The sequence below is a fragment of the Epilithonimonas hungarica genome (assembly GCF_900102265.1).
Lineage (GTDB): Bacteria > Bacteroidota > Bacteroidia > Flavobacteriales > Weeksellaceae > Epilithonimonas > Epilithonimonas hungarica.
In genome coordinates this window covers 346,029-403,699 of sequence record NZ_FNBH01000004.1, presented here as the reverse complement: position 1 = coordinate 403,699, position 57,671 = coordinate 346,029, and the positions used below count along the sequence as shown (strand labels likewise).

The window sequence follows — 57,671 nt, the reverse complement described above, 5'->3', positions numbered from 1 at the left end:
ATTTAGACGAAGATTTCTTTGTAGAGCAATAATCCTACGAAACCTAATACTGAGTAATGAGCAAACAGTCCGAACAAATTTTAGAAGAGCAACTTGTTACCCAATTACAAAAATTGGGATATAAATACGCTTTTATTGCTGATGAAAAAGCTTTGCTGGCAAACCTGAAAACACAATTAGAAAAGCACAATCATATACAATTTAGCGATAGTGAATTTGAAAAAGTACTAAACATTCTCAATAAAGGATCTGTCTTTGAAAAAGCAAAAATACTTCGTGAGAAAAAGCACCATATCCTTCGGGATAATGGTGATAACCTCTATTTTGAATTTCTCAATGTAGAACATTGGTGTCAGAACGAATATCAAGTGACCAATCAAATCACGCAAGAAGGGAAATATGAAAACCGTTATGATGTAACCTTACTGGTGAATGGGTTGCCTTTGGTGCAAATCGAGCTGAAGCGAAGAGGCTTGGAAATGAAAGAAGCATTCAACCAAATCAACCGCTATCAAAAACATAGCTTTGGTGCTGGAAAAGGATTGTTTCATTTTGTACAGTTATTCGTAATCAGTAACGGTGTAAACACCAAATATTTCAGTAATTTCGGTTCACACAAACAGGAATTTTTGCAGACATTCCATTGGACAGACGAACAAAATAATCCATTAAATAATATTTTAAATGGCTTTACCGATTCTTTTTTGGAACCTTGTCATATCAGTAAAATGATCTGTAAATACATCGTTCTGAATGAAACCGATAAACGTCTGATGGTACTTCGCCCATACCAATATTATGCGGTAGAAAGTATTATCAAAAAGGTAAAAGAAAACGAAATACTGAATGGCTATAATATCGAAAAAAATGGCTACATCTGGCATACAACTGGAAGTGGTAAAACCTTAACTAGTTTCAAAGCCAGTCAGATTCTATCCAAAATTCCAGCTATCAAAAAAGTGGTTTTTGTGGTAGATAGAAAAGATTTGGATTATCAAACCAACCAAGAGTATGATAAATTTAGTAAGGGCTCGGTAAGTTCTGCTACTAATACGGATGACCTTATTCGTAAATTAAACGACCCGAATGTTCGCATCATCGTTACCACCATTCAAAAGCTAAATAATGCAATTTCAGGTAGAAACTTATCAAAAATGAAATCCATTCAGCAAGAAAGGATGGTTTTTATCTTTGACGAATGCCATCGTTCGCAATTTGGTGATACCCACAAAAACATCGTCAATTATTTTACCAATATTCAACTATTTGGCTTTACAGGTACACCTATTTTGGCAGAGAATGCAGATGGAGAAAAAACAACAGCTAGTTTGTTTGGAAAATGTCTGCACAAATATGTAATTACAGATGCTATACGTGACGAGAATGTATTGAAGTTTTCGGTAGAATATATTCAGACTTTCAAACAGAAAGAGCATATCATTGATTTAAAAGTAGAGCAAATTAACGAAACGGAAGTTTTTGAAGCGCCTGAACGAAAGGAAGCCATTGTAGATTACATCATTCAATACCACGATCAGAAAACGCAAAACAGGAAATTTTGTGCAATGATGTGTGTACATGATATTGATTCGGTCATTCAATACTATGAAATTTTCAAGCGTAAAAAACAAGAGGGACAGCACGATTTAAAAATAGCAACTATTTTTAGTTTTGCTCAGAACGAAGAGGAAATGGAAGATGCTATTTATTCCCACTTAGGAATGGTTGCCGAACCACAAGCAGCATACGGATACAAGCCTCATCGTAGAGAATTATTAGAAACTTATGTGGAAGACTTTAATGAACTATTTGGAGAGAAACAGAACGTAAAAGATACCGAAGGATTTTACAATTATTACAATGCGGTAGCCAAAAAATCAAAGCAAAACGAGACAGATATTTTATTGGTAGCCAATATGTTTTTGACAGGATTCGATAGTAAGTATTTAAACACCTTATACGTTGATAAAAATCTGAAATATCATGGATTGATACAAGCATTTAGCCGTACAAATCGTATCTTGGATAAGAATAAAACACAGGGAAATATTGTATGTTTCCGAAACCTTAAAGACAAGACAGACGAAGCCATCGCTTTATTTAGCAATAAAGAAGCAATTGACGAGATTATTGTAGAACCATACGAAGCGTATGTAGAAAAGTTCAATGAAGCCGCACAGAAACTATTAGAAATCGTTCCGCAAGTAGTATCTGTTGATGGCTTATATTCGGAAGAAGATCAGCTACAATTTATTTTGGCTTTCCGTGCCATGATGCGTTTGCACAAGAAAATGAGCCACTACACAGAATTTACTTGGGATGATTTACAGATGGAAGAACAGCTTTTTGCAGATTACACCAGTAAATATTTGGATTTAAAGGAAAGACTTGATCCTACTGACCCGTCTAAAAAAGCGTCTATTCTCAATGATATAGATTTTGAATTGGAATTGATAAGGCGTGATACGATCAATGTAACTTACATACTTCAGTTATTGATTAAATTCAAGTCGAAACATAGTGCAAAAGACAAAGAAAGTATTGAAAAAGACATATTCAATTTACTGAACACCGAAGTATCATTAAGAAGCAAAAGGGAATTAATTGAAAAATTTATTCAGGAAAGTTTACCACATATTGAAGATACGGATACCATTCCTGAGGAGTTTGAAAAATTCTGGACTGTAGAGCAAGAAAAGGCTCTTCAGGAACTAGTCAATACAGAAAATCTTTCCGAAGAAAAAACAGAAAGACTTATAGAGAATTATTTGTTTACAGAACGTGAACCTTTGCGAAAAGAAATTTTAGATTTACGGAAAGAAGGAAGACCAAGTGTATTAAAATCTAAGGAAATCGGAGATCGTATTCTAAATAAAATCATAGGTTTCGTAGATACTTTTGTTAATGGAATATCAGGAAATTAATGTTTTATTCTAGTAGGTATTAATAAGAATCAAAAATATTTAAGAGTGATAAATATAAGGATAGGTTTTAATTTTCCTATCCTTATATTTTTGTATATTTGCCTTGAGCTAACGGAAGTACGTTGAAAAGCAAAGCAGTAAGCACCGTTACCAAATCGTTACCTGACTTTTTTGATAATCTTTATAAAAGCTTAGTATTCAACCGATATAGCTTTTTCCTGAAAACTTTAAAATAGGAATCTCAACAAAACTATCGTTAAACCACTGGATGATCAAAGGTTCTTTTGCATCGGCAATGGTTTCGGTGGTTACTGCTTTTCCGCTTCCGTAATTCAGTTCTGAGAAAGGGTTTTTGTTGACATTCAGAACAATGACCAATCGACTTCCTTTCTGTAGCTGCTTGCTGATCAGGTGAATATTCTCAAAAGTGATAGTTTCTTTTTTACCAGGAATTAATAATTGTCTTTTAGTATTGTCCCTGGTATAACTTGCCCTTCCGATATAGTAAGAAAGGTGAAAATATTTTCCTTCGGGTGTGAGTTCGTAAAGAGTTAGCCCCAGATCTACGTCTTTTTTGTTGATGCTCAGTTTTATATTTCCGAGAAATGATCCGTTCACAATCATAGCATCCAAAGGTTCACTTGTAAAAACATAACCATTACCGGCTACACTTTCCCGAATAATGGGATCGGGATAATAATCATTATTGCTGCTTGTACGGTCTGCAAGATCTACTTTCTGAATTAAATATTTATTGGGTTCAGGTTTATTTTGGCTCAGCAAATATCCGTTATCTCTGATTTTAACAGAACTTAAATAAAATTTCAAATAACTGTTATGCATCGCCTCCAATGAAGCGGCACTTCGCCATTCATCTGTTCCCATAACCTGATAATTAATCTTATCTTTCAGAAAAGCTGGTTTTTCTGCATCTTTGAGAATATAATCTAACCATTGATAAGTGTATTCCTTGATTGGAAATAATGCGTTTTTACTAACTGTATATCCGTTGATCACTTCCTGCCCTCCCATTTGTGTTCCGAAATGGCCGTAAGGACCAATCACCAGATAAGTCGGTGTCTGGGGACTGTATTTATTGAGCTCGCGCAAGTAGTAAATCCCTGAATTCTGGGAATCATTGTAATAACCATCGAATGCTAAGACAGGAATATTAATCTTGGCAAAATCTTTTTTATACGGAGCCATATTTTGCCAATATGTATCAAATGCAGGATGACTAATCCAACGTTGAAAAAGTCGATTCGGTGTACCATCAATACTATCCATTTTATTATAGGCTGCTCCGGTTTCCCACCATTTGAACATCATATCCCGAAATCTCTTTCTGTCATCACCCGTCTTGTTATCCAGATATTTGTTATTGCCAACATAAAAAGACCATTCATAATTGGGATTGATAAAGATATTATTTTCCATAGGAAGTCCCATTCCGGGGCGATTGGCAACATAAGGGACAATCGTTTTCAGTGCAGGATGAAGATTTTTAGCTGCCGCCCATTGTGTGAAGCCATTGTAGCTTCCTCCGTACATTCCTATTTTACCATTACACCATGGCTGCCTGCTGATCCAGTCGATAACATCATAAGCATCTTTTCCGTCAGTTTCATACGGATAGATTTCAGATTTGCTGAAGCGCTTCCCCCTTGTATAGGCCATAACACCAACATATCCTCTATCTGCAGCTTCTTTAAGCGACTGCATATCCCGTCCCTGATCCCGCACATAGATTGTAAATTGTAACACTACAGGTCTCGGAACACTATCATTTTTTTTGCGCACGACCATTGCAGAGATCTCTGCACCATCTCTTGTACGGATCATCACACTATCCTGAATATTGTATATACTTTCCTTTTCCTGTTGGCTGCCCCATAATGTTTGTTGGGCCTGTATTGAAAAGAATGACAGCCATACAAGAGTAAAAGCCAACATCATTTTATTTAACATATTTATTTTTTTGAGTTGAAAATCTATTAACAGTTTACAGATTGCTATTTAATTTTCATTTTATTCCGACACCTGTTACTTCAAAGTTTTTTTTATGTTGTTCAGAAAATCAAATACAGGAAAAGCATCCCCCTGATTGGTCAATGCAATGATAGTATTGCCGTTTTTCAGATCTCTCCAGAACAGGCTTCTGAAACCCGCCAATCCACCCGTATGTTGGGCAATCATCGTCCCGGCAGCTCTCTCGATAAACCAGCCTGAACCATATTCAGAATGGGTACCGTCTTCCAAAATGGGTTTCTCATACAGTAATTTGGTGCTTTCTTCTGATAATAATTGATTGTTTCTTAAAGCTCTGTCAAATTTATAAAGGTCTTCTGCCGTAGCATAAATGCCTCCGTCTCCTGTCGTAAGAATATAATAATCATCCATTTTTTTATCCTTGTTATACCCTATAGCTTTATCGGAAATGACTGTATTTGATTCATAAACTGTGGTATGGTTCATTTGCAGAGAGTTGAAAATATTTTCTTTCAAAAATTGGGCATAGGTCATACCGGAAATCTTTTCGATAATTAAAGACAGGATAATGTAACCAGAATTGCTATATTGAAATTTAGTTCCGGGTTTGAAAGCTAATCCATCCTGATTTTGAAGCCAATGGATAACATCATTATTAGTCAAACCTTTTTGAGTGAGCTTATTTTCATAATCCCTTATTCCTGAGGTGTGATTCAGCAATTGCTTTATGGTAATATGTTGGGCGTAGGCAGGAAGATTATCAACAAAATTTACGGCATTATTATCGAATGAAAGAAGTCCTTTTTCCACCAGTTGAAAAATGGCAATGGCAGTGAAAGATTTACTTAATGAGGCGATATAAAACGGGGTTTCTTTTTTCAGTACCGTTTTGTTATGTAAATCCCGATAGCCAAAAACAGTATCCACAATGACTTTATCATTTTGAGCAATCAATATGCTTCCATTGAATTTTCCTTTTCGGTAATAGTTTTTAATCACTTCAGCTGGAGTTTGACTCGTAGTCTGGCATCCCATTAATATTAAAAAGAAAATGAAATAAAAATGTCTCATATTATATAAATCTTTTATTTTATTGTTGATAGATTCATAAATTCGGTTTAAGGCTTTGTACAATATGTATGATATCTGGCTTCATTTTATTTTGTCCTATCGATAGTTTCCACATACCCATCATCCCAATACATTTTAATAGTGTTACATATATCGTTGCTGTCAGTTATAAACTCTACTTGATAATCAGTGTCTATCTGGAATAAATTAGCTGTTATGGCTATTGCTTTTCTTGGTTCATTACTTTTTTGATTGGTGTCCCTAAACATCAGCTGATTGCCCGAAAGCGTAACTTCAAACTCCGAAAATTGTCCTGTAAACCTGGTTGCCTCTGTTACATTGATAACTACTGCCGACGATTTTGATTTATTAAAATTGATCTGCCAATTGATTTTCCTTTTCTCATTTTCATCTTTTTCGGTCAATAGCTTTTGATTCAGGAAGTGATTTTGAGCAGTCAAAATACAATTGTTGTCTTCTGTTTTAATGTCAGGAATTACACCAACGCCCTCCCAATCAGTTTTTGTAGTCACATTTTCTCCGCGTAAATAGGGAATAAATGCTACAAAGCCATTCCCTATGCCGAAACTTCTTGTTGCATGGGCACCGCCTCGTGATGTATTGCCAATGATAACAGCCTTTTTTATACTTTGTAAAGTATAGGCAAAACTTTCGGCTGCTGAAAAGGTTCTGTTGCTGATTAGTATGTACAGAGGCATTTTTAGTTTTAAGCCGTTTGTTATTTCCTTTTTATTTTCAACATAAGAATCTGTCCATTTATTTTCGATTCTGTTATAGGTTTTCCCTGTGTACGTTTTTACAGGAAAAAAGTAACTTAGGATTTCTTCTGACATTTTACCATTACCTCCGAAATTATTTCTTAAATCAATGATCAATCCGTCAGTATGGGAAATAAACTGCATTGCTGAATGTACTGTTTTTCTTGTAGAAGGACTGGGAATAGCAAAGTTTGTAAATTCAATATAGCCCATATTTGAAGGTAGAATTTCTAACTTTTTAAAATAGAAATTTTGTTTTTCATCTTTTTTAATTTGGTCTGCTAAAATTGCATTTGAACCTTTTTTATTATCAAGGAATTTTATAATGTCTTTTTCTAATCGGGGATTATATTCAATTCGCAAATGATTGTCTTTGTTTACAGAGCGAAGTGTTTTTTGAATCTCATTGGCGAATTGGTTTGGGTCTGTGATAGAACTAAATATATTGTTTTGAGTTTGTTGCTTCAAAAAGTCTGACATCACTTTTGCCTTATCAGGGAAAACATAGTTATTGGTCAGCGAATTACAAATGCTGTTTACAACTTCTATTTTTGTTAAACTGTCAATCTTTGGCTGCTCATTATTTTGAGCAAAAAAAAGTTGTCCAATAAAAATGAATAAGCCCATCAAAATGTTTTTCTGTATCATTTACTGTCCGTTTTTAAAATCATTGATGGCTTTCTGAGCTTAGATTAATCATGCTGTTTTTTGTAAACATATTCATGTCTTTTAATCCATGTAGTTTCTCCGGAAAAAAGGACATCTTTCTGTGTGGAGAACGACGTATTGCCTAATATGTAAGTCTGTCTTATGGTTGCTTTCTTGCCATCATTTCCATCCTTGCCTTCTTTTTCGGTGATGATTCTCATATTGCCTTTAGGAAGTTTTGTCCTGGAAACTAGCTTTTCTTTACCAATGTATTGTCCATCTTTTGAAATGGTAATGGTATCGGTTTTATTAGCACTTTTTTCTTTGGGGTAAGTATGTACGAAAAGAAACTCATTGGTATTGGGAATTCTTTTTATCTCAAGTTCCGCAGACATCGTGTAAGGTTTTCCAGAGCTGTAATCCAGATAGGTTAATTGTCCTGTCCAGTTTCCTTCAACCTTCATAAAATCATTGATTAGCCGATTCGATTTTTTCTGAGCCTGGGTCAATGTTGCTATTAACAAGCAGAAACCAATAATTAGAATGTTTTTTAATTGTTTCATATTAATTTTTTTGATTAATTAATTTTACTTATATAAATCTTTCAACATTTTATCGCCTCAGAATAGGAAATAGGTTCTGTGATTTTTAGTTTATAATTAAGACAATTATCATTTCAGAACTATTACATTTCTGATTTTATAATATTAGGCTTTATCGCATATGTCTGAAATCAGTTACTTTTTATTAATTAATTGAATAGCATAATCCATTTCCACATCTTCCTTATTGATCCAATTTTCGAATGTAGTTGCTGTTTCGTGATTCGGTATCGTACCCCGGCCAAAGTTTTTATTCAGGTCGACCGCATTGGTGTATTTCTGTAAAGGTATACTAATGACAAGCCCGGTTGGAATTGTAGCCTTGCTCAACATCCCGCTTGTATTGCCTTGATAACCCCCGCCTGTCTCCTGCCCGACCACTACAGCTTTTTTGTTGTATGACATCACAGCCGTAAAATCAGCACAGGATGAAAGGCACAGACCGTTGGTTAAAAGATAGCTATTCCCCCTAAAATTCATTTTGGCAGGTTCCTGTGGTTCGTAGTAATCGAACTCTTTTGTGATCCAGGATTTTTTCCAGAGATACAGTCCGTTATTTTCTTCAGGTTTCTTGTAGAACATCTTGTTGACGCCCTTAATTTCTTTCGCGACAGCTTCTGTAACTTCGATCTTATCCCAGTATCTGAATGTCTTGTCAAAAAAGAAGGATGACAGCAAAGCCGCATTATCATCCGTTCCTCCTGTATTGTCCCGTACATCAATGATAAGATTCTTAATATTCTGCTGTTGTAAGGTCTGGAATACTTCCTTGATAAATTTCTTAAAATTCTGCCCGCTTTGCTTTATGGCTGTATCGGCAAAGGAATGAATTTTTAAAATAGCAATTCCATTTTTCACCTCGAACTCTAGTGGCAAATTATAATTCTTCTCAAGCCGTTCCAAGGAAGGAAACACACCTTTGGAAGCACCATTTAACTCGAAGGTTTGTTCAATGCCTTCTAATTTCAAAACCACTTTAAAAACTTGGGGCGCATCTATTATTTCCTGATACCAAAATGGAAACCTGTAATTCAGCAAGAGGATTTTTTCTGTTTGGTTATATCCGTTTGATGGAATAGCATCGAGCAATTTATTTAATATCACTGAAATTGGAGTTTCATTAATTGAAACCACTTCCCCACCTATCTGAATATTTTTGTTGTCTGAGTAATTTTTTGAAACCAGTACTTTATGAGTTTTAGCGTCTACAAAAAGTTCCAGCGGAAGTAGGTTATTGGAAGTATTAAGATAAGTTTTAGATTCTTCCGGCAGCTCAATTCCGGTGTGGAGGCATCCGATCTTAGCAAACAAAGGTTTCAGCTTCCTGTAATATTGGAGTTGGGTTAAAGAATCCTGAATGCTCTGTCGAGTGGAATCAATCAACAATCCAAATTTTTCTTTATCAGTATATCTGTAGAATCCGGGATGTTTTTTACTGATCTCGTCCATTAATCCTGTCGTCCATTGACGTAAGCTATCCGCCGGATACTTCCGATCAGGTTTAAGCGCCTTTGTCTGTCCAAAGACGTTCAGCGTTGAACTTATCCATATTATAATTATTAATACCGTTTTGATAGAATAATTTTCTTGTTTTGATAGATCGGTCATTGTCATACTCTATAAGATGATTGAAGCGTAATACTATCTTAGATATTTATTAATTTTTCTGCTTTTCCAGAAGTCCTTCCAGCACTTTTTTTCCATTTTTGTTATCGGGATTCAGTTCGATTGATTTCCGATACATTTTGATGGCTTCTTCTTTTTGTCCGTTGACCAAGAGTGCTTCGGCATAACTATCATAGGCATTCCAGCTGTTGGGGAACAGATCAGCATTCGTTTTGAATGTTTCAATAGCTTGTTTATAGAAATGTTTCTCAGGCAAATGATAAGGATTGTTACTTCCAATAAAATCATATCCGAGAGCATTCATTTCATTCTCACTCAGATAGTAATTAAGCGAATCTTTTTTTATGCTTTCCAAAATCTCTCTCGCTTCTGTTGCCCCTTTGTTATATAAAATATTTCCATAGATCTTGGCAATGCTTTTTTTGGGCGTATCCACTTTTTTGCCGTTTAGAAGCATCATGACCTTCGTAGCGTTTTCGTGGGCATTGAAATGAGCATTATCAAATAGGATAACAGTTTGATGTCTGTTGACGTTTCTAAGGATATTGGAACTCAAGCCCATTGCAGCTCCGCTGTGATACACCAGCTTTCCCATCGTAGAGTCTTTTTCAATTTCCCAGCCCAATCCGAACTCATCGGGATTATTTTTACCGCTATTTAATTTTACAGGGACAAATGCTTCTTCCAAGGTTTTTTGTTTTAGCAAAGTGTTATCGTAGAGTGCTTTGTCAAACTTCCATAGATCCTGAATGGTACTTACATAATCGGCAAATCCTCTAAAGCCATAGGAATGCCAGTATTCTTTCACATAAGGGATTGAATTGGATTTTGTAGGGATATCATCATACAAATGAAGATAGACATGGGGAAATGTAAAATTTTTTATTTCGGCTCTGTTGAACTGCTCCGGTAAAGGGAAAAGCACTGTTTCTTTCATGCCCGCAGGTTGAAGAATATTTTTTTTGATATAGTTTTCATAGGTTTTTCCCGATACTTTTTCCACGATAAGGGCCAGCACAAGGTAGTTGATATTATCATAATTCCCTTTTTCTCCCGGTCGGTAAACAAGTGGTTGTTTGTTTGCAACAACTCCGGGAAGAAAATCTTTGTTGGTGAAAACTTTATCAGGTCTTTCTTTTTTCTCTTTGTCAAAAAAAGCATTATAAGGCGGAAGCCCAGAGGTATGTGAAAGTAGATGTCTGATCGTTATTTCAGGATAAGGAAACTCCGGTAGATATTTTGTAACAGGGTCTGTTATTTTCAGCAAGCCTTTTTCCTTTAGCTGTAGAATAGCCGTTGCCGTAAATATTTTTGAGATACTGGCAATGGGAAAGGTAATGCCGGGCGTGTTTGGCGCTTTGGTTACGTGATCTGAAAACCCGAAAGATCTTTCATACACAATCTTATTGTTATCAACGACTAAAACATTGCCACTGAATTGTTGGTTTTCAACCAATGCATTGAAATAATCATCGATTATCTTTTCTTTTGATTGCCCGAAAGTTTTTACCAATAACAAAAGAAGAATGCTGGTTAAAAGCAGCTTTTTGTTCATATCCATAGTATTTTGTATTATTGTATATCTTGATATTTTTTGTAAGAATCATAGCGAATAAGAAAGCCTATCCAAATTGCAAGCAGGATAACAATTAAGATCAATTCTGTCTGATGAAGGCCATTTCTGAAAAAATTATTCAGCGAATGCACGCCTGTTACTGCAAAAAGCGAATGGGTTTTATCGTAGACTTTTCCTATTCCCCAGGTTCCTGCGACAATAATTCCGAAGAAAACCAGATTCTGTAAGCTCATCTCGAAATTCAGATGCCAGATAAACCAAAGAACTGCAATAATGAGAATCGAATAGATCTTGGGAAGAGGACTTAAATGTTCCTGGAGAAATCCCCGCCATCCGATCTCTTCCAAAAGACCATATAACAATACTGTAAACATTAAAATTATGGGAAAACTACCATTTTGAAAATAGTATACGAGAGATATTAAAACAGCCGGCAATATCCAGTAAACCGCAAACGGAACAAAAATATCCTTATAAGATCCCTTTAAAGAAATAGTGTTTGGGATTTTGAAAAAAACGAATACAACCAATGCCGCTACTGTTGGCCCCACACCCCTGATCAGAATCTTTAAATATTCATTATCAATAATACTTGGCAGCTCTGTTTTTACAGCCAAAAACCTAAACAAAGCAGCTATTGCATAAAATACAATGATGGCTGCAATATTAATTTTACTTTTCATAGATAGCATTTTATTACAATTCAAATCTATAAGAAAGGATTGACATTAAAATTGACTTTGGGTAAGTTCTGTTATATCCGTTTATTTGAAAACAGGGACCTCAACAAAGCTGCTGTTAAACCACTCATTATCAATGGTTATCCAACTTAAGCACAATCGATAACCTGCTTTGTTTACTTGTCAGCTATTCTTCTTCTGATACGGCTAAGACTTTCGGCAGTCAGGCCCAGGTAAGAAGCTATCACTTTGAGCGGCGTTCTCTGGAAGATCTCTGGCCGTTCTGTAATAAGTCCTATATAACGTTCTTCCGGGCTTTTCGTTAATAGATTGATCTGTTCACTTTGTTTCCTGATATATAGGATCTCCGAAATAGCTTTACCAATTCGAAGACCTGTTTCATTTGCAGAATAAAGCATATTGAGATCCTTATGATGGATAGACCATAGAATTGTATCCTCCAATGCCTCTGTTTTGATAACTGTTGGCCTCTGATTCAAAAATGAAAGATAATCGCTCATAAAATTATGCTCATAAAGTAGATTAATACACACATCTTTATTACCGTTCCACACAAAAAGGGCCACAGAACCTTTAACAATAATATTGAGATATTTTTCTACAGAATTGTAATCCTTTATGATTTCAGATCTAAAAAAATGACGAACCTGAATTTTTTCGGAAAACCGTTCCCAAATACTGATATCTGCATTATAATAAGGGTCAAATATTTTCTTGACATCTTGAGGCGATGGATTATTCATACTTTAAAGATCTGGCATCAATATTTTATTAAAATACAAAAATATAAAAGCAAAAAGGAAGTATTATATTATTCTTTCCTTCTGTAGATAGATATATTACAAGTATATTTTAAAATTATGTTGAAAATTTGATAAAAAAATAACGATGCAATTCTGCCTAATTATATATAAAAGTATTTTAAGAATTACCCCTTAAACAGCCAAAAGGCGCCACTCTTGAACCAGTGGCGCCTTTTTGTTTATTATTTAGGGTTATAATATTCCCTGTTTTAGGTACTTTTATATAAAGAGTCCTGGGAAAAAATAATGTATTTTTATATTGATTTCTCAGAACTAAATTAGTTTTTTTAGCTATTTATTGATAATCAATTTACTACTGAAATTAACACCGATCCCATCACCACTTATCAAGTAAGTACCGCTTGGAAGGCCTGCAGTATTTACCGGCTGGTTGGCATCAGGGTCGATCATCTGTTCATCTATTTTCCTTCCTGATAAATCAAATATTGACACTCTAAGTTTACCCAGTATCTTCACTGCATTTGTTTTGATGAAAACTTCTTTATTTGCCGGATTTGGATACAATGTAATTTTCTTACCGACAGATACATCAGCAGTTCCGAGCGAACATTCTGAAGGAACAGTGAAATCTTCTATCTGGTCCGATATAGCATTTGGCAATATTCCTCTGGTAAGGCCTGTTTTGGCATTAAATCCTAAACCTCTTCTTGCAAATGTCTCCCAGATCATACATTTGTTCTCACCATTGTTCAGATTGGCATCAGCCGCCAGGACAGCATCTCTTCCACTCACAAAATTCGGATAACAACCTTGTATCTTCATTGCTTCCATTACAAGTTTTACTACTTTTCCGCTTCCTGAGTCCGGATTATTGGCTATATCATTGGAAAAGCCATACTTCTCAGCGAATTTCCAGTGCAGATCCCAAAGCATTGTTGCCCAGATAAAGCCTACTCCGTGGACATCTACTGCCAAGCCACTTCCCGTATCAATATATTTACCATTCGTATCCCCATAGGTATAGTCGTTGATTGAAAAATCAGTCGAATATTTTGCAGGTCTTATGCCTGCTCCGTCTGCCTTTTGATTGGCAACAAACGATCCTGTAGACCTTGGCTGAGCTGCTGTTGCATCAGCCTTATTGGTTACCATCAAAGCGAAAAAGTCCGACCAGCCTTCTCCCATTTGTTCATTGGCATAAGCAGTATTTAGGCAGCTGTAGCCATTTCCTATACTTCTTGTAGATATTCCGTGGGTATATTCGTGGGCGATAACGCCATTATCCAGACTACCGTCAATATCGAAAGTGTTATATTTTAAATTGACATTGACAGTTGTTCCATTTTCTATTTTGGACTTTATCAGTTCCCCTTCCTCGTTATCAATCAATATTCCCGGTATAGTTACAGTACCATCCGTTCCGCTCATATTAATAATGGTTTGCGATGGCGTAGGATTATATATGATCACACCTTTTGCACCTTTATCCTGTGCTTTTTTGAATTTAACATCAAAATTGCAGGTTCCTCTTTGAATAAGCGCTATTTTCCCGGTAAGATCTGTATTGGTAAGATTGGTACATCCATCTGCAGGTGCTGCTATTGCAACATCAGCAGTGAGCGGCGAGTTTACTGGAAAAGCACCTCCAAAATCAACATTGTATCCTGATTCGGGTTTTCTTCCGACCAGATCACTTGGCGCATTATAGCTTAACAAATAGCCATAACGCCAGAGATACATCTGCATTCTTGGCGAAAAGCCATCCTGAGGTGTCGCAAAGTTGGCGTTGTTCAACGAAGCGCCATCTCTGGATTCCGACAAAACAGGGTCAAAATCCGTGAATGGCTCCCCTTTTCCAAAATTGTTTGACTGAAAGTTGCGTCCGGCCTCGTCAAATCCATAACGGTAAAAAATGTCATGCATCTTATTGGTGACATAAAACAGATTGGTAATGGATGCATCTGTATAGGAATTTACCGGCATGTTTAGATCCAGAGGAAAATCAAATAATTTTTGTGAACCTCCATTGGCACTTGCTCCGAAAGCATTGGAACCATTCAGGTCGGTATAGGCATAGGCATTATTTCCGCGTGTGATATTGTAAGATTCGTCACCGTCATTTTGCCAGCCCAGAGGAGAAGCATCCAGAAACCAGGGATTGGTCTCCAGAGTTCGCTGTCCGAAATTGGGAGACTCTACAGGGAAAGCATAAACACGATACGAAGCGTTGTCAACAAGAGAAGAATAATTATTTGATTTTTCAGAAATTGTTTCATTTCCAGACCTATGCGGCACCAAGTCTAACTGATGTTCAGTAGAATATTTATGGTCATGGAATTGGCACGATACAGTCAGGTTTGTTTTTTCAATGACTTTTCCTGTATTGGCGTCTACAATAATATCCCAATAGTTATTCGTTCCCTTCTCGAAGAAGTTTAGAGCATAAGATAGCTGAAGATCGCCCTTTTCTGTTGGAAAATATACCAATTTGGAAACCACTGTATTACTTTTCCTTCCTTCAAAAGTATAGTCGCTGAGATCACCATTGAGTTTTTCAGAAGATAAAACAGAAGAAAAATCTTTTCTGATATCAAATGAAGGTCTGGTCACAGATACATTTTCCGGAACCGACATAAAATTGTCAGAGATGTACTTTACGGAACTTTCACGAATCAATACGGACGATATAGCCCCATAGATCGGCACACCTTTGTACGTCTGCTGGATATTGGTTATGGTTCCTTCAGAACTCTTTCTCTGAGATGTGTGTATAATGTCAAAAGTCTTCCCAAATGTAGTTTTTCCAGCTGCAAGATATTGTTCAATAATATCTCTGTCATTGCTTTGAGCATTTGTATAATTACCAGCCATCAATGCTATTGCCGCCGTTGTAACTCTAATTGTATTTTGTATATTTAATTTCATTAGATATATACTTAATTTTTAATGATTTTTTGCGATGATGTCACACCAGCAGAATCCATTATTTTAATAATATAATTGCCTACAGGCAGATGACTGATATCCACCATTCTTGTATTTTTGTATCCGGCAACTATTTGCCCTGCTGTATTGAAAACGCTGACCTCTTTTACCTCATTTTGCAGATACAGATAATTTGAAGCAGGATTTGGATAAACCGATGGCTTCACAATATTTCGAACTTCGTTACTTGCCAATATAATGCTGCAGTCCGTAGCATATACCGCAGTAGCATCTTTTTGCCAAAGCGCTTGTGATGAACTATACTCAACATCATCTACCTGTATGCATTTCAGGTTTGGGCTATTAATAGCAAAAAAACCGATTGCATTTGCATTATTACCGTTTTTGATGTTGATAAATTTCATCTTTTGATTTTCAACAGCGTTGACGTATATAAGAGCATTGTTTTTAGATGCATTTACTTCAGTAAGCTGTGAGTAGCTGGCATAGAAAAACTGGAGCATTGTATGCGGCGTCAGGTCAATTGCAGTAATTCCTGTTCCATCCATAACAAACGATCTCAGAAATTTAAGCTTACTGATGTCAATAGATGTTATAGGATTATTCTGAATCATAAAGGTATCCAATAATGTATTATTCGACACATCGAGCTGCTGAATTGCGTTAACGCCCAGGTGGAGATAAGTCAGCCTGGTATTTTTACTAAGATCTAAGGACGTAAGATGATTGGCGCCCAGGTTCAATTCTGCAAGCCTTGGATTATGTGTTACATCAATGCTTGATAAATTGTTGGATGCCAGAAAAAGATTTGTAAGCATTGGACATTGACTTAAATCAATAGTATCGATACTATTGATCATTAGACTGGCATACTGCAAGTTAGGATGCTGCCCCAATAGAACCTGAGTCAATGCCACATTGTTTTTAATGTCCATGTTTACAAGCTTGTTGTTCATTCTAAGGTCTAGACTTCCAATATTTGATCCTTCAACAAATAATTGTGTCAGTTGCTTATTGTTTGAAAGATTAACATTGCTGACCGGCGATTTATTAAATGTAAGTGATGATATATTTTTAAAATACTCTATTCCTGTAACATTGTTGATCTTTTGAGTAATCGTTAAATCTCCAGTGTATGCCTCCGCCTCACTCACTTGTATTTCACCGTCATTGTTAGCATCTATATTGGTATATAGCAGCAGGTATTCCAGAAAGTTTTCATCAGGAAAGTTAATGGTCTGAGCACCTAGTTTTGCCATGCTGCCACTAATCAGAAGCAAAAATATTAGTATTGATCTTTTCATTATTTTACAATTATCTTATTTGTATTAACAGTACCCTCAATAGTCTTTGTAACAAGAATGTAATTGCCTTTTGGTACGTTTAGCTGTAATTTACCATTCACGATATTGCCGTCTTTCTTTATAAGGCTTCCATTCAGATCATACAGTTCGTATGAACCTTTCTCAAAACCAGTAAAGAATAATTCACCGCTGGTAGGATTGGGATAAAGGCCAATCTCTTTCTTGTTGTAATTTTCAACGTTAAGTGTGGGCAGGTCTATTTTATACAGCTCCTGTCCTTGCGATACACTGAGTTTTGCAGAAAGGTAAAGCGCTCCGTTATACTCTTCCATTTTACCAAGAACAAAGTTGGTGTAGCCTGGCTTTAGTTCCAATGTCAATTTTGTTCCGTCCGCCGTACCGTCGCTTTCCCATAGTCTCGCTTCTCCCGACCCGTCACTTGCTAAAAAGTAAAGCTTTCCGTTAAGTTCTGTAAGATTGTTCGGGTTGGATGCATTTGATCCGGGATTTACGTCCTTTACCAGCACAGTACCCTCCTCTGTTCCATCTGTCATCCACAACTCATTCCCATTGGTGCCATTGTTAGCAGCAAAAAACACTTTGTTCCCAACCTGTTTGAAGCTACCTGGAAACGAGCTTGATGTACCTGCATTGATATTCTTGACCTGCACTGTTCCCTCTGCTGTTCCGTCAGTCTTCCAAAGCTCAAATCCTGATGTATTAGAGCCCGCTGTAAAAAACAATGTATTATAAGCGCTGCTGTAAAAGAAATTCTGAGGATTCGCAGTACTATTTGGATTGATGACCTTTAAAAGTGATACGGTAGTTCCGTCATAAACGTACAATTGTAAATTGTTTGTGGCTGACGATGCAGATGCACCAGTAATGATCTTTCCATTCACAGCTCCCATCTGCCCGTTGACCACAACAGGTGTATCGATCTCAGTTATTGAACCTTGATAGAAATAAGCTAATTTGCTGTTTTGCCTAAAAAAGATCTTTCCTTCAGCCAACAAAAAATTAGAAGCTGTCCCCATTCCCGGTGATACTATTGTAGCTCCCGCAGTACTGTCATAAGAGTATAGACCGGTAACTCCTAATAAAGTCTTAAAGTAGAGCTTATCATCGTAATTAAGCAAAGATATCGGCAGAGAGCTTGCGGTCCCAGGATTGATATCTGCAACAATTTCTGTACCTCCGGAAGTTCCATCTGTCGCCCAGAGCTCTGTACCATAATTGGGGTTATTGGCATTGAAATAGAGTTTTCCATTGTACTTGGTAAATTCTGCAGGTGTGGAAGGGTTTGCGCCCGGATTTATATCTTTCAGTAATGTAATGCTTTGTGCGCCTAATGCATTGGCTATAAAAAGAGTAAATACTATTTTCTTCATAAGGATGTTTTTTAATTATTGTACAATGACCTTGTTGGATGCGTTAACCTTCTTGTCATCAGAAGTGATTTTCAGAATATAGTTTCCTGGTTTTGAGTTTAGGTTGATTTTATTATCATTGAATTTCCCAGCTTTGACCAGACGACCTGTCGTATCAAGCAATTCAAATGAACCTGAAGATACATTGCTGATTCTAATCTCTCCTTTGGAAGGATTTGGGTAGATGACCGGCTTTTTAGTTGCATCTGCAGAGACCGAAAGTGTTTCTGAGCCAAGGTTGACCTTGTAAAGTTCAATACCTGCCTGATCTGTATTTGTGATCCTAGCTGCAACATACAAATTATCATTATATACGATCATACCGAATGCCGTTGCTAAAGACGCAACTAGTTTTGTCCCATTCTCGGTACCGTCTGTTTCCCAAAGCTGTCTGGCACCTCCTGTATTGCTCATAAGAAAATACAGCTTATTGCCATAGACAACCATTTTTTCCGGAAAGGAGCTTGATGTACCTGGAAACAAATCTTTTACAAGACTAGTACCTTGTTCTGTACCGTCCGTCACCCACAATTCAGTACCTGTGGTGGAACCATCCGATGCAGAAAAATATACTTTGCCGTTGTACTCTATGAAATTGTTGGGGCTTGAGCCTGCTGTCGCACTAAAGGTATTGATATCTTTAACCAATTTTGTCCCCGACTCGGTTCCATCTGTCATCCAAAGCTCCTGACCCTCACCACCATTGGCGCTAAAAAAGGTTTTACCCAGAGATGCGCTGTAATAGAAATTTTGAGGATATGCAGTAGCATTTGTATTGATATTTTTTAAGAGATCGAATGATGCCCCATTAAAATTAAATAGCTGATACCAGGTAGGATTGGCTGCAGTCTTATATTGTGCATTGGCAATCAGTTGTGTGCCAACGGTTCCGATCATCATGACCGTAGTGTTATCATCTGCAATGACAGCTTGTGAGTTTTCATCCAGATAAAACATTCTCTGTGTATTAGGTGTTACAGCAGTGTTGTTGGCTTTGAAATACAACTTATTTCCAACTTTAGTAAAATACGTTGCAAACTTTGCAGTAGAAGATACAGTTTGCAGGCCTTCTGTCGCATTGTACGAAAGAAGAAGTCCCGATGTATTGGTACCGTTCACACTCATACTACCTGTAAAATAAATTTTGTCATTGAAGGCAAATAGATTACTAGGTGCGGAAGAGCTAGTACCCGGATAGATATCCATTACCAGCTTTGTTCCGTCTTCTGTGCCATCGCTCTCCCAAAGTTCGGTTCCTATTGATGATCCGGTGGGACTGTACGTAGCATTGAAATATAGTTTCCCGTTTAGAATCGCAAAATTAGAAGGTGACGAATTTGATGTACCAGGATTAATATCCTTCACCAATGTAAAAGTTGTCTGTGCTGAAAGCAGCCCGCCTAAAAGAATTGCCAAAAAGTTGATTTTTCTCATATTGATAATTATTATTTAACCTTAATTAACTTATTAAAAATGATTTCAGAAAAAATTATCTATAATTTAATTTACTTTATAGATTTTTTATCTTATTAATTTAAAGTTCTAAATTATCAATATTGAAGTAATTAAAACAGAAGTATCCTGTCACATTTACGAAAATTACATAAAAATGAAAGTGTAAAATAATATGTAATCCGTTGTTTCATTTATATTTACATTTGAATTTTTATAATTTTCTACATTATCGCCTTTTTTCGTAAGTAATGATGAAAAAACATTAGAAATATTGAGAATAGTATAAGTAATATTAAAAATACAACCACATTTCGCATTAAACTTTTATTACTTTCTTCAGAAAAATTTTGGTTTTCATTTTTGACCAAACGTGAAATGATCTGATTCTGAGATTTTGAGATCTGCATCAGATTTTCATTATATCTTTCAAAGTAATAAAGATATGATTTCGAATCTCTCTTCAGGTAACTGCTCTGTGCCTTTAACTTGAAAAAAAAACCTGTAAGCTCTGAGTCATACGAACTGAATTCCTTTACGTTGATGGTTTGTAATACCTTATCTGCTTTATCCACCTCGTTTCTCTTGAGATAAATATCAGCCAGGCCTACCGATGCAAAATATTTGTTGTACCCAATTCCGGGATTGTTGCTCTTTAGAATCATCTGATAGATACTTTCAGCTTCTCCAGAATGTCCAAGCGATTCAAGACAGACTGCTTTTTGAATATCGATCAGGAGCTTGTTCGTTGTTACTACATCTTCGGATGGTAGCTTGTTATAAACATCGAGAGCTTTATCAAAATATTTGACCGCAAACTCGCAATTCAGTTCATTTTTAAATACAATTCCCTTGACGTTATAAACATTTCCTTTAATGAATAAGAGATCTTTAGGAAGATCTATTGCATTGATAAGATTTTCTGCCTCATCAAGATTTTTCTTCGCTTCATTGTTCATATTGAGCTGCTGGTACTGATTTCCCAGCATCGAAAGAAAACGTATCTGGTTTATTTTATCGTTTTTTTCCTTAGACAAACTGATACCTTTGACGCAGTTGTTGATCACCTGGCTGATATCTCCCAGAACCATCTGAGCGTTCACAAGCCTAGAAAGTGCTGTTATTTTCTCATTGTAATTTCTTGCATCGAGAAACGCCTTCTCAGATATCCTGGCCGATTTTTCAGGATTGCTGAAAATCAAATCAGCGGCGCCTTCGGTCTGGTGGTCTTTTCCTGAAGGTTGCGCACTCACAGCGAGCCCGACAAATAGAAACAATATGTTAAACAATCTCATCATTCGTTGAATGTTTGAAGAAACTCTGTTGGTGATAGGTCCATTCGATTTTTAAATATCTTTGTGAAAAGACTGTGTGAGGAAAAACCGCATTCGTCTGCCAGATAACTGACCTTATATTTTCTATATTCCGGGTCCTGTCTGATTTTCTCAACAATATAATCTACTCTGAGGTTATTGATGTACGTATTGAAGTTTGAGTTTTTATGATTATTTACAATCTCTGAAAGATAGTTGGGATTGGTGTCAAACTGTTGCGCCAACATTTTTAATGAAACATTTTTCTGGATATACTTCTGCTTATTCTCAAATTCTTCAAGTTTTTTCAAAATCCTTTTTTCTGTCTTGTCCGGTATTACAAAGTTTTTAGCATCTGTTTCAACCACAGATTCTTCCGCTTTCTTTTTCTTACTTCTATACAAAAAGTAAACAACGGCTAATCCACAGATAAAAGCGAGAAAGATCGTAATGTAGATCTTTCTGAACAAATACTTCTGTGACTTCAGCTTTTCATCATTCACTTTGTTGATATGGTTGACAAGCATTGCCCTGGCTACAGCTCTTTTTGCATTTTGCTCTTCTACTATTGTAAAGTAAAATCTATTGATATGATCTAAATTACTAAAATCTCCTACCCTGGCTGAAGATGTTGCAAGATTTCTATAAAAATCGGCCTTAAGATTCATATTGGAAATATCTTTAGCAGAATCCCGGTATTTTTCCAAAAGATCGAATGCTGCCAGAGCATTATTTTGCTTCAAATAAATTTTTGAAAAATAATTGTCAATCAGCATTGCGTAATAAATTCCCGGATCCGATTTCTTAAATAAGGACAAGGCCGAGTCCAAAGCGATCTTTGATTCGGGGTCATCATTTCCCAATGTCTCTGCAAGCCAAAGATTGGACTGAATCGATCCTACGACGTTGTTTGTTCTTTTATAGTTTTTTATAGCAGATCTCAGAATAGCTGCCCGATCGGCCAACGTAAAAATTTCAAAGCTTGTTTTATCAAGTGCCAGGTCTGTAAAAGCAGTAGCTTTGGCAAACTTGGTATGATTCAAATTGTTTCTTACATTATCAACTTCACCTGTCAGACCAAGCATTTGACAGACCTGCCCGTAAAGACATTGATACTGGAAAAACAATTCCGAACCTTTGTCCTTTTTCGCAGAATTCTCCAGCAAAAACATATTATTCAAGCCCTCTTCATACTTCCCTTTTAGAAGCAGAAACTTTATATTGAGAATTTGAGCATCACTTGGTGATATTTTAGAATAATATTTGATCAGGTCTTCTACATTATGGTTTTCGTACTGCATCTTATCAAGAATTTCCTCCCTAAGGATGCCCACATCGTTTTTTGTCTGTGATGCACAAAAAACATAGAAAAAGAAACACAGTAACCGCAAAATGCGGTGTGCACTGAAAAACATTCTTATCTTCTTAATTCTGTCCATCATATTGATTCACAAAAATAAGTAATTAATTTATTATTTTTTTCTGTGTTACAATGATGCTAAGAATGTTTTCTTGGAGAATGTATTGAAATGTTATTTGAATGAGAGCTTGTAAGCCGTTTTAACAAATCATTTAAAGAGTATTACATATAGCTAAAAATTGGTCATGGAATATTTTAGTATTTAAAATAGAAAGAGTCTTAAAAGACTCTTTCTACATTGTACCCATTAATATAAATGCAAGTAATGAGCGTTATTTTATTATTAGTTTTGTAACCAGTTTTGCCTGTTTGCCACCGGAAGATCTTACTTTTAATATATATGTGCCGCTTGTACGATCAATAACGATCTTATTATTATTAAAGATACCGCTTTGAACAAGTTTACCAGATAAATCAAATAGCTCGAAGTTCCCCTCGCTGATATTTGAAACAAATACATTTCCGGTCGTTGGATTAGGATAAACTAGCGTTTTTGCATTCGATTCAGAGATATTTAAAGTCCCTGTTGGCAAATTGACCTGATAGAGCTCTACTCCAACGGTATCCGTACTTCCGATTCTTCCGGAAAAATATAATTTATCATTGTAAGTGATAAAACTTGATACCGAGGCCACTGATGCCAGTGCTTTAGTTCCCTCTTCTGTGCCGTCGGTTTCCCAGAGTTGCTTTACGTTGGAAGCATTAGTCGCAAAGAAATACAATTTATCTTTATAGACAACCATTTTCTCAGGGAACGATCCAGCAGTTCCCGGTGCTATATCTTTTAGCATTTTAGTACCTTGTTCTGTACCATCTGTTACCCAAAGCTCTGAACCGCTTGTAATCCCGTCAGATGCTGAAAAATAGACCTTACCATTATACTCCGTAAAGTTGATAGGACCAGAACCTGAAGTACCGCTAGAAACATTAATATCTTTAACAATAGTCGTTCCGGCTTCTGTCCCATCCGTCATCCAAGGTTCTGCCCCGTTGCCTCCGTTGGCATTAAAAAATGTTTTACCCAGCGCTGCACTGTACGTAAAATACTGCGGATAGGACGATGTGGAAGGGTTTATTGCCTTAATAAGATTTGATGTTGAACCATCAAAGCCAAAGAGTTGTGTTAAAAATGGGCTGGATGCATTGGCGAATTGTGCATTTGCAATGACCTTGTTCCCTACGAAACCTATGGTATTAACATTAAGGTTATCATCAGCGATCACTGGCTGAGCACCGCCCTCAATAAAGTATAATCTTTGGGTATTTGGTGTTACCGATGTGTTGGTCGACTTAAAATAAAGCCGGTCGCCAACTTTGGTAAAGCTGGTGCTGTATTTTGGCACAGTTGATACGGTTTGTACACCATTGGTCTCATCGTAGGAAAGCAGAAGTCCTGAAACATTAGAACCGTTAACAACGTTCGAACCACTGAAATAAATCTTGTTATTGAAAACAAATAATGCTGCAGGCGACGATGAAGAGTTTCCGGGAATAATATCTGCTACCAGTTTGGTTCCGGCCTCTGTCCCGTCACTTTCCCATAATTCATTACCAATTGAAGCTCCATCAACTAATGAACTGGCCGAAAAATAAAGCTTGCCATTGTAAATGGTTAGATTGGATGGCGATGATCCCACTGCACCGGGATAGATATCCTTTACCAATGTAAAAGTTGTTTGCGCAGTTACTAAGCCGCTTAATAAAATAATAAAATAGTTAATTTTTCTCATGCTGTTTAATTTATTTTTATGATAATTCTAGTGAGTGTCCGAAGATAGATCAGGTCTTGCTGGCATCTAAATTATAAAGACCTACAGCATTTCTAAACAACATCACTAACAGAATCAAGAAAGATTCTGTAATTTTGACAATCATAAAAACAACTACAACAATCTGTCACACAATTAATTACACATTATCAACTTAAACAATCATATCTTTAAATAGAAACCTGTCCTAACAGTTGTTTGAATGAATATTTTCAATAAAAAATTGCGGTTTCAAAAGAAAAACATAATTTTATCATTCAATTAATAAACCAGTGAAGAAACTGATTGTTTTTCTTTTTAACTTTTGTATTCTTTTTGTTTTTGGCAAACCCATTGACCAGGAAAAAAAACAGCTTTTTCAGAAGGCTGGATTTGAGATGACTCTTGCACCCGAAAAGGCTTCAGAAGTTTTAGACTATCTTGAAAAAAACTTTATGTTAAACTCTGAAGAACAACAGAAATTGGATTATCTCAGAATCAAATCATCGTTTTTTCAAAATAATCTAACAGATGCGCTAAAGAAGATCTCATCCTCTGATGAAAATCTCTCGCCGGATATTATTGTACTGAAACAAAGTATTCTATATTATCTTCGAATTTACTATGACTCCGAATTTATAAAAGCTTCGCAAGACAAGGATATACTCTTTTCTAAGGAAATAATGACTTTTCTTAATCGGTTGAATCAAAGTAGACCAGTGGAAAGTAAACAAGAACTTTCCAATATTTTGATAAAGGCACAATCCTGCAACCTTATGATAGCAAGAGAAAGCTTGCTTTACCTGATGGGTTTTCTTGCAGATCATGACAAGGATCCTACTGACAGTTTTTTTCTTACAAATATTTATAATCTGTATAAAAATGACCTTCAATTCAAAATTGTATATGCTAATTATTTGATCAATAATAATAAACTGGAGGCTGCAAAAAAGATGATCTCTGAGCTTCCTAAAGAATCTCTTGAACAAACGACCAATCTTAACCTGAAATATTGCTATTATGATATAATGGCAAAATTATATGCCAAAACGCAGGCTTACGATAATTATAAGGAAACTGTTGAAAAGAAAGATCTATTGTTAAAAGCACTTAATCAAACCCGATTTTCAGCAAAAAACAAATGGTTTAACATTTTAGAAGATAATTTTAGGACCGAACAGGAATCTCTACTGAAAAACCGAAAAAAAATATTATTCTCAATCATTGGCATTTCAACGCTGATCATAATATTGATTGTGATAAGATTCTTTCAAATCAATTCCCAGGTCAAAGAATATCAAAACTTTATACTCAGGATCAATTTGCTGAAGGAAAAAAAAGCACCTCAGCAACAGGCGATCTCTGAAAAGACAGAGAATATACTGTTGAAAAAACTGGATGATTTTGAGAATACTGAGGATTACATAAAAACGGATATCTCTCTCCAAAGCCTTGCTAAAAAACTGGAAACCAATACCAAATATTTATCCGAAACTATTAATACGCACAAACAAAAGAACTTCAATGCCTACATTAATGAATTAAGGATCAATTACATTATCAACAAGCTTAAGGATAAGCCCATCTACAGAAGTTATAAAATCAAATATCTGGCCGAAGAAAGCGGTTTCTCAACACATAGCGCCTTTACAGCAGTTTTTAAAACGGTTACAGGAATGTCGCCTGCCAACTATATTCAATTATTAAAACAGAAAGAAGAATGAGGAATTGGATTTTAATAATATTATTTTTTTTGGGAACTCTTGCCGGAGCAAACGGGCGGAAGAATGAGGACATTTTGAAGAAGGCCGAGAAGCTGATGCTTGTTGACCCAAAAGAATCATTTGAACTTGCCAAAAAGGCCTATAACAGTAATATGTTGAATCACCAGGACAAGCTGCAAGCTCTCTTTATACTGACCAATACGTCAAATCTTTTGCAAAATCCCCTTGATGTTGTCAGATATGGAAATGACGCTTTGAAGATTGCTGACAATAAAAATGACGTTGTAACCAAGATAAAAATTTTAGGCATCCTTGGGAATACTTATCAATTTTTGCAGCTTAATGAGAAGACAAGGATCTATCTGGACCAGGCAGAACTGCTATTGTCTTCACCGAAAATTTCCGACTCTCTGAATCTAGTTAAAGGAAATATTTTTTATCTGAAAGGAATGAATTACTTCTACAGCTTGGATAGCGACATTGCCTTTTCTTACTTCAACAAGGCAATCAATCAATATGTCAATTCAAAAAATCCTTTGGCAGAGATCAATATCAAGTTAGCTTACCTCAACAGGGCTTATGCACTGATACAACAAAAAAAGCTTAATGAGGCTTCAGAAAGTTTAAAACTCGCCAGTATCAACCCCAATGAGTCATCACGCCCGTATCCACCGCAATTTATAGAACTACAAGAATCGTTCATTGCACTGGGACAGGCAAATATCCTTTCTCTTGAAGGAAAACCGGGACCTTCAAATGAAATACTTTTTGATATATTGGAAAAAAGAAAGAATGCTCCTGCAAGAGACGATATAGAAAATGAGGTTTTTAAGTTACTTTCAGAAAATTTCCTACAGCTGAATGATATTAAGAAACACGATTATTATGAGCAAATTTTTTTGATGAATGTAGAACAAAGTAATCGCGATGCAGCAAAGTGGGTCAATAAGTTAATACTTCAAGAAAATAGTCAAAACGAAGAAGAAAAGAAATATACCGATCAAAAATATATCACAATCATATCATTGACCTCAGTGCTTTTAGGTTCTATAATTATCTTTTTGCTAGTAAAATTGAATAAGATCAATAAAAAAAGAAGCTTATTAAAAAACAAGGTCTCAGAAAATATATAATTCTGAAAATCAAACAAATAAATCCCAAAATAAGCTATCAAAATCATAAATCTTCTATAATACAGTTATCCTTTTTCTTGTTTCTTATTCAATTGAAGGGTATTTTCGTACACATTAAATTTGAACTGAAATGAAGAAATTTTACCTTTTGACTGCAGCATTTTTCTCCTTTATAAATGCCGGTATTAGTGCTCAAAGTTGTGGCACTTTCAGCAGTTTTCCCTTCAAAGAGACTTTTGAGGCCGACAGCTCAAGCCGAAATTGCTGGACCAAGCAAGTGATTGGCGGGGGCAATGCATCCTATGACGGCTGGATCTACAAGAAAGGTTCTGCTGGTGGCGTGGATTACAATATCGTCAATGCACACTCAGGACAGTTAAATGCTTGTACGCAGGCTGCCTTTAACTCTGGCGATGCTAAAATAAGACTGATCAGTCCAACGATGGATATCACTGCACTGCAGACACCTACCCTATCTTTTTTCATGGGACAGGAAGCTTGGGGAATCTATCAGAACATGCTGAATGTTTATTACCGTGTTTCACCGACTGCCGAATGGAAATTGCTCAAAAATTATTTTTCTAACGTTCCAGATTGGAAACAGCAAGTTTTGAATCTACCTGAAAAATCTGCAGAACTACAGGTATGTTTTGAAGGGATCATTAAATTTGGACGATCCAATGTTTTGGATGATGTTGTTATAGGCAATAGTGATAGTGTAGAAAATTATCCGTCAGCCTGTGCACCATCCACACCCAGCAACAATTTTGAAACAGGCACAGGGGATCTGAAACTTCTGTATATCGCCAATGACTTTAATGTTGCTGCACACACAAATCTCACATTGACAAACATTATCCTAAATACCATTGACAAAGGCGGCATTGAATCTTTTGATCTGTTTCTGATGAAAAGTGGTCCGGATGGATTGCCTTTGGATATCGTAGCCGGCTATCAGACGGTAACGCCTAATACAGTAACAGATCTGAACGAGAGAGAAGGATTTACATTCAGAAAAAATACATTTGACCTACCGGAACCAGTAGTCATTGAAGGTGGTGCCGTAGGCGCGAGATACTGGCTGGTTGTAAAAGCAGTCAATAAGGATGAGGCAAACGCTTCCTTTATCGAGGCAACTTCAATTAGAAACAGTGGAAAAGAAGCATATTACAGTAATGACGGGACCATTTGGAGACAAACCAATGGCGGTCTGGATGGCGTATTTACATTAATAGGAACCTGTACGGAAACCAATCCGGTAGATAACTACTGTACACCAAAATTTAATTTTTCAATGCCTATTGACAGAGTAAGGTTGGGCACAATTGATAATACATCCGATAGTGAAGTTGCCTATGAAAATTTTTCCAGTATCAAATCTGATGTTGAGAGAGGCAAAAGCTATCCTTTGCAGATTGACGGGCAGACTTATGACAGTACATCAATACAAGCTATTACAGTATTTGTTGACTGGAACCAAAATGGCTATTTAGGTGATGCTGGGGAAATATATAATATCGGAAAAATCAGAGAGTCTAATGGCAACACTATTACATATCAGCTTCCAATACCTTTGACCGCTGATCTTGGAAACACAAGAATTAGAATAATTTCTGAAGTTACAGATTACGCAACGAATGCCTGCAACGTATTTTATCAGGGTCAGGCCGAAGATTACACATTAAATGTTCTAAAAGAAAATCTTGCAGTCTCTGATGTCAACAAAGAAAGTAAAACAACTGTTATTTATCCTAATCCGACCAGACACTCGATAACACTTAAAAATTCATCAGTGATGACCAAAGCAGAGATCTTTGATGCAAATGGTCGCTTGCTATTAGAATCAGCAGCTACTCAAATTGATGTGTCAGAACTTGTATCAGGTGTTTATTTTATTAAGATGACCTATCAGAATGGAAATACTGAGACACAGAAATTGATCAAACAATAAACTTCATAAATTATTTTTTATTAATTGGTGTCCTGACTGAAAAGTCAGGGCATCGATTTAAATAACTACTACAATGAAAAAACTTTACTTTCTATCACTAATGATGTACGCTTCATCATTATTCTCCCAAGCTACAACACCACCTTATTCACAGGACTTCACTACTTTTCCTTTAACTAATTGGTATATTGGCTATGCCTTTAACGCCAATGTTGGGAATGGACCAACCAATACCTCTTCTAGCTATTGGCAGCAGAAAGCCTTTTTGAATAATACTTCTGTAAACGACCAATCATTACGAGTTAATATGTATACCGCTAACATCTCTTATTGGGCGGTCACCAACGCTTTTGATCTTTCTGGTGATGATTACCAGATCACATTTGACTGTGGTACAACCGATGGGCCTTTCACAACCAATCCTTCCGGTCCGGCACCTCAGATCGAAGCTGGCGACAAATTCAAAGTACTGGTAACGTCTGATAACGGAAGCACCTGGCAAGAACTTAGAAACTGGGATAATCCGAACATTACAATTTCTAATTCAAGGAATACCTTTACAATCGATGTCTCAGCTTATAAAGGAAATAATGTCAAGTTTGCTTTTTATGCCTCTGATGGAACAGTTTTCAATGCATTGGCCAGCTACTGTATTTTTGTAGACAATTTTAAAGTTCAATCTAAGACTGTTATGTCTGTTGACGAATCAAAAGGTTATAAATTGAATATTTATCCTAATCCTACTACTGATAAAATTGCCGTTAATACGGATAAAGCTATTAAATCAATGGAACTGTTCGATTTTACAGGAAAAAAAATCAAAGTATCATCAATTAATGAAATGGACCTATCAAAAGTGCCTACCGGAAGTTACCTTTTAAAAATGATATTTAGTGACGAAACATCTGTGACCAAGAAGGTTGTCAAAAAATAAATATAATAGTACAAGAAGGTTAGTCCGTAAGAAAATGAACTGACAAAGAAGAAATTTGTAATTCTTTTTAATCTGGCAAATTCGTATCTCAAAAGATTTGTTGGTTAGATTCCTGTATTGGGTATAAAATTCAAATGGCGCCAACTGTCTTTAGTTGGCGCCATTTATTGATTTTTATTAATATAGATCTGCGATTATTCTTCTCTTTTAATATGGCGTTTCAGCTTTATTATAAATTAAACCTTCACTTTTAAGCTCGTACCAAAAATCTTTAGGTATATTAGTATTTAAGGATTCCATATTTTTAATAACTTGCTCGGAATGGCTTGCCCCTGGGATAATAGATACAAATTCTTTTGCAGAGAGTACAAAATGGATTGCTGCATCTATTATAGAGATTCCATGATCTCGAGCAATCTCCGTGATCCTGTCTCTTTTTTGTGTCATCCCCTTTGGGATAACATCTTTATAATTATAACGGTCCCGCCCTGCTATAAACCCTGAATTATAACCAGCTCCAGATACCAGTTTCACTCCTGCTTTGCTAACAGCAGGGAGCAATCTGTCCACAGCATCTTCATGCTCAAGAATCGAATACTGTGTTGCCGAAAGACATATATCAGGATCGGCAGAATCGAGACAATCTAAAATAGGCTCAATTTTATTGACACCCATCCCCCAAGCTTTGATAACGCCTTGATCCCTTAATTCGGAAAGCACCTTAAAAGCACCTTGTCTGGCTTGTTTGAGAAAATATGGATAACGATCTCCTACCTGATCTTCCGACAGATCATGGACATAAATGATATCAATGGATTCAAGTCCTGTTCTTCGCAAACTGTCTTCGATGGATCTTTTCACACCATCTCCAGTATAGTCATGCTTAAAATCAAAATTCAATGGATTTTTCCACATCGTTGGTGGCACTTCCGCTGTCGACACTTCTTTGAATAAACGCCCAACTTTGGTTGAAAAAACAAATTCAGACCTTTTCTTATCGGCAAGGAAATCTCCAAATCTTCGTTCACTTTTCGTCAATCCATACCAAGGAGAAGTGTCAAAATACCTGATCCCAGCGTCCCATGCTGTTTTCAGAATTTCATAAGATCGTTCATCGGATATATCATTAAATGCTGTTCCTATAGCCACACCTCCTATTCCTAATTGGTGTTGCTCTTGTAAAATATTGTGACTCATTGCTGTAATTCGTTTTAAGTGTTTGATCTAACTGTTCTTTTGATTTCTCATATTTGTCTTCACAACAAAGAACAGAAGGGAAATCCCCAAGCCTGCTAAGAAGGCCGTCTTTGTTTTTTTGGATGGTACAGGCAAGATAGTATCGCCATAAATACGATGAGGATAACCAGAAGGTTTTAAAACATTTCCTTCATCTCCGGAAGTATCGTTTGATTTCATCATCAGCCGCATTCCTGCTGAAGCCGTGTTGATAATTAGCTTAGGGAAGGTCTTATAAAGTGTTACCAAAGCTTTGGATCTCAAATCTGGAAATAGGTCTTTCTGAGGATATTTTGCAAGTTGTAATATCTTAGCAGCAGTATCTCGTGGATCTGAAGCAAATGGTGGAATCTTGAAATCCAGACCAGAGTATTTTGCTGAATGCATATTACCGGTCGATCGTTGTATCTGGGGGTATAGATTGGCAATATGTATATTAGGGAAATCCGAAATTTCACCATGAAGACATTCCATCATACCACGGATGCCAAATTTTGTCGAAGAATAAATCGCACTATAAGGAGCAGGCATAAATCCACCTATGGATACATTGTTGATCAATATACCTTCTTCCTGCTTTTTAAATATCGGTAATACACTATAAGCACCATGCATATAGCCAAAGAGGTTGGTCTTTATAACCTGCTCATGAACATCCATCGGTATTTCTTCAAATCGGCCACTTGCCATAACGCCTGCATTATTGACCCAAAAGTCAATTCTTCCAAAGGCATCTAAAGCTTCTCGCGTCAGATGTTGAACATCTCCATATTTGGAAACATCTGTAGGAACTGCTATGGCTTTAGCTTCAAGATCTCCACACAAGCGAAGTGTTTCATCAAGAGCTTCTTTACCACGCGCCGCTAATACTAACTGGCATCCTTCTAATGCAAAAGCTTCTGTGATAGCTCGTCCTATTCCACTGCTTGCTCCTGTGATGACTACTGTTTTTCCCTTGAGACTTTTGTCTTGTAATATTTGTTTCATATTGTGGTATTTTATAATTAGAAATCAGGTAACAGCAAACCACTATCGCACCAAATTATTATCAAAACAAAATTTAACATGAAAACAATTATAATTCAATTAAATATAAACCAGAAAGAGATTCTTACGAATCTCTTTCTGGTTTATATTTTAAAAGTAAGATGACTTGAATGATAGTAGTAAAAAAAACATTACTTGATCTAAGAATCTTATAGTTTTTGCCTGAATCAATAAAATGACCATCCCTCTATACTGAATTTTTTTCCATATAATTGATATTCAAAAATAGATAGAACATCTTCAGCATAATAAGTACTCACTTTTTATTAAATAATTCATTGATAACATCTCTCCTATAATCAAATATATAATCAAGGGTCCGTCTGATAAGAATGAAATTAATAAAATCACCAAAGATCCCAAATGGCACTTCATACCGAAGAATATCCCGCATCAATACGCCATCATTAGAAGGTATAAACTCATGGTAGTGGCTCCAAAACTTATAGGGTCCCCTTAATTGATAATCTATGAAGCTTTGATGGGACCTATATCCTCTGATCTCGCTTTTCCATTTGAGTTTTATATGAAATAATGGCCGCACCGTGTAATCTATTTTCAAACCTTCATAGATCTTGTCATTTTGAAGGTTTGAAACGATTCGAAAATCCATCTCAGGAGGTGAAATGCGAGGAAGATTATAAGGTGATGAGAAAAATTGCCACGCTTCATCCAAACTGCATTCTAAAAACTGTTCCCTCAAAAGTTGATAAACCATTAAACATTTTTTGATATTAGCCTTTTCAACAAATATACCACTTGTATTTTTTGGAAATTGAAATTTCGATTATCTTTCATTCTTATTTCAATTCTCCTACAAAATACTGCTATGATTTCATTATAAAAAAAATAAGAGAGCAATTAATTGCTCTCTGTTTGAAGTTCTCTTCCTGTCAGCATAAAAATGAAGATATTGACACTGACTATAATTTTCAATCTGAGTTTTGGAAGGTTTAATATTATTTTGCTTTAGAATTCAAATTAGTATCAGCAAGTTTAGTCAAAGACCCATCACATTGTTTTTCTTCTTCCAGTGTTGCCAGGAGATTTTTTAGAGACGCTTTTTCATTTAGCACCTTTGCGAAAGCTGCCAACGTTCCATATGTTGCTATTTCATAATGTTCAACCTTTTGAGCTGCTGCAATGATCCCAGCATCTCTTACAGTTCCCGGTTCTGTTTCTTGTATTATACTATTAGCTTCATCTAATAATCCCTGCATTGCATCGCATTTTTTAGCTTGCGCTTTTTTACCAATAGATTCAAAACACTCTTCCAATCGGCTTACATGTTCTTCAGTTTCTATCAAATGCTGAGCGATGGCATTTTTTAATTTCTCATCTGTTGCATTTTTCTGCATCTTTGGTAAGGCTTTTACAAGTGCTTTTTCAGCCCAGTAGATATCTTTAAGACCGTCCTCAAAAAGATCTTTCAAATCCTTCGCAGCATCTTTTTTTGCCGGAGTTTTTCTAACTGCACTCTTTTTTGCTGTGGTTTGTGTTGTAGTTGCCATAATTTTACTTTTTAAATATTAATATTTTGAATTTGATTTTTAGCCATTTATAATTAATCCGCCATTAGGATGGATGACTTGTCCGGTTATTTGTGCAGCGGCCTCTGTTGCGAGAAATAAAAAACTGCCAGCAATTTCTTCTTCGGTCGCATTTCTTTCTAAAGGAGGTTTGTTAGGGTCTTCTTCTTTTTCGTTGAAAGTTTCTTTAGTCAACGGTGTTGCAACAGGACCAGGTGCAACAGCATTCACACGAATACCTTTGGGCTTTGCCTGTAATGCGAGCGATCTTGTGAATGAAACAATTGCCCCCTTGGTTGCACTGTAATCCAAAAGTTGATCATGCCCCTGATAAGCAGTTGCAGAAGTCGTATTGATGATACAATCCCCCATTTTGAGATAAGGAAATGCAGCCTTGGTAAGTAAGATCATTCCAATGATATTGGCATTAAACGTTTCCCGGATCTGCTCCTCCTGTAGATCTGCAATGTTATCACAAGGAAATTGAACTCCCGCATTGTTGATCAAAATATCCAATTTCCCAAATTCTGATACAACTTGATTTACCGTAGCCTTACAGAATTGAAAATTGTTGACATCTCCAGAAAATATAATAGCTTTTCTACCTAGCTTCTCAATTTCACCTTTGGTGTCTTGGGCATCCTTATCATTACTGTGGTAAATAATCGCAACATCTGCACCGTACCTGGCAAGTAAGATCGCGACAGCCCTTCCAATACCACTATCAGCCCCAGAAATCAAAACTGATCTATCTTGTAATTGTAAATTTGTATATGCCATACTCTAAACCGTCATTTGTAAATGATCTCTTTTCACTTCACATCTAAGACAGCCAACAACATATTCCACAAAATAGTTTTGGGCATCTATTGCTTTTGTCATCGGATGCAATTCTATTTTATCACTTCTTACGATCGTTCCTTTATAAGAAATACAGTAGTAAGCATAGATCTCCCCATTGGACTCTTCTACAGGAGTTGCATATCCCGTTGTGGCAATTCCCCATTCTGTATTAAAAAGTTGTGCGACATTTACAGCCATCTGCTCACTGATATTTCTTGATACGCAGTTGGTAGACTTGGCCTCAGAGTGGTCGATATTCAATAGATTTACTTTTTCCTCTAAGGTATATGCTGTTAAACCACCTTTGAAAAATTTTTCCGCTTGGGGAATTTGAGAAAAAGCCATCTGCAGCGACCCTGATGTCACACTTTCGGCAATAGAGACAGTTTCTCCTCTTCTGAGAAGATGCTGACCGATCTTATTCAATGTCAAGTTAGAAGATTCCATAATATTGTAATTTGAAGTAGCTGAAAAAGAATTATTTATATGAGTCTTATCAAACAATTCTTTTGCCAAAATCAATTTGTCTTCAAACCACATAATCAAATATTAACTTAGTATTTTATGATTACAATCACAATATGAAACTTAATAAAGAATCAAAAAAACTCGACTTATCATAATTAAATTAGTTGATTTAATAGAACATCATAATCGTCAATGGATTCTAATCTGACTCCTGTATCCAGATGTACCGTACATCCTCTATTTGAAGAACCAGGACTGATATAGACAATATGATCAATATTGACCATTAAAAAATTTTGTTTAGAAGTATATACTTTGATGAACATATGAAATTTTATTTTTTTGAATCTGTATGAGAATCGATTATCATTCGCAGAGGCTGATCTTTTGTGATGTAAGCATTCATCCAATTGAAAAAGGTTGTCAGTTTATTTCTAAAATTAATTAATGACATCAAATGCACCAGCACCCAGATTACCCAGGCAGGAAAACCGTTGAGATGTTTGAGAGGGCCATTCAGATCAGCCACAGCTTTATTTCTTCTGATAATTGCCATAGAGCCTTTATCATTATATTCGAATTGTATGGGAGCTTTACCTTTCATTTTAGCGATCATATTTTTTGCAAGGAGTTTTGCCTGCTGTATGGCCACTTGTGCCAACTGGGGATGTCCCTCAGGAAATTTGGGATCGCTTGTCATCAATGCAGTATCACCTATCGCATAAACATTTTTTGTTCCTAATACCTCATTGTAAGCATCGACCAATAGTCGATTCCCTTTTCCATAAGATTCCGGTTTAAGACCATTAAATCTCTGTGCTGTGACCCCTGCAGTCCAAAGCAGATTAGAACTGGATATCTTTGAGCCATCCGCAAGATAGACCGTATTGTCTTTAAAGTCTTGCACATTATGTCCCAATCTGATGATCACCCCGTTATTCTGTAATGACTTCAAAGCGTAGGCTTGCGAATTCTTACTCATGGGAGCCAGAAGCTTCGGAAGACCGTCAACAAGGTAGATCTCAAAAGCAAGTCCTTTAAGTTCTGGATAATCCTTAAAAAGAATATCTTTCTTTAGTTCGGTGAGCATACCTGCTATCTCAACACCGGTAGGCCCTCCACCTGCAACGACAAAAGTCGTCAACTGATCTCTCAGATCTTTGTCAGTGGTTCTGGAAGCCTCTTCTATCCTTTTAAGCCATGTATTCTTCAAATATATAGCATCCGTAATGGTTTTCATAGGAAGCGCATGTCGACGTATACTATCAATGCCAAAGTAATTAGTTACTGTTCCGGTTGCAATGACTATTTTATCATAACTGATATTTCCTGTACTTAATATCGCAGTATTATTCTCTGTATCAATCTCAATAAGTTCACCCATGATAAATGAAAAATTGGCATAGCCACGAAAATGTTTTCGGAAAGGATAAGTGATATTGGAAACATCCAGATAACCTGTTGCAACCTGATATAACAAAGGGGGAAAAAAATTGTAATTATTTTTATCTACCAGAATGATATGAGATTCAAGATCTGCGTTCAGTAATCGTTCTGCAAGCTCTACGCCGGCAAAACCGCCGCCAACAATTATAATATTCTGATTTTTCATAAGTTATATTTTAATTACCCATAAAAAGCATAACCACAATCAAGCCATAAATTCATCTTATTTATCCTTATTAAATGGTATAAATTTTGAAAACTAACAAAATACATTCATAATTCTGACGAAAGAGAAGCATTTAGGAACTACACTCTTTATGAAAAGAATACTTTCACTAATCTTAATTTATAAAAAATGGAAACTCAGGAAAATATAAATACCCTCAATGATCTTCTTCATGTTGTTTACGACAGATTAAAGGGATTTGAACAAGTTGAAGGGAAGGTATGGGAAGTAGACGCCGATTTAAAAAGGTCATATGAGGATATTACATCACAAAGTAAGATAATGAAGAATGAACTGATCGATTTAATTTCTGAAAAAGGTGGTAAGGCGCAAGATAATCCGAGTCTTTCCGGAACACTTCATCGTACATGGATCGATATTAAAAATGGTTTTACCGTAGATAGCTTACAAAGATTGACACTGAACGATGTTCTATTTGGAGAGAAAGCAGCCATCCAAATTTATCAGGAAGCCTTAGATAGTGGAACACTAGATCAAGGCAGCCGAAGCATAGTCTCTGAGCAGCTAAAGAAAATTAAAGACTCAGCTCACTATTTCCAGGGTGTTTTGGATAATTACAAGTCTAATTGAGAAAATAAAACAGCTATTTTGAATATTATTCTATAATTCGCCATAGCAATTTTACAAAGCTTATCGTATGTTAAAAATAGGAGACCATGTCAAATGGAGGTTTCAAAACGGAGAAACTCATGGCATCATTATAAAAATACACACCTCAGATTTCACCTTCATGAACCGCCAGAGACGAGCCTCGGAAACAGAACCTCAATATGAAGTAATGAGTGAAAAGACAGGTAAGACAGCAGCCCATAAAGCTTCTGCTTTGAAGAAGATCTAAACATGAAAAAAAGCAACTCTAAGAGCTGCTTTCTGTTTATTTCTTATTGTAAGCTACACGCCAGACAATGCCACTTACATCATCGGCCACCAGCAAAGAACCATCAGCAATCTGAAGCACTCCAACTGGTCGCCCATAAACATCTCCCTTAGCTTCATCTGCTATAAATCCTGTTAAAAATGGCTGGTAGGGTCCAGTCGCTTTACCATTTTTGAAAGGTACATAAGCAACCTGATAACCCACTAGCGAAGAACGATTCCAAGAACCATGCTGGCCAATGAATGCTCCGTTTTTATATGACTCCGGAAATTGATTTCCCGTATAAAAAGTCAATCCCAACGATGCTGTATGACTTCCAAGCGGAACATCGGGAACGATTGTCTTTGCTACCAGATCAGGCTTCTCCCCTTTTCTTCTGGGATCCTCATTTTTACCGAAATAAGCATAAGGCCAGCCATAGAATGCATCTTGTTTTACGCTGGTCAGATAATCCGGAACCAGTTCATCCCCAAGTTCATCCCGTTCGTTTACAACAGTCCACAATTGACCTGTAACAGGATTCCAGCTCATACCCACAGGATTTCTCAAACCTGCTGCAAAAATCTTTTCCCCGCTTCCGTCCAGATTTATCTCCAGGATATTGGCTCGTCGAACTTCATTTTCCATTCCATTTTCTCCAACGTTGCTCCCTGACCCTACAGAGATATAAATTTTTGACTGGTCTTTATTGGTAATTAAATTCCTTGTCCAGTGGTTATTGTAACCTCCAGCCGGGAGACTGACGATCTTTTTTCCTGGTTCTGTTATTTTTGTTTCTCCGACCTTGTAAGGGTAAACATATAATCCATCGGTATTGGCAACATAAAACTTATCTTTTATGATAAGCATTCCATAAGGCTGGTTCAGGTTAGATAAAAATACGGATGAAGATTCCGGAATGCCGTCTTTGTTTGCATCACGATAAAGGATAATCCTGTTGGCGGACCTACCTCCAACCTCAGCATCACTTTTTCCACTTATATCATTTATGATCTTATCTTTGGCAGAACGCTCAGAATTGGAAAGAACTACAAATATATCTCCATTCTCTGCCTGGATCATATTCCGAGGACTCTTAATTCCATCGGCAAATCGAGTGACAGTAAAACCTTCCGGTGCAATTGGAGTTTTGTCTTTTGGCCATCCAATGACATTGCTGAACTTATTTTTAGCACCCTTCTCATCTGGTGCCGGCAATTTCAATGTATCGGTCTGGGTGATTGCTTCTACATTTTCCTGCCGATTCGTTTTATTGTCATTCTGCTTGCAGCTGAAAAATAACAGCGCCGTAATTGGTAAGAGATAATTTTTCATAAGTTTATATTTATAAAGGATTTGATGTAAACTTAGAATTTACAAACACTATTCCTTAGAAATAAATCTATATTACGAATCCTTAATAACCTTGTCTTTTAATTTAAAAATCCATCTGTACACCCAGTATAAAATTCCTTTTGGCCGAAGGATTATAATAACGTTGTCCAAATGCATTGATATCAAATCCTAAAACATAGTCTGTATTATAAATATTTTGGATTTGTAAGAATAGATCCAGTTTTGTTTTATCCATTGCCAAAGGAAATCGGAATTGGATATTCCCAATTAAATTTGATTCCGAATAAACAGAATTCGCATCATCTAAAGGCATTCCTGAAGTATAAAAATGAGAATAATCTACCGAAAGTTTTTTGAAAAAAGTAAAATCCAACAAACTGTTTATTGTGGTTCTTGGAACTCCGGTTAGGTCGTTTCCTGAAAAATTATTTTCATTTTGCTGATAATTTTTAAACTTAAAATCATAGAAACTTCCGGAAAATCTGAATTTGAAACTGCTGAAAAAATCATTTTTGAGATTAAAATTTTTAGATTCCAACAAAATCTCAAAGCCTTTCTGTACCGTTTCTCCAGCATTGACAAAGTACTCCTGCCCTGCATCGTTTTGACGTCTGACTATCGCGTCTTTCATACGAAAATCAAAATAAGATGCTTCAATAAAAAAGATATTACGCCATTGTTTTCTAATACCTACTTCTTTATTCCAACCGTGTTCCGGACTCAATGCATTATTAAATTCTTGATCAGAAGCACGGATCTCTTCGTTAGTGGGTGCCGAATTTCCTTTACCCAATTTGGCAAGAACAGAAAATCCATCTCCAAATAAATAATTTACACCAAAATTAGGAAGCCACTGGTTTTTAAAGCTTACTGACCCTTTTTCATGTGTTGGATAATATCTCGAATAATCAAACGAATTTGAGTTAAGACTGACAGAAATATCCGTAAACAGTTGTTCTGCAATATTTAAACTTTGCGATAAAAAATAGAATCCTGACGTATTTTTAATCTGATCAAAGTTTTGAGAATCACCTTTGATTCCGCTGTTGTTATCATAATTTCTGACATCAATATCATTAACACCTCCTTCAAAACCCAAGCGATAGGATAATGATACTTTATCCCATATTTTTTTATAGTTAAAATGAGTTCTCAGAGCGAAGTTGCTCTCATAGCGATTTTCATAGTTGGTAATGAATGGATTCTTAAAGTCGACATAAGACCCCTGAACCATTATGAAATGTGAAAAATCTGGAGTGAAGTCAAAATCATTGGATAGTCCAGCCAATACCATTTTATTACGAATACCAGCATCCTGCTCTTTAGCTCCAGGTGCCGTTGCAGTAGGTGGTCTTGCCTGCTTAGGATCTTGTTCCATCTGTCCCAATGTCAATCCGCCTGGCGTTTGATAATCCAAATCGGAATACATCAGCATTGCTTTTACAATACCTTGATCAGAATACTGGAAGTCATCTTTGACAAAAAACTGTTTTCTTTTCATCCGAGACTGCTCACGGTACGAATCTGTCTGGTAATAGTTTTGAAATACTTCAAAAAAATGTTTCCCAAAAGTTTTTGAAAAATTGAGACTCTCGCTGAATGTTCCATAACTTCCTATCGAAAGACCAGCTTTTAGCTCATCCTGTTCTCTCGTTTTTAAAATAACCGTGCCTCCAGTAACTGATCCGTAATCACCACTTTCCGGACCTTTGAATAATTCTATCCTGTCGATTAACAGCGGTGAAATCACATTAAAATAAGTATTACCCGAAGCATCTGATAGTATAAAATCGTCTAAATAAACTTTGACATTCCTGACCCCAAATGGCGAGCGTAATGTGCTTCCCCTGAGTGATAGCCTGTAACTTCCCGGTGAACGCTCTTCCATTCTTACTCCTGCTATTTGATTTACAGATTCCAATAATCTTTCTGGTAAATTTTGCAAAAGCAAATCTTTTGAAACAATGCCCACTGATTTCGTAGAAGAAATAAAATCACTTGGTTTTTTATATGCATCAATATGGACTTCGGAAATTAGGTTGGTGGAGTCTTTTTGTTGAGAGAAAGCCCAGCCACAAATAATAGTAGAAATGAAGAGATACAATTTTGCCATTTTTTAACAATACAAAAACTGTACTTTTTTATTAGCCTTTCTTATTTAAATTCTAGAATATACTGAGTTATATATAAAAGCTTTATTTTTTTAGACTCTATAATGGGTAGATATTAAGAACAATCACAAAAGAATACCGTACAAGTTAAGGCAATAAGCAATCAGTAAATTTTGAGGGGAGAATATCGATTCCTCTAAACCAAAGCTATAAGAGAATTCTAAGAACTTTACAAAGAATACTTTTGTCAAAACCATTTTTCTATATAATTTCATCATTTATTACTACTTTGTATTGCATAGTATTAATAAATAAATATATCTTTGCATAAAATCACACCATTATGCAAAGACTATTTTTATTATGTTTTATTATTTTGTTTTCAGTAAGATCGAATGCCCAGGAGCTGAATCGAAAAATTGACAGTCTCATCCAATCTGAATTCAAAGAGCCCAATGGACCGGGCGGTGTTTTCCTTATCGCAAAAAAAGGTAAACCTATTTATGAAAAAGCTTTCGGAATGGGCAATCTTGAATTGGATTCAAAACTGAATACAGGCAGTGTATTTCAAATCGGTTCTATGACCAAACAGTTCACGGCAATTGCCATTCTGATGTTGGAAGAACAAGGAAAATTAAAAGTAGATTATCCCATTTCCAAATATATCCCTTCTTATCCCAACGGTGATAAGATCACTATTCATCATCTTTTGACCCATACTTCCGGTATCAGGGATTTTACAAAAATGAAAACCTTGCAGGACATTGCTCAAAAAGAAATGACACCGCAACAGATGGTCGATTTCTTTAAAAATGAACCTGCAGATTTTGCCCCGGGAGAAAAATTCGAATATAACAATTCAGGATATGTAGTCCTAGGTTATATCATTGAGCTGGCATCTGGAGAAAAATACGAAGATCTTATCAAGAAGAATATATTTGACAAAGCCGGAATGGCGAATTCTTATTATGCCAGTGATAGGAAGATCATCAAGAACAGGGCATTTGGTTACCATAAAAAAAGTTCGGGCTACGTTAATAAAACGATCATCAATTTCAGTGTTCCTTTTTCTTCAGGTTCATTGATGTCAACTTTGGACGATATGCTCAAATGGCAGAATGCCTTAAATCAAAATCTATTATTAAGTCCGAAAGAAGAGGCTAAAGCTTTTACCAAGTACAAGCTTAATAACGGTCAGGAAATAGAATATGGCTATGGATGGCACCTGAAAAACATCAACGGAACCCCGACCCGTGAGCACGGCGGCAGTATTTTCGGATTCAAATCTATGGCGGTTTATATCCCGAGTGAGGATATTTATGTATTGGGATTCAGCAATTGTGACTGCAACTCTCCTACCCAACTTGTAAAGGATATGGGTAAAATGGTTCTTGAAGACCTTAAAACTAAATAAATCCATCTTACATTATTCAAATTTTAAAAATGGTTCTTAATCTCACAAAATCCAAAAACATATCTATTATGAAAAATCTTAAGACAAATTATTCTTTTATCTGTTTTCTTTTCGTTATATTTTGTATCCAAAATATGGTGGCACAAACTAAAGTCAATATCAAAAATGATAAAAATAACTCGATTGACAGCCTTATCGAAAAGAAAATGGACCAGACAGGAATCGTTGGGATCGGAGCCGCCATTATCATAGACAAAAAACTGGCTTGGACAAAAGGATACGGCTTTGCAGACAGAGAAAACAAAATTCCTTTTTCACCTACAACCATTATGAATATTGCCTCCATAAGCAAAACTTTCACGGGATTCTGCATTATGAAAGCGGTAGAGGAAGGAAAGGTCGATCTGGATGAAGACATCAACCATTATTTGCCTTTCAAAATTATCAATCCTAATTTTCCGGATGAAAAAATTACCTTGAGACATTTGGCCACCCATACTTCCGGCTTGGCAGATCGTTATCCTTTTTATACGGATAGTACTTATTTTTATAACGGTCAGAGGCCTGAACCACTCGGTGATTTTTTAAAAAACTATTTTGTAAAAGGCGGTAAACATTATGATAAGAATAATTTTCTAAATTCCAGACCAGGCACAAATCGCGACTATTCCAATATAGGAGCAGGTCTTGCAGGCTATATCATTGAGTTGAGAACCGGTAAAAAACTCGATGAGTACAGTAAAAAGTATATTTTCAAGCCTTTAAAGATGAAAAATTCAGGTTGGAATCTATCTGAGATCAACTTAAAAAAACACTCCAAAGCTTATCAAAAGGAAGACGGTAATATAAAGTCAATACCGCTTTATGAAGGCATAACTTATCCAGATGGCGGCGTGCGGACTTCTGTAGATGAACTTTCAAGATTTTTCATCACCCTGCTGGATGATGGAAAATACAACAACACAAGATTACTGAAAAAAGAACTGGCAAAAGAGATGGTCCGTTTTCAGTTCACGGAATCTAATAAGCCTGAAAATGTCAAGCCGGATAAGCTTAATTCAGGAATTTTCTGGGCAACAAAAATGGGCGGCAAAAGGATTGGGCATAATGGTTCTGATGCAGGCGTAAGGACATTCATGCTTTCTGATTTAAACAAAGAAATAGCCGTCATTGTATTTTTCAATACTTCATTAAGTGAAGCCGATGAAAATAAATTTTTCGAGGTCTATGAGGATCTTTACAACTATGCTTCAGAACTAAAGATCAAAAAATAGCATATACAGACCGGAAAATCGAGAGGTATTATCAAATAAAGATTTTTCCACACTATATTGAAATTAAATCCTAAGAACTTGAATGCAGAATAGCAGTAACGGACATATCTTTAGGATGAATATTTAATAATAGCTGCAAGTTCTATATCAATCTTTAAATGGATATTCATCATATACCCTGTTGATGAGCTCATCAGAATGAATATTTCGTAAAAAAATAGGAGAATGAAAACGATCCAGTTTGTTGAGAATACGGATCAGATCCATTTTTTCCTTATGGTCAAGATCTCCCGAAACAATATTGGTAGCCTGGCGAATTTTATCCATTTGTTTTTCCAAGGCCGACAATCCTCTTTCAGAAATACGTATCAATTTACTACGTTTATCCAAATCTGAATTTGTCTGTTCAATAAATCCCTGACGTAAGAGCCTAGCAATGATAAGCATACCGACAGGTTTATCATGGATATTCCTTTTGATAAGTGCCATTTTGCTCATTTCACCAAAAGCCTTTAGATTGATCAGATAAATAAAATCTTCCTGAGTAGAAAATTCAGAATCTGAGATCGCAGACTTTGAATACGTTTTTGCATATCGGTTCAGATGGACTAGTAAAGTACTTATAGCGCTTTCCGGAGATCTTCCATTCTCTTTGCCTTCCCAATAAGGATCTTCATCAGCAATTTCATGTTCTTTTCTATACTGGTTACACACCCAGGACCTAAAACCGTCAATAGTTGATGGATAGTGCCCCTGAACTGTTTTGTTATCCGACTCAAATTTCTCAAGAAGCGTCAGACAATCTTTGACAAGTGTGAAATTCATTTTATTCAAATAGTATACAAATATACCTAATTCACCGAGAATTTAAATTTTGCCAACAAATAAATAATCCGATAATCATCTATCTTTTGTTTTGGTTATTATTTTAAAGAAATAAATATTCAATAAAAACTGGCTATAGCCATAAACGGCATCTTCAACAGGAATAGTGATCATTCTAATTCCTAAAATTTCTTCAGGATCGTAATTAACGACCGGCGAGGGAATTACTGAACCTGTGAGGATTCCATTTACCGCGAAAAATCCCGGCATCAAAACCAGATAGACAAAATTTGCTTTTCCTATCCATTGTTTTTTAGCAATGAAATGTAGATAGCAAAGTACGAACACAGTGACAATCACAGTCAGCAAAGTATATATTTTGTGATAATAAAGAAGGCCTATAACACTGAGAATAATAACAGATGTAAATACAATAAGGTTATTAAAAGCACCTGTCCAGTCCAGATCAAAAAATTTCTCCAGACAATAATAAGTAAATACACAGGCAAAAGGAATACAATAAAAAAACATCCATTCTTCAATGGGAAGTCCCGCGAATTTAAAACCTAAAGTATAATCAAGGTCAAACCACCATACCCCGATTCCTGTGAACCAAATATCCCATATAATAAAAGGAATGGCCACGATGGTGGATGAAATCATAAACTTTCCGAAAAGCTTGTTAAACTGTATCCTTCTGTCAAAAGAAGCTAAAAAGCATATAATGACAGTGAAAAAATTTATCAGTATGTAAGTATAGGCCATCATCTTCTATTGAAGTACATTTTAAAATATTTAAACGGCACCCACAAAAAGCCAAAGCATTCTCCTTCTTCTTTCCCCAGATGTTTGTGATGTTGTTTATGGGCACGTCTTATAGCAAGAAAATAGGGATTTTTTGTTTTTGCAAATATCTTTGCCCTCTGATGGATAAAAATATCATGTACAAAGAAATAGGCCATTCCGTAAAGGCTTATTCCAAGCCCGATAAAAAACCAATAGCTGAAATCCTGCCTTACTCCGAGATATAATAATGCGATGGCAGGACTTGCAAAAATGAAAAAAAACAGATCATTCCGCTCAAGTTTACCGTCGTTGCTATGATCATGGTGATCCCGATGAAAAATCCATAGAAAACCATGCATGATATATTTATGAATCAGCCACGTAACTGCTTCCATAGAAATAAAAACGCACAAAACAATCAAAAAACCCATCTTAACTATGCTTACTGTTAAAAAGATCATTCAAAACCCTGTATCTAAAATCAAAGATATTTTTCAGTTTCTTTTTTACAAACAGCTGATGAGCAATGCGACCTAAAAACCCCAACGGAAGCTCATAATCTACAGTATCTTTTATGAGCACCCCTTTATCATTTGGAATGAACTCATGAAAATGATTCCAATACTTATATGGACCTTCTTTCTGAAAGTCGGTAAAACTTTTATGCTCTTCTACATTTCTGATAATGGTTTTCCAGCCCATTGGGATTCCCAATACGGGAGAAACTTTATAATCTATTTCCATTCCTTCAAAAATGGGCTTGTCATCAATATCTGAAAGAACCACAAAATTCATATTGGCAGGAGTTATCTTAGATAAATTATGGGGTGATGAAAAAAACTTCCATGCTGACTCAATAGTGCAATCCAGTTGCTGTTCTCTATATAATTTGTACATCATTTCATTTGTAATATTTATATGTCTATAAATGTTTTAACATAGCCCAATCATCATAAATAAGCAGATTTATATCTAATATAGCTTTTAAATGCAACTAATAATTTCTGTGAATTGGCAATCCTGATCCTTTGCTGCAAAATATGATGGGAACTTGTTCTCTTTATTTTTTCAAACAATGACAGATAATATCTGTAGGCCAGATAAACGCCAAACAAGGAAGAGCCCGGCAACCTCTTGATTCCCTTTAATGCTTCTCCAAACTCTTCTTCGATCTCTTTTTCGATACTAGCCTTTATCGAATTGTCAAAGACCGACATATTCAGACCCGGGAAATACGTTCTACCTAATATCTGGTAATCATCTTTCAGGTCCCGTAAAAAATTAACTTTCTGAAAGGCGGAACCGAGTTTCATCGCAAAAGGCTTGAGTTCCTTAAACTGCTGTTTGTTTCCCCCGGTGAATATATACAGACACATAAGACCTACAACTTCTGCCGAACCATAGATGTATTCGTCATAAAGAGCTGAACTATACTCTATCTTCCGGAGATCCATTTCCATACTGTGCAAAAACTGATCGATAAGCTGGATATCAATTTCATATTGACGAATGGTTTCCTGAAAAGAATGTAAAATGGGGTTGAGAGATATTCCGTCTTCGAGTGCATCATAGGTCTCTGCCCTTAATCTTTTCAAAAGTTTTTCCTTGTTGTAACCATGAAAACTATCAACGATCTCATCTGCCAGACGAACGTATCCATAAATGGCATAGATCGCAGGTCTGATGGAAGGCTTCAAAGCCATTATTCCCAATGAAAAACTTGTGCTGTATTTCTGGGTCGTGTACTTACTGATCTCGTAAGACAATTCATCAAACAATTTTTTCATATTATTTTATTTTTAGTTTACTAACTTCAGTTGCTACAATTTTTCCGGAAATAATTGACGGTGGCACCCCCGGGCCAGGAACAGTTAACTGTCCTGTATAAAAAAGATTCCTGATCTTTTTATTTCTTATTTTAGGTTTTAAAACTGCTGTTTGTGATAATATATTCGCTAATCCGTAAGCATTTCCCTCATAAGCATTGTAATCTGAAATAAAATCACTTACACAATAGCTTTTTTTATATTCTATCCTGGAAATAAGATCATTCTCTCCTGTATGATTCTCAATTCTCTTAAGCATTTCCTTCAGATACTTTTCCCTTACAGATTCTTCATCGTTTATTCCAGACGCAAGAGGAAGCAGCAAAAACAGATTTTCACAATTTTCCGGAGCAACACCAGAATCTGTTTTTGAAGGACAGCAGGAATAAAAGAGGGGTTGCTCCGGCCATCTCTTATCTCTGTAAATACTATCTATATGATCATCCAGGTTATTTTCAAAAAATAAGGTATGGTGTTTTAAATGTTGGATCTTTCCCTTGATTCCCAAATAATAAATTAAACATGAAGGAGCAAAGGTCTTGGATTTCCAGTATGCATTGTCATAGTTCCTTAGAGATTCAGGTATTAATGTTTCCGTATGGTGGTAATCTGATGAAGCGATCACTACATCAAATTCATGATCTTCTCCATCCACACTTATTGAAGTGATCTTTCCGTTTTGTGTATTTAGTTTCTGTACCTCATGACCAAAATGGAAAGTCACACCCTGCTTCTCTGCAACCTCTTTCATTGCCCAAACGAGCTGGTAAAAACCTCCCAAAGGGTATTTCGTCCCCAAGACATATCCTCCATAATTCATTAGACTGTAAAGGGCAGGAATATTCTGGGGAGCGGCCCCCAGGAAGATCACCGGAAACTCCATCAGCGATCTTAGTTTCGAATCTGAAAAATAACTGGATACATATTTTCGGAAATTACTCAGCAGGTCTAATTTGAGTGCACTTACTGCTATTTTTGGGGAAGCAAATTCCAGCCAGTTGTGGCAGGGTTTTGTCACAAAATCCTTCATTCCTACCTCATATTTGAATTTTGCAGACTGCATAAATTTATCATACTTCTTGGCTGATCCGGGTTCTATTTTTTCGAATAACTCACGGATGGCCTCATTTTTCTCGGGAACCGAAACCTTCTCTTCTGAAAAGACCATCTCAAACTGAGGGTCCAATGAAACCAACTCATAGAAATCAGAGACGTTGCAATCAAAATCACGAAAAAAACCTTCGATGATATCAGGCATCCAATACCAGCTGGGACCCATATCAAAAATGTAACCTTCCGGGGTCCTAAATTGTCTTGCACGCCCTCCAGGTTGATCGTGCCTTTCAAATACATGCACCTCATTTCCTGACTTTGCAGCATAAGCGGCTGCAGAAAGTCCGGAAAATCCAGATCCTATCACAGCAATTCTTTTTCTTAATTTTCCATTACCCATTTTTGACCTATTTAATAGTTTTCTACGGTACTTTCAAACTTGCTAGTTTAGCTTTTCATAAGCCTTATCCAGAAGATCCGTCGCATCGAGATCCGTTCTATAAACCGAATAATGAAACTCATCCAATTTGGAAAGGATACCTATAAGAATCATTTGTTCAGGATGGGTAAGGTTGGCTGTCACCACTTTGGAAGCCTTACGGATCTCATTCATATGTTTATCAAGAATATCAAGGCCTTTCTTGGTTATCTGGATAAGTTTTATTCTTTTATCTTTATCAGAAACAGTCTGCTCAACCCAGCCATTATTTATTAATCGATTGATCACAAGCATACCTGCTGGTTTTTCATGTACATTATGTCTTATCAGATCCATCTTTGACATCGACCCCAATGAATTCAGGCTAATGAGATAGATAAAATCATCCTGACTGCTAAACATTGAATTAACCACAATGGACCTGGAATATGATTTAGCATATCGTACTATTCTCACAAGCAGCGTATTGATAACACTTTCAGAACTTCTTCCAGATTTCTTGCCTATCCAAGTCGAATCTTCTAGCTCAGAATTATCTCTGAAGCAAGTATTCATCCATTTTGTAAACCCATGAATATCATTGCTGTATAAAGCCTTACTTTCATTTTGTTCCATAAATTGCCGGACAAGTTCCACAACTGCTTTTATAAGATCAAAATTCATTTTAGATTATTTAGATTACAAATATACTAAATAAACACAATTAAAGATTATAAATAAACCAAATAAATACTTTTTATTGTCTTATAATTTTATAAAAACATTATGTAATGATTTTGGTCTACCTCCATAAGAAAATGAACATTTAATAGAATTTAGAAAGTTATTTAGACCTAAGAAATTCAACAAAGGTCAGATTTACAGCGGATTGACTTTCTTAATTAGGCTGGACGATCACAAGTGCTTGCCGAATCTCTTTTTGTACAGATCTGAGCCGGAACTTTTACAATTATCATCACTTTAACTCATACTATATTAGGAAATTGGCATATGGATATTTCAGGGAAAAATTATCTTATTAAAATTTGAAAAAAAAGACTGCAATTCAAAACTACAGCCTTTTTTTTATCTGATAAATTGATCTTTACGCAACAGAAACCCCGAAGAGATGCCCGATCAAAGCCGTAATGCCCATCGCCACGGTTCCCCAAAAGCAAATTCTCAGTACAGCAATTCCCATTTTTGAGCCACCTGTTTTTGCTGAAATTGCTCCCAAGATCATTAAGAACACAATTGAAAATCCATACTGGAAATACACCATTTGCTTGATTGGCGCTAAAAGTGAAACCGCCAAAGGAAGCAACGCTCCCAAACCAAAAGATGCAAATGAAGCCATCGCCGCCAGCAAAGGTTTTGCCTGTGTGATTTCATTAATTCCCAATTCATCGTGAGCGTGAGCCATCAAAGCATCATGCGCCGTGAGTTCAGTGGCAACTTGCAAAGCCGTTTCCTTGCTCACACCCCTCCTTTCATAGATTTTTGCCAACTCCTGCAATTCTATTTCAGGCATTTCTTCAAGTTCGTGTTTTTCTCTGGCCAGATCTGCTTTTTCCGTGTCTCCCTGGGAACTCACAGAAACATATTCGCCTGCAGCCATTGACATTGCACCGGCAATCATTCCGGCCAAAGCGGCGAGAATTATTGTATTTCTTTCCGGCGAAGCAGCTGCAACACCAATAACGATACTCGTCGTTGATAACAAGCCATCATTCGCTCCTAAAACCGCTGCACGAAGCCATCCTACTCTATTGATGTAATGTTTTTCTAATTGATGATGCATACGTTTTCCATTTAAAAAAATGACTTGTCAAATAATATTCAACAAGTCAGCTATTAAAAATTTATTTGAATCTTAAATTTAACGAAATAATATCAGAAGTCATCCCGACAGATTTCGTATAATGTCCGTACCTGATCTCGAGCATATTTAACCTTTCAACTCCGAATAGACCATTTTTAGGATTAAATCTGATTCCAGCTCCGTAAAAATTACTGTTGAATTTAGACAGATCATAATTGCTGGTGTAATAATCGTCGAAAGCAGTGTGCTGTTGGTAAGGCGCAAAATATTTCGCCGCACTTTGTGAATAATACCTGTAAAAAGGCGTCACAGAAACAAACGGCGAGATTTTCACAGGCGTTTCCAGGCTGATCGTATTAGATCTCAAACCCCAATCATCCGTATAATATCGGTAATAAGCCCTTACAATGAACTTATCGCCTAAGAAATAATTCGCCCTTACTCCTACCGGAAGTTTAAACCTTGTATCTGGTAAGGTTTCCTGATGAACGGAGCTATCATTGAAATAAACCCTGTGGAAAGGCAAACTTAAATAACCAGTTTGTTGGACAGCATCTGTAAGAAATTCTACTTGAAAGTTTTGGTTGATAATTTGAGAATATGCCAAAGACAAAGCATAGGTATTTCTTCCGCTAGTTCCTTCGTTTGCTGCAGTTCGCAATTCGATGGGAGCGATTAATTTCACCTGATCAAAATAGGCTTGGAATTTTGCGGTAAACTCTCCCATTCTATTGGGTGTTTTTTTCGCAAAACCAATATTGGCACTGTAAGATTGATAATCAAACTCTGAAGAAGCAGAAACTCCAGCCAAAATCGTCGTTCCTTTGCTTTCGTTTTCTCTGCTCCAACTTAGCGCAGGATAGATCCTTGTATCGGCGTGAGAAGCGGAGGAATTAGCTTTCAGATCGATCATATCCGAAGAGGCGGAAGTATAATGATCGATCCCAACACTGAAGCCGAACTTGTTTTTTCTTTCTTTCTTATCATATTTTACCAAAGTGATATCAATTGAATTCGAGATATCATTCAGCTTTTCCGAGCCTGTTCCTCCGGTTACGGCCGAGTTATTTCCATCCTGCTTATAATAACTTGAAACCAGATTGGCTTCATCCAGTGTTAGTTTTTTAGGTTGTTCGTTGCTTGTGTTTTCCTGGGCTTTTGCGTTGAAAATTCCCAAAAGAGCAATGACACTTACTATAATTTTTTTCATGTTTTAAATCAAAATTAAATGATACTACTCCTTATTTTAGTTACAACCACAACCACCTCCAACTTTTCCGGCATTCGCTCCGGAAGAGCCTTCCCGGTATGACTGAAAACTCAGCTCCGTTTTTTCTATGGTTCTGTTTCCCAGCGCCATCTCGGCATCGTTCAGTTTATTTTTTTCATATTCTTTTACGGTTGTACAAGATTGTACAGAGACAACGATCGCAAAAAAACACACCGCTATTTTTATTTTAATTCTACTATTTCTTTTCATTTTAAATTGATGTTTTGAGATGAATAAATCTTATTCTGATCGTCGATGATCACGCATTCTAAATGATTGATTTGATCCACCATATTTAGTGCAGCATCGATTCCCATGATGCTTACGGGAGTGGCCATTGCATCGGCTATTTCTGCATTCGGACAAAAAACAGTGACACTTTTCACGCCCGAAACCGGCATTCCTGTCTTTGGATTGATGGTATGGGAGTATTTTTTACCGTTGATCACGACAAATTTTTCATAATTTCCGGAAGTTGCAACCGCCATATCTGTAATATTCATGTAAGAAAATGGCTGTTTCGAGTGGTCCGGATCCGCAATCCCGATCGTCCAGGGTTTTCCATCGGCTTGATTTCCCCAAGTCGTTAAATCTCCGGAAGCATTCACAATCCCAGAAACAACACCTCTTTGCTGAAGAAGCCTTTTCGCCATTTCTGCAGCGTAACCCTTACCGATACCTCCGAAACCAATGCGCATTCCTTGTTCTTTCAGAAATACAGTTTGGTTTGCCGGATCCAAAATAATGTTCTGATAATTAACCAATTTCAAATGGTCTTTGATCAATTCCGGATCTGGAAGTTGCTGCATTTCACGGTCAAAATTCCAAAAACTTTTATCGATACCTCCATAAGAAATATCAAAATATCCATCGGTAATTTTGCTGATCCTGATGCTTCTTTCAATTAAATCAAAAATTTCTGCATCCACTTTTACAGGTTGTATTCCTGCATTTCGGTTGATAAGATTGGTTTGACTTCCATCATTAAAGGTTGTTAAAAGTCTTTCAATTCTGCGTATCTCGTCAATCGCAGCATCGATGTGACGATTTGCAGATATTTCGTCTCTATCAACAACGGTAATTTCAAAAGCATTCCCCATTAATTTTTGAGGTCTTTTGAATTCTCTCAACATATAAGTTTATTGTTTTTGAGTTTCTTTGATTTCTCTGATCTCTTTGCTGAACGCCAAAGCATCACCGGGAATAAGACCTTCCCAAGTTTTGAGAACTTTCCCTTCAGCATTTAATAAAAGCGTGTAGGGAAAAATTCCCTTTTGGTTATACTGATCGGCAAGTGAAGCATTTTCTTTTTTGAGTTCGGCAGAAAGCTGATTTTTTTTATTTCTCGGAAAATCCGCATTGAGATATACAATGACATTTTCGGTTTCCAGTTTCTTAAAATCTTCAGTTTCAATAATGTTCTTATGAAGTTTGATGCACGGGATACACCAGTCTGAACCAGAAAAGTTGAGAAGAATAAGTTCTTTATTCTCTAATGCTGTTTTTTTTGCTGTTTCCCACTTGTTTTGAGCGTGAAAAACGACTGAAAACACAACCAAAAACAGGGTTGAAAATATTGTTTTCATAGGATTTAAATGAAATTTTGTTTGACGGAACGCAGTTTTTAAATTACAAAAAACTGTTTTAAACATAGTTATGAAAACAAAATTTTTGGTGGTTCCCAGACCGAACCAGCGAATCCCTTATAGCAAAAGTCTTCATCTTTGGACGGAATTTTATGTGATCGGGATTCTTTGAAGTTATTATTCTTAGATTCAAAAATAAATCCTGAACTAAGGGTAAAAATCAAGGTCAATGTATTGGAATGGACAATGAACGGAAGCTTTCTGTCCTTACCATAATCTCCGTCTTTTGCAGGATGATCGTAATGTGTTTTAAGAAAAGCGACCAAAGGCATTTCCGGATTGAGTGCTTTATGCTCAAAATAATGTTCAACTAAAACAGGAATTTTTAAAAGCTGATACAATTCGGTTGTAGAAACCAAATATAAAGTAAGAAACACTATGGAAATCAACTTTTTCACCATTCAAATTTAAACAATGTTTTGTTAAGAACGGTTTTAAATAAGTTTATATAGATTATTAGCTCAACAAAGCATAATACAATGCCAAAACAAAGATCAAGTCTTATCAGGATCAATTCCTGTTTTTTAAAAGTATCCATCCGGTAACTGTTCTATCAGGCAAGACCATGATATACCAATAACTTGCGGTTGGCAAACTTCTTCCATTAAATTTTCCGTCCCAAATAAAACTTTCTGTACTTTCCTGTTCATAGACCAAAACTCCGTTTCTATCATATATTTTGAGATTGGAAGGTACATTTTTAAAAACATCCAGATTTCTGAATGACCATCTGTCGTTTAAATTATCCTCATTCGGTGTTATCACATTCATAACTTTTACGGACAAACCATCTTTGCTATCACCCAAGCATTCAGAATCTTCATACCTGACATAAAAAGTAACAAGACCCGGTGGCAAGTTTTCAAAAACATTGGAGTCTTGCCAATTCGTACCATCAATAGAATAAACAATTTTCCTGCTTCCAGTAGCAATCACCTGATAAGAGGTAAAAGACAGTCCGATCAATTGCGTGATAACAGGAAGCTCATAGGGTTTCACTTCAAAATAGTCTGTATGACTGCAAGTATTACCACTCTGAATGGTAAGCGAGTAAATCCCTTCCGTCTTTATATTGTCTATATATTTTTCTTTTGATATGATTTCTCCTGCAGGGTTTTTCCAGATGTATTCTCTAGGATCCAGAAAGGATAGATCTGGTTCTATCCTGATTCCCACACCAGGACAAAAATAATAGTCTTCCAGCTCAAACACAGGTGCTTTTTTCAAACGGATATTGATCTTAACCAATGCGGGACAAGCCCCAGAACCGGTCTCCTCTACTTTTACAAAGATGACAGGTGGATGTAAGCGATTATCATATTGATAAGCCGAAGGTGTCGTTATCTTATTAGTGTCCGCATTAAGGTCATTCAATGTCGGATAATAGGAATAGATAGCTGTTGGTTTATATATCTGATCTTGAAATTGGGTAATATCAATGGTTTCCTTTCCATCATTGGCATCATCACACTGTTCAAGCGTAAAAGTATCGTTATCTACAGAAAGTGCTGTGCCTAATATGAAATCTATTGTAGAAGGTAAAGTGAAACATCCCGCGATGTTTTCTACCAGAACATAGATCCTGCTTGGAAAAGGTTTATGTGAAAATCTTTCCGGATCTTGGATAGGTCTGTCTGCAGCAACATCAGCCAAAGTAAGATAAAATCTAAAATTATTTTCCGGGGCCGTCTCACTCACCATATTTTCTGTAAATTCTGGTAATAATAAATTAACTTCAGGAGTTCCGTCTATATTACTATCGCAAACCTTAATGGTAGAAGGAATCGCTTTTGGCGGGAAATAAGTTTTTAAAACAATTGGTGCGACGGAAAAACACTGCGAATTCTTTGACTGGAACCTTGCCCAATAAGTAACGGTATTATAATAGGTCGTTTGAAGATTGTTTATTTTCAAAACACCTTCGTTTGCATCTTCTTGGGTCGCATGGTAAGTAATTTCTATATCAGTAATCACATCAGTATTTTGTGTTGGCAGATACATTTTCTCTATGGCGTCATTCAGATCGTATGTTTCACCATAATCATAGCCTTTATCACATTTTGAAATAATCCCGGATTGAAGAATGACAGCCGGAAGAAAACTAAAATTAAGGGCAATCTTTGCCACGGCGAAACAAGCCCCTTTGGCAACCCTTACATATACATCAGTATCTTGGCTTATCTTGAAAGCTTTCGGGTCTGCTATTCTATTCCCTAATACACCTGTATTAGAATTATAACTTTGATAGTAAGTATAATTAAATTGCTCCGTTCCTGAATATATTTCCTTTTGAAATTGTGTAAGATCTACCGGTTCGGAACCATCATTGTTATTATCACACATCAACCCAAGATCCGCAGCTAAAAAGTCTTTTGTAAGAATTGGACTCGCTACGAGTGTAAGTGAAACCGGATAAACCCTGAAACAGTTTCCATTATCTGCAGCCATGTCTAATCGGACATATATGACAGACGATCCGCTAGAATTATCAAGCTGATAGGTTGTTATGGCGCCAGTATTTGCATTTGCCAATGCAGGATCTGGAAAATAACTGACCTTCACAGGTTGACCTGCGGCAACAGCACTATTCAAGCTGTTTAAAATAACGTTCTCTACTCCATCATTCCTGAAATCACAAATATTCTGATTTGATGCAGTAAAAGGATTTCGCAGTTCTATTGTAATTTTCTTGACTGTAAAACAGCCATCAGCATTTTCGAAACGAACGAAATAAGTATACACCACCAGATTACCATCTTTTGTGAGAATTTGATTTGGTGGTACAGATGCGGCTTCATTTGGTATCGTTGCATCAGTCTGGGTCACATAAAAACTTACCTTTGTGATTTTAGATATGGGCGTAATAAGCATCTCAGGATAAAGTGTATTCAGGTCCACCGCAAAATCTTCCTTACCATCAAAACAGTATAGTTTTTTGATATCAGTAGCTTCTATCTTCTCGAGGAAGGTAATGTTCATATTTATAATTCCGATTGTGTAGCAACCACTTTGATTGGTCACTCTTGCATAGACAGTATACCTCCCTCCTTTTATATTGCTTATTCCGGCACCACCTTGTTCTGCCGCTGAAAGTGTGTTGTAGTATCTAACATTTACTGTGGGATCTGTTGTGATCAAGGGCGTGACCATAGTATTCCAATTGAAAAGTTCCGTATTATCTGCATTATTATCACATAATGTATAACTAAAACTTACAGGGCTGTTTATTACTGGCGCACTTCCTCCGCTTTGGCCATACGTCACATCAATATCATCGCTCATCGTGAAACTTTTCGTACAGACCAAATAATCAAGGGTCACAGTGTATTTTTCATTTTTAGTCGGGCAGGCATCGATTGTGGCTGTATTCCCGACAATTTGACCAGATGAGTTTTTCCAAACTATATTGGGTTGCACCTCAGCACCTGCAGGTCTAAATTTCCAACCCTCGTTGCCAGACTGCCATACAACAGCATTCCTTCCGGATGGAGACAACCCGTCGTTCCCTTCTGCATTCATTATACCAATAAGTGATTCTTTGAATTTTGCAGTTCCACAAGGCAGAGGTTTATTTTCCACTATGACATCTATTTCATTAGAAAACTCAGACAATACAATTTGAAAAGTAGAAGTATCTGTACAACCTGTAATCCTCGCTTTATAGAAACTAATGACAAATTTTCTACAAGGTGCGGTTCCCATAACGCTATAATAGATATCTCCTTCTCCTGTTTTGGAAAAGATCAGATCTTGCATTACTCCAAATATGGAATTTTTTGGAAGAAGAGCACTTGGATTAGCTTCCAATATATTCGGGTTACTGGCCAAGCCTGCTTGTTTTGTATCAAAAGTGATAAATCCATTTGTACTGACCACCAGCTTATCATATGTTTCGCCATAAAAACAAAAATTAAAGGGAAGAGGAATGATATCCGAAAAAGTATCGTCGGTGTCTGCATTCAGAGGCGTTCCTTGGTTGAAAGGAATAGCTGGAGCGTAGTTTTGTGGCTCGACTTGATATGAAGTGGTAAGAAACGTTGCTGGGATATTATTAACCGTTAATCCTATACATGCACCAGTTCCGCAACTCAGTTGTGTTGATGTATTGCCAAAAATATCAGTAGCAGTAACATTAGAACAGGTTTGCGAATAAAGAAATTGAC

General features: G+C 36.3%; 48 protein-coding genes (2 of these 48 cut by a window edge). 10 read left to right on the top strand and 38 right to left on the bottom strand.

Annotation, left to right across the window (positions count from 1 at the left end; translation table 11 throughout):
- Both BLT30_RS16585 and BLT30_RS16580 read left to right on the top strand, forming a co-directional pair.
- Nucleotides 1-32, top strand: partial view of a restriction endonuclease gene (locus BLT30_RS16585; protein ID WP_089874678.1) — the 3' end only. It extends 853 nt beyond the left edge of the window; only the last 32 of its 885 coding nucleotides appear in the window; the start codon falls outside the window, past its left edge; its stop codon occupies nucleotides 30-32.
- A 24-nt stretch (nucleotides 33-56) separates the two neighbouring features.
- Entirely contained in the window at nucleotides 57-2,924 is a 2,868-nt protein-coding gene (locus BLT30_RS16580; RefSeq protein WP_089874677.1) for a type I restriction endonuclease subunit R, read from the top strand.
- Nucleotides 2,925-3,122: 198 nt separating this feature from the next.
- Here the strand turns inward: BLT30_RS16580 and BLT30_RS16575 are convergent, their stop codons facing one another.
- The 15 genes from BLT30_RS16575 to BLT30_RS16505 form a co-directional block, all read right to left on the bottom strand.
- Nucleotides 3,123-4,892 carry a CocE/NonD family hydrolase gene (locus BLT30_RS16575; RefSeq protein WP_245707199.1) on the bottom strand — a complete coding sequence of 590 codons (1,770 nt, stop codon included), beginning with the start codon at nucleotides 4,890-4,892 and terminating at the stop codon, nucleotides 3,123-3,125.
- A gap of 75 nt (nucleotides 4,893-4,967) precedes the next feature.
- Nucleotides 4,968-5,948: a serine hydrolase domain-containing protein gene (locus BLT30_RS16570; protein WP_175487221.1), complete on the bottom strand. Its 981-nt coding sequence runs from the start codon at nucleotides 5,946-5,948 to the stop codon at nucleotides 4,968-4,970.
- A 122-nt stretch (nucleotides 5,949-6,070) separates the two neighbouring features.
- Nucleotides 6,071-7,411 carry a S41 family peptidase gene (locus tag BLT30_RS16565; RefSeq protein WP_089874675.1) on the bottom strand — a complete coding sequence of 447 codons (1,341 nt, stop codon included), beginning with the start codon at nucleotides 7,409-7,411 and terminating at the stop codon, nucleotides 6,071-6,073.
- Nucleotides 7,412-7,455: 44 nt separating this feature from the next.
- Nucleotides 7,456-7,974, bottom strand: coding sequence for a hypothetical protein (locus BLT30_RS16560; protein WP_089874674.1), 519 nt, complete (start codon nucleotides 7,972-7,974; stop codon nucleotides 7,456-7,458).
- Between the two features lie 174 nt (nucleotides 7,975-8,148).
- Nucleotides 8,149-9,621 carry a S41 family peptidase gene (locus BLT30_RS16555; protein WP_175487220.1) on the bottom strand — a complete coding sequence of 491 codons (1,473 nt, stop codon included), beginning with the start codon at nucleotides 9,619-9,621 and terminating at the stop codon, nucleotides 8,149-8,151.
- A 49-nt stretch (nucleotides 9,622-9,670) separates the two neighbouring features.
- Nucleotides 9,671-11,194 (bottom strand): serine hydrolase, encoded by a 1,524-nt coding sequence (locus BLT30_RS16550; RefSeq protein ID WP_175487219.1) that lies wholly within the window; start codon nucleotides 11,192-11,194, stop codon nucleotides 9,671-9,673.
- A 17-nt stretch (nucleotides 11,195-11,211) separates the two neighbouring features.
- Nucleotides 11,212-11,898, bottom strand: a complete 687-nt coding sequence (locus BLT30_RS16545; RefSeq protein WP_089874671.1) for a CPBP family intramembrane glutamic endopeptidase — start codon at nucleotides 11,896-11,898, stop codon at nucleotides 11,212-11,214.
- Nucleotides 11,899-12,071: 173 nt separating this feature from the next.
- Nucleotides 12,072-12,659 (bottom strand): Crp/Fnr family transcriptional regulator, encoded by a 588-nt coding sequence (locus BLT30_RS16540; RefSeq protein WP_089874670.1) that lies wholly within the window; start codon nucleotides 12,657-12,659, stop codon nucleotides 12,072-12,074.
- A 351-nt stretch (nucleotides 12,660-13,010) separates the two neighbouring features.
- Entirely contained in the window at nucleotides 13,011-15,605 is a 2,595-nt protein-coding gene (locus BLT30_RS16535; protein ID WP_089874669.1) for a T9SS-dependent M36 family metallopeptidase, read from the bottom strand.
- Nucleotides 15,606-15,616: 11 nt separating this feature from the next.
- On the bottom strand, nucleotides 15,617-16,930 hold the full coding sequence (locus BLT30_RS16530) for a T9SS type A sorting domain-containing protein (protein WP_089874668.1): 1,314 nt from the start codon (nucleotides 16,928-16,930) through the stop codon (nucleotides 15,617-15,619).
- Nucleotides 16,930-18,321 (bottom strand): ELWxxDGT repeat protein, encoded by a 1,392-nt coding sequence (locus BLT30_RS16525; RefSeq protein WP_089874667.1) that lies wholly within the window; start codon nucleotides 18,319-18,321, stop codon nucleotides 16,930-16,932. The genes BLT30_RS16530 and BLT30_RS16525 overlap by 1 nt, the downstream gene beginning before the upstream one ends.
- Before the next feature lie 15 nt (nucleotides 18,322-18,336).
- On the bottom strand, nucleotides 18,337-19,794 hold the full coding sequence (locus BLT30_RS16520; protein WP_089874666.1) for an ELWxxDGT repeat protein: 1,458 nt from the start codon (nucleotides 19,792-19,794) through the stop codon (nucleotides 18,337-18,339).
- Nucleotides 19,795-20,036: 242 nt separating this feature from the next.
- A complete protein-coding gene (locus tag BLT30_RS16515; RefSeq protein ID WP_139166698.1) occupies nucleotides 20,037-21,110 on the bottom strand; it encodes a tetratricopeptide repeat protein in 1,074 nt (357 codons plus the stop codon).
- Complete coding sequence (locus BLT30_RS16510) at nucleotides 21,107-22,426, bottom strand: helix-turn-helix domain-containing protein (RefSeq protein WP_175487218.1); 1,320 nt, start codon at nucleotides 22,424-22,426, stop codon at nucleotides 21,107-21,109. Before BLT30_RS16510 ends, BLT30_RS16515 begins: the two co-directional genes overlap by 4 nt.
- Nucleotides 22,427-22,817: 391 nt before the next feature.
- Nucleotides 22,818-24,275: an ELWxxDGT repeat protein gene (locus tag BLT30_RS16505; protein ID WP_089874663.1), complete on the bottom strand. Its 1,458-nt coding sequence runs from the start codon at nucleotides 24,273-24,275 to the stop codon at nucleotides 22,818-22,820.
- A 311-nt stretch (nucleotides 24,276-24,586) separates the two neighbouring features.
- On the opposite strand from BLT30_RS16505, the gene BLT30_RS16500 reads away from it, so the two are divergent.
- The 4 genes from BLT30_RS16500 to BLT30_RS16485 all read left to right on the top strand — a co-directional run bounded on the left by BLT30_RS16500 (nucleotide 24,587) and on the right by BLT30_RS16485 (nucleotide 30,035).
- The gene (locus BLT30_RS16500) at nucleotides 24,587-26,017 is read left to right on the top strand and encodes a helix-turn-helix domain-containing protein (RefSeq protein ID WP_089874662.1); all 1,431 of its coding nucleotides are present in this window, start codon (nucleotides 24,587-24,589) and stop codon (nucleotides 26,015-26,017) included.
- Nucleotides 26,014-27,150 carry a hypothetical protein gene (locus tag BLT30_RS16495; protein ID WP_089874661.1) on the top strand — a complete coding sequence of 379 codons (1,137 nt, stop codon included), beginning with the start codon at nucleotides 26,014-26,016 and terminating at the stop codon, nucleotides 27,148-27,150. Before BLT30_RS16500 ends, BLT30_RS16495 begins: the two co-directional genes overlap by 4 nt.
- A gap of 130 nt (nucleotides 27,151-27,280) precedes the next feature.
- Complete coding sequence (locus tag BLT30_RS16490) at nucleotides 27,281-29,101, top strand: T9SS type A sorting domain-containing protein (RefSeq protein ID WP_089874660.1); 1,821 nt, start codon at nucleotides 27,281-27,283, stop codon at nucleotides 29,099-29,101.
- Between the two features lie 73 nt (nucleotides 29,102-29,174).
- The gene (locus BLT30_RS16485) at nucleotides 29,175-30,035 is read left to right on the top strand and encodes a T9SS type A sorting domain-containing protein (protein WP_089874659.1); all 861 of its coding nucleotides are present in this window, start codon (nucleotides 29,175-29,177) and stop codon (nucleotides 30,033-30,035) included.
- 207 nt (nucleotides 30,036-30,242) lie between these two features.
- On the opposite strand, the gene BLT30_RS16480 is transcribed toward BLT30_RS16485, so the two are convergent.
- From BLT30_RS16480 to BLT30_RS16445, 7 genes are all read right to left on the bottom strand, one after another.
- Complete coding sequence (locus BLT30_RS16480) at nucleotides 30,243-31,232, bottom strand: aldo/keto reductase (protein ID WP_089874658.1); 990 nt, start codon at nucleotides 31,230-31,232, stop codon at nucleotides 30,243-30,245.
- Between the two features lie 27 nt (nucleotides 31,233-31,259).
- Nucleotides 31,260-32,258, bottom strand: a complete 999-nt coding sequence (locus tag BLT30_RS16475) for an SDR family NAD(P)-dependent oxidoreductase (RefSeq protein ID WP_089874657.1) — start codon at nucleotides 32,256-32,258, stop codon at nucleotides 31,260-31,262.
- Nucleotides 32,259-32,574: 316 nt separating this feature from the next.
- The gene (locus BLT30_RS16470) at nucleotides 32,575-33,036 is read right to left on the bottom strand and encodes an SRPBCC family protein (protein WP_089874656.1); all 462 of its coding nucleotides are present in this window, start codon (nucleotides 33,034-33,036) and stop codon (nucleotides 32,575-32,577) included.
- 241 nt (nucleotides 33,037-33,277) lie between these two features.
- Nucleotides 33,278-33,829 carry a YciE/YciF ferroxidase family protein gene (locus tag BLT30_RS16460; protein ID WP_089874654.1) on the bottom strand — a complete coding sequence of 184 codons (552 nt, stop codon included), beginning with the start codon at nucleotides 33,827-33,829 and terminating at the stop codon, nucleotides 33,278-33,280.
- 39 nt (nucleotides 33,830-33,868) lie between these two features.
- A complete protein-coding gene (locus BLT30_RS16455) occupies nucleotides 33,869-34,627 on the bottom strand; it encodes an SDR family oxidoreductase (RefSeq protein WP_089874653.1) in 759 nt (252 codons plus the stop codon).
- Between the two features lie 3 nt (nucleotides 34,628-34,630).
- The gene (locus BLT30_RS16450) at nucleotides 34,631-35,137 is read right to left on the bottom strand and encodes a CinA family protein (RefSeq protein WP_089874721.1); all 507 of its coding nucleotides are present in this window, start codon (nucleotides 35,135-35,137) and stop codon (nucleotides 34,631-34,633) included.
- A 355-nt stretch (nucleotides 35,138-35,492) separates the two neighbouring features.
- Complete coding sequence (locus BLT30_RS16445; RefSeq protein ID WP_089874652.1) at nucleotides 35,493-36,770, bottom strand: NAD(P)/FAD-dependent oxidoreductase; 1,278 nt, start codon at nucleotides 36,768-36,770, stop codon at nucleotides 35,493-35,495.
- A gap of 189 nt (nucleotides 36,771-36,959) precedes the next feature.
- Here BLT30_RS16445 and BLT30_RS16440 point away from each other — a divergent pair, with 189 nt between their 5' ends.
- Both BLT30_RS16440 and BLT30_RS16435 read left to right on the top strand, forming a co-directional pair.
- Nucleotides 36,960-37,421, top strand: coding sequence for a PA2169 family four-helix-bundle protein (locus tag BLT30_RS16440; RefSeq protein WP_089874651.1), 462 nt, complete (start codon nucleotides 36,960-36,962; stop codon nucleotides 37,419-37,421).
- A 67-nt stretch (nucleotides 37,422-37,488) separates the two neighbouring features.
- A complete protein-coding gene (locus BLT30_RS16435; protein WP_089874650.1) occupies nucleotides 37,489-37,689 on the top strand; it encodes a hypervirulence associated TUDOR domain-containing protein in 201 nt (66 codons plus the stop codon).
- Between the two features lie 36 nt (nucleotides 37,690-37,725).
- Here the strand turns inward: BLT30_RS16435 and BLT30_RS16430 are convergent, their stop codons facing one another.
- Nucleotides 37,726-39,042, bottom strand: a complete 1,317-nt coding sequence (locus BLT30_RS16430) for a PQQ-dependent sugar dehydrogenase (RefSeq protein ID WP_089874649.1) — start codon at nucleotides 39,040-39,042, stop codon at nucleotides 37,726-37,728.
- Nucleotides 39,043-39,145: 103 nt separating this feature from the next.
- Nucleotides 39,146-41,176 (bottom strand): TonB-dependent receptor, encoded by a 2,031-nt coding sequence (locus BLT30_RS16425; protein ID WP_089874648.1) that lies wholly within the window; start codon nucleotides 41,174-41,176, stop codon nucleotides 39,146-39,148.
- Between the two features lie 341 nt (nucleotides 41,177-41,517).
- Here BLT30_RS16425 and BLT30_RS16420 point away from each other — a divergent pair, with 341 nt between their 5' ends.
- Both BLT30_RS16420 and BLT30_RS16415 read left to right on the top strand, forming a co-directional pair.
- Entirely contained in the window at nucleotides 41,518-42,588 is a 1,071-nt protein-coding gene (locus BLT30_RS16420; protein WP_089874647.1) for a serine hydrolase domain-containing protein, read from the top strand.
- Between the two features lie 134 nt (nucleotides 42,589-42,722).
- The gene (locus BLT30_RS16415) at nucleotides 42,723-43,862 is read left to right on the top strand and encodes a serine hydrolase domain-containing protein (RefSeq protein WP_089874719.1); all 1,140 of its coding nucleotides are present in this window, start codon (nucleotides 42,723-42,725) and stop codon (nucleotides 43,860-43,862) included.
- Nucleotides 43,863-44,009: 147 nt separating this feature from the next.
- On the opposite strand, the gene BLT30_RS16410 is transcribed toward BLT30_RS16415, so the two are convergent.
- From BLT30_RS16410 to BLT30_RS16345, 14 genes are all read right to left on the bottom strand, one after another.
- On the bottom strand, nucleotides 44,010-44,687 hold the full coding sequence (locus BLT30_RS16410) for a MarR family winged helix-turn-helix transcriptional regulator (RefSeq protein ID WP_089874646.1): 678 nt from the start codon (nucleotides 44,685-44,687) through the stop codon (nucleotides 44,010-44,012).
- A 75-nt stretch (nucleotides 44,688-44,762) separates the two neighbouring features.
- A complete protein-coding gene (locus BLT30_RS16405) occupies nucleotides 44,763-45,452 on the bottom strand; it encodes a lycopene cyclase domain-containing protein (protein WP_245707198.1) in 690 nt (229 codons plus the stop codon).
- Nucleotides 45,452-45,904 (bottom strand): sterol desaturase family protein, encoded by a 453-nt coding sequence (locus BLT30_RS16400; protein WP_089874644.1) that lies wholly within the window; start codon nucleotides 45,902-45,904, stop codon nucleotides 45,452-45,454. The genes BLT30_RS16405 and BLT30_RS16400 overlap by 1 nt, the downstream gene beginning before the upstream one ends.
- Nucleotide 45,905: 1 nt before the next feature.
- Nucleotides 45,906-46,373 carry an SRPBCC family protein gene (locus tag BLT30_RS16395; protein ID WP_089874643.1) on the bottom strand — a complete coding sequence of 156 codons (468 nt, stop codon included), beginning with the start codon at nucleotides 46,371-46,373 and terminating at the stop codon, nucleotides 45,906-45,908.
- A 50-nt stretch (nucleotides 46,374-46,423) separates the two neighbouring features.
- Nucleotides 46,424-47,260, bottom strand: a complete 837-nt coding sequence (locus BLT30_RS16390; protein ID WP_089874642.1) for a phytoene/squalene synthase family protein — start codon at nucleotides 47,258-47,260, stop codon at nucleotides 46,424-46,426.
- Nucleotide 47,261: 1 nt separating this feature from the next.
- The gene (locus BLT30_RS16385; protein ID WP_089874641.1) at nucleotides 47,262-48,752 is read right to left on the bottom strand and encodes a phytoene desaturase family protein; all 1,491 of its coding nucleotides are present in this window, start codon (nucleotides 48,750-48,752) and stop codon (nucleotides 47,262-47,264) included.
- A gap of 42 nt (nucleotides 48,753-48,794) precedes the next feature.
- Nucleotides 48,795-49,454 carry a MarR family winged helix-turn-helix transcriptional regulator gene (locus tag BLT30_RS16380; protein WP_089874640.1) on the bottom strand — a complete coding sequence of 220 codons (660 nt, stop codon included), beginning with the start codon at nucleotides 49,452-49,454 and terminating at the stop codon, nucleotides 48,795-48,797.
- Nucleotides 49,455-49,875: 421 nt separating this feature from the next.
- On the bottom strand, nucleotides 49,876-50,571 hold the full coding sequence (locus BLT30_RS16375; protein ID WP_089874639.1) for a VIT1/CCC1 transporter family protein: 696 nt from the start codon (nucleotides 50,569-50,571) through the stop codon (nucleotides 49,876-49,878).
- A gap of 61 nt (nucleotides 50,572-50,632) precedes the next feature.
- Nucleotides 50,633-51,802: a DUF3570 domain-containing protein gene (locus tag BLT30_RS16370; RefSeq protein ID WP_089874638.1), complete on the bottom strand. Its 1,170-nt coding sequence runs from the start codon at nucleotides 51,800-51,802 to the stop codon at nucleotides 50,633-50,635.
- Nucleotides 51,803-51,838: 36 nt separating this feature from the next.
- The gene (locus tag BLT30_RS16365) at nucleotides 51,839-52,072 is read right to left on the bottom strand and encodes a DUF4266 domain-containing protein (protein ID WP_089874637.1); all 234 of its coding nucleotides are present in this window, start codon (nucleotides 52,070-52,072) and stop codon (nucleotides 51,839-51,841) included.
- Nucleotides 52,069-52,995 (bottom strand): FAD:protein FMN transferase, encoded by a 927-nt coding sequence (locus tag BLT30_RS16360; protein WP_089874636.1) that lies wholly within the window; start codon nucleotides 52,993-52,995, stop codon nucleotides 52,069-52,071. The genes BLT30_RS16365 and BLT30_RS16360 overlap by 4 nt, the downstream gene beginning before the upstream one ends.
- 6 nt (nucleotides 52,996-53,001) lie before the next feature.
- Complete coding sequence (locus BLT30_RS16355) at nucleotides 53,002-53,448, bottom strand: thioredoxin family protein (protein WP_089874718.1); 447 nt, start codon at nucleotides 53,446-53,448, stop codon at nucleotides 53,002-53,004.
- A gap of 68 nt (nucleotides 53,449-53,516) precedes the next feature.
- On the bottom strand, nucleotides 53,517-53,885 hold the full coding sequence (locus BLT30_RS16350) for a hypothetical protein (protein ID WP_245707197.1): 369 nt from the start codon (nucleotides 53,883-53,885) through the stop codon (nucleotides 53,517-53,519).
- A 133-nt stretch (nucleotides 53,886-54,018) separates the two neighbouring features.
- A protein-coding gene (locus BLT30_RS16345; RefSeq protein ID WP_089874635.1) for a T9SS type B sorting domain-containing protein crosses the window boundary here: on the bottom strand, nucleotides 54,019-57,671 show its 3' portion. The gene runs 37 nt beyond the window's last position; only the last 3,653 of its 3,690 coding nucleotides appear in the window; its start codon lies beyond the right edge, outside the window — the gene reads right to left on this strand; the stop codon is at nucleotides 54,019-54,021.

Excerpts from the sequence above, each read along its gene's own strand:
- BLT30_RS16580 (WP_089874677.1), top strand. The coding sequence starts at position 57 with ATGAGCAAACAGTCCGAACAAATTTTAGAAGAGCAACTTGTTACCCAA.
- BLT30_RS16575 (WP_245707199.1), bottom strand. The coding sequence starts at position 4,892 with ATGTTAAATAAAATGATGTTGGCTTTTACTCTTGTATGGCTGTCATTC.
- BLT30_RS16570 (WP_175487221.1), bottom strand. The coding sequence starts at position 5,948 with ATGGGATGCCAGACTACGAGTCAAACTCCAGCTGAAGTGATTAAAAAC.
- BLT30_RS16565 (WP_089874675.1), bottom strand. The coding sequence starts at position 7,411 with ATGATACAGAAAAACATTTTGATGGGCTTATTCATTTTTATTGGACAA.
- BLT30_RS16560 (WP_089874674.1), bottom strand. The coding sequence starts at position 7,974 with ATGAAACAATTAAAAAACATTCTAATTATTGGTTTCTGCTTGTTAATA.
- BLT30_RS16555 (WP_175487220.1), bottom strand. The coding sequence starts at position 9,621 with ATGACCGATCTATCAAAACAAGAAAATTATTCTATCAAAACGGTATTA.
- BLT30_RS16550 (WP_175487219.1), bottom strand. The coding sequence starts at position 11,194 with ATGAACAAAAAGCTGCTTTTAACCAGCATTCTTCTTTTGTTATTGGTA.
- BLT30_RS16545 (WP_089874671.1), bottom strand. The coding sequence starts at position 11,898 with ATGAAAAGTAAAATTAATATTGCAGCCATCATTGTATTTTATGCAATA.
- BLT30_RS16540 (WP_089874670.1), bottom strand. The coding sequence starts at position 12,659 with ATGAATAATCCATCGCCTCAAGATGTCAAGAAAATATTTGACCCTTAT.
- BLT30_RS16535 (WP_089874669.1), bottom strand. The coding sequence starts at position 15,605 with ATGAAATTAAATATACAAAATACAATTAGAGTTACAACGGCGGCAATA.
- BLT30_RS16530 (WP_089874668.1), bottom strand. The coding sequence starts at position 16,930 with ATGAAAAGATCAATACTAATATTTTTGCTTCTGATTAGTGGCAGCATG.
- BLT30_RS16525 (WP_089874667.1), bottom strand. The coding sequence starts at position 18,321 with ATGAAGAAAATAGTATTTACTCTTTTTATAGCCAATGCATTAGGCGCA.
- BLT30_RS16520 (WP_089874666.1), bottom strand. The coding sequence starts at position 19,794 with ATGAGAAAAATCAACTTTTTGGCAATTCTTTTAGGCGGGCTGCTTTCA.
- BLT30_RS16515 (WP_139166698.1), bottom strand. The coding sequence starts at position 21,110 with ATGATGAGATTGTTTAACATATTGTTTCTATTTGTCGGGCTCGCTGTG.
- BLT30_RS16510 (WP_175487218.1), bottom strand. The coding sequence starts at position 22,426 with ATGCAGTACGAAAACCATAATGTAGAAGACCTGATCAAATATTATTCT.
- BLT30_RS16505 (WP_089874663.1), bottom strand. The coding sequence starts at position 24,275 with ATGAGAAAAATTAACTATTTTATTATTTTATTAAGCGGCTTAGTAACT.
- BLT30_RS16495 (WP_089874661.1), top strand. The coding sequence starts at position 26,014 with ATGAGGAATTGGATTTTAATAATATTATTTTTTTTGGGAACTCTTGCC.
- BLT30_RS16490 (WP_089874660.1), top strand. The coding sequence starts at position 27,281 with ATGAAGAAATTTTACCTTTTGACTGCAGCATTTTTCTCCTTTATAAAT.
- BLT30_RS16485 (WP_089874659.1), top strand. The coding sequence starts at position 29,175 with ATGAAAAAACTTTACTTTCTATCACTAATGATGTACGCTTCATCATTA.
- BLT30_RS16480 (WP_089874658.1), bottom strand. The coding sequence starts at position 31,232 with ATGAGTCACAATATTTTACAAGAGCAACACCAATTAGGAATAGGAGGT.
- BLT30_RS16475 (WP_089874657.1), bottom strand. The coding sequence starts at position 32,258 with ATGAAACAAATATTACAAGACAAAAGTCTCAAGGGAAAAACAGTAGTC.
- BLT30_RS16470 (WP_089874656.1), bottom strand. The coding sequence starts at position 33,036 with ATGGTTTATCAACTTTTGAGGGAACAGTTTTTAGAATGCAGTTTGGAT.
- BLT30_RS16460 (WP_089874654.1), bottom strand. The coding sequence starts at position 33,829 with ATGGCAACTACAACACAAACCACAGCAAAAAAGAGTGCAGTTAGAAAA.
- BLT30_RS16455 (WP_089874653.1), bottom strand. The coding sequence starts at position 34,627 with ATGGCATATACAAATTTACAATTACAAGATAGATCAGTTTTGATTTCT.
- BLT30_RS16450 (WP_089874721.1), bottom strand. The coding sequence starts at position 35,137 with ATGGAATCTTCTAACTTGACATTGAATAAGATCGGTCAGCATCTTCTC.
- BLT30_RS16445 (WP_089874652.1), bottom strand. The coding sequence starts at position 36,770 with ATGAAAAATCAGAATATTATAATTGTTGGCGGCGGTTTTGCCGGCGTA.
- BLT30_RS16440 (WP_089874651.1), top strand. The coding sequence starts at position 36,960 with ATGGAAACTCAGGAAAATATAAATACCCTCAATGATCTTCTTCATGTT.
- BLT30_RS16435 (WP_089874650.1), top strand. The coding sequence starts at position 37,489 with ATGTTAAAAATAGGAGACCATGTCAAATGGAGGTTTCAAAACGGAGAA.
- BLT30_RS16430 (WP_089874649.1), bottom strand. The coding sequence starts at position 39,042 with ATGAAAAATTATCTCTTACCAATTACGGCGCTGTTATTTTTCAGCTGC.
- BLT30_RS16425 (WP_089874648.1), bottom strand. The coding sequence starts at position 41,176 with ATGGCAAAATTGTATCTCTTCATTTCTACTATTATTTGTGGCTGGGCT.
- BLT30_RS16420 (WP_089874647.1), top strand. The coding sequence starts at position 41,518 with ATGCAAAGACTATTTTTATTATGTTTTATTATTTTGTTTTCAGTAAGA.
- BLT30_RS16415 (WP_089874719.1), top strand. The coding sequence starts at position 42,723 with ATGGTGGCACAAACTAAAGTCAATATCAAAAATGATAAAAATAACTCG.
- BLT30_RS16410 (WP_089874646.1), bottom strand. The coding sequence starts at position 44,687 with ATGAATTTCACACTTGTCAAAGATTGTCTGACGCTTCTTGAGAAATTT.
- BLT30_RS16405 (WP_245707198.1), bottom strand. The coding sequence starts at position 45,452 with ATGGCCTATACTTACATACTGATAAATTTTTTCACTGTCATTATATGC.
- BLT30_RS16400 (WP_089874644.1), bottom strand. The coding sequence starts at position 45,904 with ATGGGTTTTTTGATTGTTTTGTGCGTTTTTATTTCTATGGAAGCAGTT.
- BLT30_RS16395 (WP_089874643.1), bottom strand. The coding sequence starts at position 46,373 with ATGATGTACAAATTATATAGAGAACAGCAACTGGATTGCACTATTGAG.
- BLT30_RS16390 (WP_089874642.1), bottom strand. The coding sequence starts at position 47,260 with ATGAAAAAATTGTTTGATGAATTGTCTTACGAGATCAGTAAGTACACG.
- BLT30_RS16385 (WP_089874641.1), bottom strand. The coding sequence starts at position 48,752 with ATGGGTAATGGAAAATTAAGAAAAAGAATTGCTGTGATAGGATCTGGA.
- BLT30_RS16380 (WP_089874640.1), bottom strand. The coding sequence starts at position 49,454 with ATGAATTTTGATCTTATAAAAGCAGTTGTGGAACTTGTCCGGCAATTT.
- BLT30_RS16375 (WP_089874639.1), bottom strand. The coding sequence starts at position 50,571 with ATGCATCATCAATTAGAAAAACATTACATCAATAGAGTAGGATGGCTT.
- BLT30_RS16370 (WP_089874638.1), bottom strand. The coding sequence starts at position 51,802 with ATGAAAAAAATTATAGTAAGTGTCATTGCTCTTTTGGGAATTTTCAAC.
- BLT30_RS16365 (WP_089874637.1), bottom strand. The coding sequence starts at position 52,072 with ATGAAAAGAAATAGTAGAATTAAAATAAAAATAGCGGTGTGTTTTTTT.
- BLT30_RS16360 (WP_089874636.1), bottom strand. The coding sequence starts at position 52,995 with ATGTTGAGAGAATTCAAAAGACCTCAAAAATTAATGGGGAATGCTTTT.
- BLT30_RS16355 (WP_089874718.1), bottom strand. The coding sequence starts at position 53,448 with ATGAAAACAATATTTTCAACCCTGTTTTTGGTTGTGTTTTCAGTCGTT.